Origin of the sequence: Pseudomonas sp. SO81, assembly GCF_030374125.1 — a bacterium.
Lineage (GTDB): Bacteria > Pseudomonadota > Gammaproteobacteria > Pseudomonadales > Pseudomonadaceae > Aquipseudomonas.
The window spans coordinates 902728-959567 of the sequence record NZ_CP126126.1 but is presented as its reverse complement, the minus strand read 5'-3'; the positions used below and the strand labels follow the sequence as shown (position 1 = coordinate 959567).

49 protein-coding genes and 5 tRNA genes (2 of these 54 only partly in view) are annotated in these 56840 nt (G+C 65.5%); 39 read left to right on the top strand and 15 right to left on the bottom strand.

Annotated elements, in window-relative coordinates:
* The 4 genes from livG to OH686_RS04515 form a co-directional block, all read right to left on the bottom strand.
* Positions 1-169 carry the start of a high-affinity branched-chain amino acid ABC transporter ATP-binding protein LivG gene (gene livG, locus OH686_RS04530; RefSeq protein ID WP_137972504.1) on the bottom strand. Its footprint begins 599 nt before the window's first position, so the window shows 169 of its 768 coding nt (coding positions 1-169); its start codon is at positions 167-169; its stop codon lies off the left edge, out of view.
* Positions 166-1422, bottom strand: coding sequence for a high-affinity branched-chain amino acid ABC transporter permease LivM (locus tag OH686_RS04525; RefSeq protein WP_289536428.1), 1257 nt, complete (start codon positions 1420-1422; stop codon positions 166-168). Before OH686_RS04525 ends, livG begins: the two co-directional genes overlap by 4 nt.
* Complete coding sequence (livH, locus tag OH686_RS04520) at positions 1422-2345, bottom strand: high-affinity branched-chain amino acid ABC transporter permease LivH (protein ID WP_289536426.1); 924 nt, start codon at positions 2343-2345, stop codon at positions 1422-1424. The genes OH686_RS04525 and livH overlap by 1 nt, the downstream gene beginning before the upstream one ends.
* 117 nt (positions 2346-2462) lie before the next feature.
* Entirely contained in the window at positions 2463-3584 is a 1122-nt protein-coding gene (locus OH686_RS04515) for a branched-chain amino acid ABC transporter substrate-binding protein (protein ID WP_289536424.1), read from the bottom strand.
* A 322-nt stretch (positions 3585-3906) separates the two neighbouring features.
* Between OH686_RS04515 and OH686_RS04510 the strand changes: the two genes are divergently transcribed.
* Complete coding sequence (locus tag OH686_RS04510) at positions 3907-4224, top strand: DUF2288 domain-containing protein (RefSeq protein WP_289536422.1); 318 nt, start codon at positions 3907-3909, stop codon at positions 4222-4224.
* A gap of 68 nt (positions 4225-4292) precedes the next feature.
* Positions 4293-4652: a DUF5064 family protein gene (locus OH686_RS04505; RefSeq protein WP_289536421.1), complete on the top strand. Its 360-nt coding sequence runs from the start codon at positions 4293-4295 to the stop codon at positions 4650-4652.
* A gap of 377 nt (positions 4653-5029) precedes the next feature.
* On the opposite strand, the gene OH686_RS04500 is transcribed toward OH686_RS04505, so the two are convergent.
* Together OH686_RS04500 and OH686_RS04495 are read right to left on the bottom strand one after the other, a co-directional pair.
* Positions 5030-5105, bottom strand: a tRNA-Asn gene (locus tag OH686_RS04500).
* A 67-nt stretch (positions 5106-5172) separates the two neighbouring features.
* A complete protein-coding gene (locus OH686_RS04495) occupies positions 5173-6369 on the bottom strand; it encodes an amino acid aminotransferase (protein ID WP_289536419.1) in 1197 nt (398 codons plus the stop codon).
* Between the two features lie 187 nt (positions 6370-6556).
* Here OH686_RS04495 and uvrB point away from each other — a divergent pair, with 187 nt between their 5' ends.
* On the top strand, positions 6557-8572 hold the full coding sequence (uvrB, locus tag OH686_RS04490) for an excinuclease ABC subunit UvrB (RefSeq protein WP_289536418.1): 2016 nt from the start codon (positions 6557-6559) through the stop codon (positions 8570-8572).
* 29 nt (positions 8573-8601) lie between these two features.
* Here the strand turns inward: uvrB and OH686_RS04485 are convergent, their stop codons facing one another.
* Genes OH686_RS04485 through OH686_RS04475 form a run of 3 tightly spaced genes read right to left on the bottom strand, consistent with a single transcriptional unit; the run spans position 8602 to position 12109 of the window.
* Entirely contained in the window at positions 8602-9495 is an 894-nt protein-coding gene (locus OH686_RS04485) for an EamA family transporter (RefSeq protein ID WP_289536416.1), read from the bottom strand.
* 24 nt (positions 9496-9519) lie between these two features.
* Complete coding sequence (locus OH686_RS04480) at positions 9520-11070, bottom strand: MDR family MFS transporter (protein WP_502942772.1); 1551 nt, start codon at positions 11068-11070, stop codon at positions 9520-9522.
* Positions 11060-12109, bottom strand: a complete 1050-nt coding sequence (locus tag OH686_RS04475) for an HlyD family secretion protein (protein ID WP_289536414.1) — start codon at positions 12107-12109, stop codon at positions 11060-11062. Before OH686_RS04475 ends, OH686_RS04480 begins: the two co-directional genes overlap by 11 nt.
* Positions 12110-12215: 106 nt before the next feature.
* Here OH686_RS04475 and OH686_RS04470 point away from each other — a divergent pair, with 106 nt between their 5' ends.
* The 10 genes from OH686_RS04470 (at position 12216) to OH686_RS04425 (ending at position 18095) form a co-directional block, all read left to right on the top strand.
* Positions 12216-13130, top strand: a complete 915-nt coding sequence (locus OH686_RS04470) for a LysR family transcriptional regulator (protein WP_192397112.1) — start codon at positions 12216-12218, stop codon at positions 13128-13130.
* Positions 13131-13158: 28 nt separating this feature from the next.
* Positions 13159-14643, top strand: a complete 1485-nt coding sequence (gltX, locus tag OH686_RS04465) for a glutamate--tRNA ligase (RefSeq protein WP_289536412.1) — start codon at positions 13159-13161, stop codon at positions 14641-14643.
* A 156-nt stretch (positions 14644-14799) separates the two neighbouring features.
* Positions 14800-14875 (top strand) — tRNA-Ala (locus OH686_RS04460).
* 46 nt (positions 14876-14921) lie between these two features.
* A tRNA-Glu gene (locus OH686_RS04455) sits at positions 14922-14997 on the top strand.
* Between the two features lie 43 nt (positions 14998-15040).
* Positions 15041-15116, top strand: a tRNA-Ala gene (locus OH686_RS04450).
* A gap of 49 nt (positions 15117-15165) precedes the next feature.
* A tRNA-Glu gene (locus tag OH686_RS04445) sits at positions 15166-15241 on the top strand.
* A 158-nt stretch (positions 15242-15399) separates the two neighbouring features.
* Positions 15400-15939 (top strand): TetR/AcrR family transcriptional regulator, encoded by a 540-nt coding sequence (locus OH686_RS04440; protein ID WP_289536410.1) that lies wholly within the window; start codon positions 15400-15402, stop codon positions 15937-15939.
* A 42-nt stretch (positions 15940-15981) separates the two neighbouring features.
* Positions 15982-16845, top strand: coding sequence for an alpha/beta fold hydrolase (locus tag OH686_RS04435; RefSeq protein ID WP_289536409.1), 864 nt, complete (start codon positions 15982-15984; stop codon positions 16843-16845).
* A gap of 153 nt (positions 16846-16998) precedes the next feature.
* On the top strand, positions 16999-17649 hold the full coding sequence (locus OH686_RS04430; RefSeq protein WP_137972519.1) for a bifunctional 4-hydroxy-2-oxoglutarate aldolase/2-dehydro-3-deoxy-phosphogluconate aldolase: 651 nt from the start codon (positions 16999-17001) through the stop codon (positions 17647-17649).
* Positions 17646-18095 carry an acyl-CoA thioesterase gene (locus OH686_RS04425; RefSeq protein ID WP_289536407.1) on the top strand — a complete coding sequence of 150 codons (450 nt, stop codon included), beginning with the start codon at positions 17646-17648 and terminating at the stop codon, positions 18093-18095. Before OH686_RS04430 ends, OH686_RS04425 begins: the two co-directional genes overlap by 4 nt.
* Here OH686_RS04425 and OH686_RS04420 read toward each other — a convergent pair.
* A complete protein-coding gene (locus OH686_RS04420; protein WP_289536405.1) occupies positions 18092-18487 on the bottom strand; it encodes a hypothetical protein in 396 nt (131 codons plus the stop codon). The genes OH686_RS04425 and OH686_RS04420 overlap by 4 nt on opposite strands.
* A gap of 93 nt (positions 18488-18580) precedes the next feature.
* On the opposite strand from OH686_RS04420, the gene OH686_RS04415 reads away from it, so the two are divergent.
* Positions 18581-19549 (top strand): tRNA dihydrouridine synthase, encoded by a 969-nt coding sequence (locus OH686_RS04415; protein WP_289536403.1) that lies wholly within the window; start codon positions 18581-18583, stop codon positions 19547-19549.
* Here the strand turns inward: OH686_RS04415 and OH686_RS04410 are convergent.
* On the bottom strand, positions 19546-20292 hold the full coding sequence (locus OH686_RS04410; protein WP_289536402.1) for an SDR family oxidoreductase: 747 nt from the start codon (positions 20290-20292) through the stop codon (positions 19546-19548). The genes OH686_RS04415 and OH686_RS04410 overlap by 4 nt on opposite strands.
* A gap of 111 nt (positions 20293-20403) precedes the next feature.
* On the opposite strand from OH686_RS04410, the gene OH686_RS04405 reads away from it, so the two are divergent.
* Positions 20404-20853: an Hsp20 family protein gene (locus OH686_RS04405; RefSeq protein ID WP_137972524.1), complete on the top strand. Its 450-nt coding sequence runs from the start codon at positions 20404-20406 to the stop codon at positions 20851-20853.
* A 49-nt stretch (positions 20854-20902) separates the two neighbouring features.
* On the opposite strand, the gene OH686_RS04400 is transcribed toward OH686_RS04405, so the two are convergent.
* Together OH686_RS04400 and OH686_RS04395 are read right to left on the bottom strand one after the other, a co-directional pair.
* Positions 20903-23821 (bottom strand): bifunctional diguanylate cyclase/phosphodiesterase, encoded by a 2919-nt coding sequence (locus OH686_RS04400; protein WP_289536401.1) that lies wholly within the window; start codon positions 23819-23821, stop codon positions 20903-20905.
* 115 nt (positions 23822-23936) lie between these two features.
* A complete protein-coding gene (locus tag OH686_RS04395; RefSeq protein ID WP_137972526.1) occupies positions 23937-24815 on the bottom strand; it encodes a LysR family transcriptional regulator in 879 nt (292 codons plus the stop codon).
* Positions 24816-24989: 174 nt separating this feature from the next.
* Here OH686_RS04395 and leuC point away from each other — a divergent pair, with 174 nt between their 5' ends.
* The 14 genes from leuC to OH686_RS04325 all read left to right on the top strand — a co-directional run bounded on the left by leuC (position 24990) and on the right by OH686_RS04325 (position 41342).
* Positions 24990-26417, top strand: coding sequence for a 3-isopropylmalate dehydratase large subunit (gene leuC / locus OH686_RS04390; RefSeq protein WP_289536400.1), 1428 nt, complete (start codon positions 24990-24992; stop codon positions 26415-26417).
* Positions 26418-26428: 11 nt separating this feature from the next.
* On the top strand, positions 26429-27076 hold the full coding sequence (gene leuD / locus OH686_RS04385; protein WP_289536398.1) for a 3-isopropylmalate dehydratase small subunit: 648 nt from the start codon (positions 26429-26431) through the stop codon (positions 27074-27076).
* Positions 27077-27089: 13 nt separating this feature from the next.
* The gene (leuB, locus tag OH686_RS04380; RefSeq protein WP_137972529.1) at positions 27090-28172 is read left to right on the top strand and encodes a 3-isopropylmalate dehydrogenase; all 1083 of its coding nucleotides are present in this window, start codon (positions 27090-27092) and stop codon (positions 28170-28172) included.
* Between the two features lie 56 nt (positions 28173-28228).
* Positions 28229-29341 (top strand): aspartate-semialdehyde dehydrogenase, encoded by a 1113-nt coding sequence (asd, locus tag OH686_RS04375; protein WP_137972530.1) that lies wholly within the window; start codon positions 28229-28231, stop codon positions 29339-29341.
* A gap of 119 nt (positions 29342-29460) precedes the next feature.
* Positions 29461-30465 (top strand): aspartate-semialdehyde dehydrogenase, encoded by a 1005-nt coding sequence (locus OH686_RS04370; protein ID WP_289536397.1) that lies wholly within the window; start codon positions 29461-29463, stop codon positions 30463-30465.
* Positions 30466-30618: 153 nt separating this feature from the next.
* A complete protein-coding gene (locus OH686_RS04365; RefSeq protein ID WP_289536396.1) occupies positions 30619-33477 on the top strand; it encodes a motility hub landmark protein FimV in 2859 nt (952 codons plus the stop codon).
* 3 nt (positions 33478-33480) lie between these two features.
* The gene (gene truA, locus OH686_RS04360) at positions 33481-34338 is read left to right on the top strand and encodes a tRNA pseudouridine(38-40) synthase TruA (protein WP_289536395.1); all 858 of its coding nucleotides are present in this window, start codon (positions 33481-33483) and stop codon (positions 34336-34338) included.
* Between the two features lie 56 nt (positions 34339-34394).
* Positions 34395-35015 (top strand): phosphoribosylanthranilate isomerase, encoded by a 621-nt coding sequence (locus tag OH686_RS04355; RefSeq protein WP_289536394.1) that lies wholly within the window; start codon positions 34395-34397, stop codon positions 35013-35015.
* A gap of 131 nt (positions 35016-35146) precedes the next feature.
* Entirely contained in the window at positions 35147-36022 is an 876-nt protein-coding gene (gene accD / locus OH686_RS04350) for an acetyl-CoA carboxylase, carboxyltransferase subunit beta (RefSeq protein WP_137972535.1), read from the top strand.
* Entirely contained in the window at positions 36019-37317 is a 1299-nt protein-coding gene (folC, locus tag OH686_RS04345; RefSeq protein WP_289536392.1) for a bifunctional tetrahydrofolate synthase/dihydrofolate synthase, read from the top strand. The genes accD and folC overlap by 4 nt, the downstream gene beginning before the upstream one ends.
* Positions 37301-37921 carry an SPOR domain-containing protein gene (locus OH686_RS04340; protein WP_289536390.1) on the top strand — a complete coding sequence of 207 codons (621 nt, stop codon included), beginning with the start codon at positions 37301-37303 and terminating at the stop codon, positions 37919-37921. The genes folC and OH686_RS04340 overlap by 17 nt, the downstream gene beginning before the upstream one ends.
* Positions 37922-38013: 92 nt before the next feature.
* Positions 38014-38568, top strand: coding sequence for a CvpA family protein (locus OH686_RS04335; RefSeq protein ID WP_137972538.1), 555 nt, complete (start codon positions 38014-38016; stop codon positions 38566-38568).
* Between the two features lie 42 nt (positions 38569-38610).
* Positions 38611-40116 (top strand): amidophosphoribosyltransferase, encoded by a 1506-nt coding sequence (gene purF / locus OH686_RS04330; RefSeq protein ID WP_137972539.1) that lies wholly within the window; start codon positions 38611-38613, stop codon positions 40114-40116.
* Positions 40117-40130: 14 nt separating this feature from the next.
* On the top strand, positions 40131-41342 hold the full coding sequence (locus OH686_RS04325) for an O-succinylhomoserine sulfhydrylase (RefSeq protein ID WP_289536388.1): 1212 nt from the start codon (positions 40131-40133) through the stop codon (positions 41340-41342).
* A 46-nt stretch (positions 41343-41388) separates the two neighbouring features.
* Here OH686_RS04325 and gspD read toward each other — a convergent pair whose 3' ends face one another.
* Both gspD and OH686_RS04315 read right to left on the bottom strand, forming a co-directional pair.
* Positions 41389-43350 (bottom strand): type II secretion system secretin GspD, encoded by a 1962-nt coding sequence (gene gspD, locus OH686_RS04320; RefSeq protein ID WP_289536387.1) that lies wholly within the window; start codon positions 43348-43350, stop codon positions 41389-41391.
* A gap of 5 nt (positions 43351-43355) precedes the next feature.
* Positions 43356-44000, bottom strand: coding sequence for a type II secretion system protein N (locus OH686_RS04315; RefSeq protein ID WP_289536386.1), 645 nt, complete (start codon positions 43998-44000; stop codon positions 43356-43358).
* 273 nt (positions 44001-44273) lie between these two features.
* Between OH686_RS04315 and OH686_RS04310 the strand changes: the two genes are divergently transcribed.
* From OH686_RS04310 to gspL, 10 genes are all read left to right on the top strand, one after another.
* Positions 44274-46907 (top strand): winged helix-turn-helix domain-containing protein, encoded by a 2634-nt coding sequence (locus OH686_RS04310; RefSeq protein WP_289536384.1) that lies wholly within the window; start codon positions 44274-44276, stop codon positions 46905-46907.
* 132 nt (positions 46908-47039) lie between these two features.
* Positions 47040-49781, top strand: a complete 2742-nt coding sequence (locus tag OH686_RS04305; RefSeq protein WP_289536383.1) for a peroxidase family protein — start codon at positions 47040-47042, stop codon at positions 49779-49781.
* 236 nt (positions 49782-50017) lie between these two features.
* Positions 50018-51529: a type II secretion system ATPase GspE gene (gene gspE / locus OH686_RS04300; protein WP_289536381.1), complete on the top strand. Its 1512-nt coding sequence runs from the start codon at positions 50018-50020 to the stop codon at positions 51527-51529.
* Positions 51530-51794: 265 nt separating this feature from the next.
* On the top strand, positions 51795-53012 hold the full coding sequence (gene xcpS / locus OH686_RS04295) for a GspF family T2SS innner membrane protein variant XcpS (RefSeq protein ID WP_289532699.1): 1218 nt from the start codon (positions 51795-51797) through the stop codon (positions 53010-53012).
* Between the two features lie 3 nt (positions 53013-53015).
* Complete coding sequence (gspG, locus tag OH686_RS04290; protein WP_289532697.1) at positions 53016-53441, top strand: type II secretion system major pseudopilin GspG; 426 nt, start codon at positions 53016-53018, stop codon at positions 53439-53441.
* 6 nt (positions 53442-53447) lie between these two features.
* Positions 53448-53984, top strand: coding sequence for a type II secretion system minor pseudopilin GspH (gene gspH, locus OH686_RS04285; protein ID WP_289536379.1), 537 nt, complete (start codon positions 53448-53450; stop codon positions 53982-53984).
* On the top strand, positions 53981-54370 hold the full coding sequence (gene gspI / locus OH686_RS04280) for a type II secretion system minor pseudopilin GspI (RefSeq protein ID WP_289536378.1): 390 nt from the start codon (positions 53981-53983) through the stop codon (positions 54368-54370). Before gspH ends, gspI begins: the two co-directional genes overlap by 4 nt.
* Positions 54367-55080 (top strand): type II secretion system minor pseudopilin GspJ, encoded by a 714-nt coding sequence (gspJ, locus tag OH686_RS04275; RefSeq protein WP_289536377.1) that lies wholly within the window; start codon positions 54367-54369, stop codon positions 55078-55080. The genes gspI and gspJ overlap by 4 nt, the downstream gene beginning before the upstream one ends.
* Complete coding sequence (gene gspK, locus OH686_RS04270; RefSeq protein WP_137972551.1) at positions 55077-56030, top strand: type II secretion system minor pseudopilin GspK; 954 nt, start codon at positions 55077-55079, stop codon at positions 56028-56030. Before gspJ ends, gspK begins: the two co-directional genes overlap by 4 nt.
* On the top strand, positions 56027-56840 hold the 5' portion of the coding sequence (gene gspL, locus OH686_RS04265) for a type II secretion system protein GspL (RefSeq protein WP_289536375.1). Its footprint extends 332 nt past the window's final position; the window shows 814 of its 1146 coding nt (coding positions 1-814); it begins with the start codon at positions 56027-56029; the stop codon falls past the right edge of the window. Before gspK ends, gspL begins: the two co-directional genes overlap by 4 nt.

Below are 56840 nucleotides of genomic sequence, written 5' to 3'. Positions count from 1 at the left end.
GCTGGTAGAAGCCGGTCAGGCAGTTGAACACGGTGGTCTTGCCGGCGCCGTTCGGGCCGATCATCGAGACCACCTGCTTGGGTTGCACGGTCAGGGCGACATTGTTGACGGCCAGCAGGCCGCCGAAGCGCATGGTCAGCCCGCTGACTTCAAGAATCGGGCGGCTCATGGTTTCAACTCCAGGTGCGGGCGTTGCATGGGCAGCAGGCCCTGCGGACGCCAGATCATCATCAGCACCATCAGGGCGCCGAAGAACAACATGCGGTACTCGCTGAACTCACGCATCAGCTCGGGCATGAGGATCATCACCACGGCGGCGAGGATGATGCCCAGCTGCGAGCCCATGCCACCCAGCACGACGATGGCGAGGATGATCGCCGACTCGATGAAGGTGAAGGACTCCGGCGTCACCAGGCCCTGGCGCGCGGCGAAGAAGCTGCCGGCGAAACCGGCGAAGCAGGCGCCGAGGGTGAAGGCGGAGAGCTTGATCACGGTGGGGTTCATGCCCAGCGCGCGGCAGGCGATCTCGTCTTCACGCAGCGCTTCCCAGGCGCGGCCGATCGGCATGCGCAGCAGGCGGTTGATCACGAACAGGGTCAGCAGGACCAGCAGCAGGGCGATCAGGTAGAGGAAGATCACCTTGTTGATCGAGTTGTAGGCAACGCCGAAGAACTCGTGGAAGGTCTGCATGCCCTCGGCCGCACGGCGCTCGAACGACAGGCCGAACAGGGTCGGTTTGTCGATGTTGCTGATGCCGTTGGGGCCGCCGGTGAGCTCGGTCATGTTGCGCAGCAGGATGCGGATGATCTCGCCAAAACCGAGGGTGACGATGGCCAGGTAGTCACCGCGCAGACGTAGCACCGGGAAGCCGAGGATGAAGCCGAAGAACGCCGCCATCAGGCCGGCGATCGGCAGGCAGATCCAGAAGCCCAGGCCATAGTAGTGCGACAGCAGCGCGTAGCTGTAGGCGCCCACGGCGTAGAAACCGACGTAACCCAGGTCCAGCAGGCCGGCTAGGCCGACCACGATGTTCAGGCCGAGGCCGAGCATCACGTAGATCAGGATCAGGGTGGCGATGTCGACGGCGCCGCGGCTGCCGAAGAACGGCCAGGCCAGGGCGACCACGACCAGGCCGAGGATGATCCAGCGCTGGGTGGAGGGCAGGGTGAGGAAGTTGCTGGCGCTGGCCGGCAGCTTCGGCACGCTGGGCGCGCTAGCCCAGGCGGCGGAGAGACGGTCGCGGAATAGCTGCCAGAAGAACATGAACACCGCCACGGCGGCAATGGTCCACAGCACGGCCGGGCTGGCGCCGTGCACTTCCAGCTTGATGCCGACGGTGGTCAGTTTCAGGCCGAGTACCGGGTAGGCCACTGCCAGCACCAGCAGGGCGCTGAAGAATGCGGTCTTGAGGTTCTTGGTCATCATACTTTCTCGACCTCCGGGCGGCCGAGGATACCGGTCGGGCGGAACAGCAGTACCAGCACCAGGAGGCTGAAGGCCACCACGTCCTTGTACTGGTCACCGAAGATGTCGGCGCCGAAGGCTTCGGCCACACCGAGCACCAGACCGCCGAGCATGGCACCCGGGATGCTGCCGATTCCACCGAGCACCGCGGCGGTGAACGCCTTGATGCCGGCGAGGAAGCCGATATGCGGATTGATCACCCCGTATTGCATGCCCAGCAGCACCGCGGCCACGGCGGCCAGGGTGGCGCCGATGACGAAGGTCAGGGCGATGATGTTGTTGGTGTTGATGCCCAACAGGTTGGCCATCTTGATGTCCTCGGCGCAGGCGCGGCATGCGCGGCCCAGGCGGGACTTGGAGATGAACATGGTCAGGCCGTACATCACCGCGATGGTGACGACGAAGATCAGCACCTGCATGTAGGAGATCACCACACCGTTCATGGTGCTCTCGCCGAACACCAAGTTACCGGGGATCAGGTTGGGGATGGCCTTGTCTTTCGAATCCTGCGCGAGCAGTACTTCGTTCTGCAGGAAGATCGACATGCCGATAGCGGAAATGAGCGGGATCAGGCGGTTGCTGCCACGCAGCGGTCGATAGGCGACCCGTTCGATGCTGTAACCGTAAGCACTGGCGACGATGATGCTGGCGGCGAAGGCGCCGATGATCAGCAGGGGGAGACTATCGAGACCCAGCATGGTCAGCCCGGCGATGACGATGAAGGCTACGTACGAGCCAATCATGTACACCTCGCCGTGGGCGAAGTTGATCATGCCGATGATGCCGTAGACCATGGTGTAGCCGATGGCGATCAGGGCGTAGGTGCTGCCAACGGTCAGACCGTTAACCAGCTGTTGCAGATAATGATAGAGCTCAGGCATTACCTAACTCCTCGGCGCGTTCCGTGAAGCGGCGCTTGTGACGCGACGGATGGCCGGAAAACTCAATAAAACAAAGCCCACTGCTTGCGCAGTGGGCTCTGGGTTCAGGCGGGAAGCTTACTTGGCTTCGGTTTTGGTACCGTCCTGGTGCCACTCGTAAACCACGAAGCTGAAGTCCTTCAGGTCACCCTTGTCGTCGAAGCCCAGGGTGCCGGTCGGGGTTTCGAAGGTGTTGGCGCGCAGTGCGGCGGCAACCTTGGCAGTGTCGTTTTCGCCGGCTTTCTTGATGCCTTCGGCGATGACCTGCACGGCGGCGTAGGCCGGGAACACGAACGGGCCGCTCGGATCCTGGTTCTTGGCCTTGAAGGCGTCGACCAGTACCTGGTTCTTCGGATCCTGGTCGAAGGACTTCGGCAGAGTGACCAGCAGGCCTTCGGAAGCCGGGCCGGCGATGGCGGAGATTTCTTTGTTACCCACGCCTTCCGGACCCATGAACTTGACCTTCAGGCCCTTCTCGGAAGCCTGACGCAGCAGCAGGCCCAGCTCCGGGTGGTAGCCGCCGTAGTAGACGAAGTCGACGTTGGCTTGCTTGAGCTTGGAGATCAGCGCGGAGAAGTCCTTGTCGCCGGCGTTGATGCCTTCGAACAGGGCAACCTTGGTGCCTTTGCCTTCCAGGGTCTGCTTGACCGCGGTGGCGATGCCTTCGCCGTACTGCTGCTTGTCGTGAACGACGGCAACGGCTTTCGGCTTGATGTGGTCGGCGATGAAGTTACCGGCGGTCGGACCTTGCAGGCTGTCCAGGCCGATGGTGCGGAATACCAGCTGGTAGCCGCGAGAGGTGATGTCCGGGCTGGTGGAGGCCGCGGTGATCATCAGGATGCCTTCGTCTTCGTAGATGTCGGACGCCGGCTGAGTGGAGCTAGAGCAGAGGTGGCCAACGACGTATTTTACTTCGTCGTTGACGATCTTGTTGGCTACGGCAACGGCTTGTTTCGGATCGCAGGCGTCGTCGTATTTCACGCCTTCGAGCATCGCGCCGTTCACCCCGCCGGCCTTGTTGATCTGCTCGATGGCCATCTCGGCACCGATGAATTGCATTTCGCCGTACTGGGCGACGGCACCGGTCACCGGACCGGCCAGAGCGATCTTGATGGTGTCAGCGGCCATCGAATAGCTGGCGGCGCCGGCCAGGGCCATAGCGGCGAACAGCTTGGTAACTTGCTTGGTAGCCTGTTTCATAGTGCTCCACTCTTATGTGTTTATCGTTTTTGTAATCCATGCGGCCAAAAGCTGCAGGACCGGTAAAAGTACCCGGTCACACCCCCCCGGCAACTGTACCGGCACAGTGTAGAACTCTGTTTTGCGGCTTGAAAAGCGCACATGTGGAGGTGTGAAGGGCGGTGTCGCTTGGTTGAAATAAACGTACAGAATAACGGCGCGTCTTTTGGTGACTGAAAGGTCCTTCTGCCAGTGTGAGCCGGGGTTCGGGCTTGCCTGGTGAGGGGCTGGCGCTATCATGGCGCCGCTTCCACAACCGTGTGCTTTCTACACAGGGCAAGTCATGACAGAACAAGCTAGCACCCTCTATGCCAAGCTGCTTGGCGAAACGGCCAAGATTTCCTGGCAGGAACTGCAACCCTTCTTTGCCCGTGGCCAGTTGCTGTGGGTGGATACCACCCTGAACCTGGTGGAAGTCGCGCAGGCCGTGGCCGACGACGACAGCGCCAAGGTCGCGGCCTGGCTGCAGGCGGGGCAGGTGGCCAAGGTCGCTGAGGCGCGCGCGCAGGATTACCTCGATCGCGATCCGGATCTGTGGGCCGTGGTAGTGTCACCTTGGGTACTGATTCAGGAGCGCGTGACTGGTGCATCGTTGCACTGATCTTGAGCCGTTGCGCTTCGCTAGGCTGGTCTAGAATCAAGTTTCCGACCAGCAAGGAGAGCCGACAAATGTTCGAGCCGGGGCACCTACATAGAGCCAGTCTGCCTGGCCAGACCGAATTTGCAGTGGACCTTTACTACGAAGTGCGTCGCGATCCCAAGGAGGGCCAGATGGTCCATTTCCGCATGGAAGGACAGATCGGCGGCAAGGCCTTCAAGGACGAGTTCGAGCTGCATCGCGATACCGCCTTCAACTTCGCCAGCGTCGCCACCCGGGTGGCGGCCAAGCACGGCCTGCCGACCAACCACTCGCTGATCATGCGTGGCCACGACGAGTTCGACCGGATGTTCGAGGACATCCGCGACAAGCTGGGTGCCAAGCCCGGCGAGGCGGTGAACTTCGATCACTTGGAGCGCGATGGTCTCTGACCGCATCGCCTTTGCTGAAAGAAGAAGCCCCGCCGATGCGGGGTTTCTTCTTTTTTATATGGAGCAACGGTTTCTGGTCAGGGCTCGGGAAATCCATCGAGTAACGAAAAAACCCCAGGCTTTGCGAGTGCTGCATTGTGGCCTGGGCTCGACGGAATCCCTGACAAGAATCAGGTAGGCAATAAAAAAGCCCCAGGTTTTCACCTGGGGCTTTTGAATTTGGCTCCGCGACCTGGATTCGACGGCGTCAGCCGAGCGCGCGCAAGCAGCGACCCGAAGGGTGAGGCCTCAGGCCGAATAACCGGGGACGCAGTCCCTGGTGAGAGTCCGGCAGGCAATAAAAAAAGCCCCGGGCTTTCACCTAGGGCTTTTGAATTTGGCTCCGCGACCTGGACTCGAACCAGGGACCCAATGATTAACAGTCATTTGCTCTACCGACTGAGCTATCGCGGAACAGCGGTGCGTATCCTACTGATTAAAAAGGGGAAGTCAACACCCGCAGGGCGACTTCCCGGTTTCATCAGAGTACCTGGACGATGGCCTTGGTGACGGCGTCCAGATTGCTGCGGTTCAGTGCGGCAACGCAGATGCGCCCGGTGCTGACGGCGTAGATGCCGAATTCGCTGCGCAGGCGCTCCACCTGTTCGGCGGTCAGGCCGGAGTAGGAGAACATGCCGCGCTGGCGGGCGACGAAGGCGAAGTCGCGCTTGGCGCCCTGCGCGGCCAGTTGCTCGACCATGGCCAGGCGCATGTCACGGATGCGCTGGCGCATCTCGCCCAGTTCCTGCTCCCACAGGGCGCGCAGCTCGGGGCTGTTGAGCACGCTGGCGACCACGGTGGCCCCGTGGGTCGGCGGGTTGGAGTAGTTGGTGCGGATCACGCGCTTGGCCTGCGACAGCACGCGGCCGGCTTCTTCCTTGCTGGCGGTGACGATGGACAGCGCACCGACGCGCTCGCCGTACAGCGAGAAGGACTTGGAGAAGGAGCTGGAGACGAAGAACAGCAGGCCGGACTCGGCGAACAGGCGCACGGCGAAGGCGTCCTGGTCGATGCCTTCGCCAAAGCCCTGGTAGGCGATGTCGAGGAAGGGCACGTGCTCACGTTCGCGCAGAACTTCTAGCACCGCTTTCCAGTCATCCAGAGAGAGGTCGACGCCAGTCGGGTTGTGGCAGCAGGCGTGCAGCACCACGACGGAGCGGGCCGGCAGGGCCTTGAGGTCTTCCAGCAGGCCGGCGCGGTTCACGCCGTTGGTGGCGGCGTCGTAGTAGCGATAGTTCTGCACCGGGAAACCGGCGGACTCGAACAGCGCTCGGTGGTTCTCCCAGCTCGGGTCGCTGATGGCGACCACGGCGTTCGGCAGCAGGCGCTTGAGGAAGTCGGCGCCGGTCTTCAGGGCGCCGGTACCGCCGACGGCCTGGGTGGTGACCACGCGGCCTTCGGCCAGCAGGGCGGAGTCTGCGCCGAACAGCAGTTTCTGTACGGCGCTGTCGTAGGCGGCGATGCCTTCGATCGGCAGGTAGCCGCGCGGTGCGTGGGCCTCGATGCGTGCCTTCTCGGCTTCGGCAACGGCGCGCAACAGCGGAATTCGGCCTTCCTCGTTGTAGTACACGCCTACACCCAGGTTGACCTTGGTGCTGCGGGTATCGGCATTGAAGGCTTCATTCAGGCCCAGGATCGGGTCGCGCGGCGCCATTTCGACGGCGGAGAACAGACTCATGATTGCGGCGGTCTCGGAGAGGAGAAGGTGGGAACCGGCAACGCCCTGCACGGAAACGGGCTAGGGGTTGCATGAACGGGCCGCTATTATAGCGGCCCAGGTTGTGCGCGGCGACAGCGCCAGCGCGCATTCACAAGCTATGACGCCCGCGGTCGCGCCGCGTCACAGTGGCATCGTGAGGTCGACCATGTCGGAGTTTCAGCTCGTCACCCGCTTCAAGCCCGCCGGCGACCAGCCGGAGGCCATCCGCCAGATGGTCGAGGGCCTGGAGGCCGGCCTGTCGCACCAGACCCTGCTGGGTGTTACCGGCTCGGGCAAGACCTTCAGCATCGCCAACGTGATTGCCAAGGTGCAGCGCCCGACCCTGGTGCTGGCGCCGAACAAGACTCTGGCCGCCCAGCTGTATGGCGAGTTCAAGAGTTTCTTCCCGAACAACTCGGTCGAGTACTTCGTTTCCTACTACGACTACTACCAGCCGGAGGCCTATGTGCCGGCCTCCGATACCTTTATCGAGAAGGATTCCTCGATCAACGACCACATCGAGCAGATGCGCCTGTCGGCGACCAAGGCGCTGATCGAGCGGCCGGATGCGATAGTCGTCGCCACCGTTTCCTCTATCTACGGCCTGGGCAGCCCGGAGGAGTACCTGAGGATGGTTCTCCACGTGGACCGTGGCGACAAGATGGATCAGCGCGCGCTGCTGCGCCGCCTGGCCGATCTGCAGTACACGCGCAACGACATGGACTTCGCCCGCGCCACCTTCCGCGTGCGCGGCGACGTGATCGACGTGTTCCCGGCCGAATCGGACCTTGAAGCGATCCGCGTCGAGTTGTTCGACGATGAGGTGGAGAGCCTGTCGGCCTTCGACCCGCTGACCGGCGAGGTGATCAAGAAGCTGCCGCGCTTCACCTTCTATCCCAAGAGCCACTACGTGACCCCGCGCGAGACCCTGCTCGGCGCGGTGGAGAACATCAAGGCCGAGCTGAAGGAGCGCCTGGACTACCTGCGTACCAACAACAAGCTGGTCGAGGCCCAGCGCCTGGAGCAGCGCACCCGCTTCGACCTGGAGATGATCCTCGAGCTGGGTTACTGCAACGGCATCGAGAACTACTCGCGCTACCTCTCCGGCCGCGCCCCGGGCGAGCCGCCACCTACCCTGTACGACTACCTGCCGCCGGAGTCGCTGCTGGTGATCGACGAGTCCCACGTCACCGTTCCGCAGATCGGCGCCATGTACAAGGGCGATCGTTCGCGCAAGGAAACCCTGGTGGAGTACGGCTTCCGCCTGCCGTCGGCGCTGGATAACCGGCCGATGCGCTTCGAGGAGTGGGAGGCGGCCAGCCCGCAGACCATCTTCGTCTCTGCCACGCCGGGCAACTACGAAGCCGAGCATGCCGGGCGGGTGATCGAGCAGGTGGTGCGGCCCACCGGCCTGGTCGACCCGGAAGTGGAAGTGCGCCCGGCGCGCACCCAGGTCGACGACCTGCTCTCGGAGATCCGCAAGCGCGTGGCCGTGGAGCAGCGCGTGCTGGTCACCACCCTGACCAAGCGCATGGCCGAGGACCTCACCGACTACCTGGCCGACCACGACGTCAAGGTGCGCTACCTGCACTCGGACATCGACACGGTGGAGCGGGTGGAGATCATCCGCGACCTGCGTACCGGCGCCTTCGATGTGCTGGTGGGCATCAACCTGTTGCGCGAGGGCCTGGACATGCCCGAGGTGTCGCTGGTGGCGATCCTCGATGCGGACAAGGAAGGCTTCCTGCGTAGCGAGCGTTCGCTGATCCAGACTATTGGCCGCGCCGCGCGCAACCTGCACGGCCGGGCGATTCTCTATGCCGACAACATGACCGGCTCGATGCAGCGGGCGATCGGCGAGACGGATCGGCGCCGCGAGAAGCAGCTGGCCTTCAACGCGGCCAACGGTATCGTGCCGAAAGGCGTGACCAAGGACATCAAGGACATTCTCGAAGGCGCCGTGGTGCCCGGCGCCCGCAGCAACAAGCGCAAGGCCGCGGCCAAGGCGGCGGAGGAGAGTGCCCGCTACGAGGCCGAGCTGCGCTCGCCGAGCGAGATCACCAAGCGCATCCGTCAGTTGGAAGAGAAGATGTACCAGTTGGCCCGCGACCTGGAGTTCGAGGCCGCCGCGCAGCTGCGCGACGAGATCCAGAAGCTGCGTGACCGACTGCTGCAGGTCTGATCGGGGGGCTGGGCCGCTTCCGTGCGGTCTCAGCGCCGGCCGAAGATGATCATCGATACGCCGACCAGCACCGCCGCGCAGGCCAGGCCGGCGGACAGGTCGAGGCGCTCGCCGAGGATCAGGTAGCCCAGCAGCAGGGCCACCACCGGATTGACGAAGGCGAAGGTCGACACCAGGCTCGGCTTCACCTCACGCAGCAGCCAGAAGTAGGCCGGGTAGACGCCCAGGCTCACCGGCAGCACCAGGTAGGCCAGCCACAGCCAACCTGAGCCGCTCAGCTGGCCCAGCTGCAGCACCTGCCAGTCGCCATGCCAGAGGCCGAAGCCGGCCAGCACCAGCGCGCCGACCAGCATCTGCAGGCCCAGACCGGTGGCGGGCGAGCGCAGCGGCGGGCGCTGGCGCAGCCACCAGGCGCCGACCGCCCAGAGCAGGGTGGCCAGCAGTACCAGGGCGCCGGAGAACCACTGCAGCAGGCCGGCGTCTTCGCCCAGGCCGCCGCCCATCAACAGCACGATGCCGCCACTGGCGATGGCCAGGCCGAGCAGCACCCACAGCGGCGGGCGTTCGTCGAGCAACCACTCCAGGGCCACGCTCCACAGCGGCAGGGTGGTGTAGAGCATGGCCAGCATGCCGGTGGGCAGGTGCTGGTTGGCGTAGATCAACGCGCCCTGGCCGACCGCGATCAGCAGCAGGCCGCCGATCAGCGCCGCGCCCCAGTCGCTGCGCTGTACTTTCAGCCCGCCTTGCAGCGCGACCCAGAGCAGCGCCAGCACGCCGGCCAGGCTGAAACGCAGGGTGCCGATGATGAAGGGCGGCAGTTCGCGCAGCAGGAAGTGGTTGGCCAGGTAGGTGGTGCCCCAGCCGATATAGATGATGAAGAAGGCGCCGACGAGCAGCAGCGAGCGATAACGTGAAGCGGACATGAATGGAACCTGCGGGTGGCGAACTCAGTGAGCTGCGCCACCGGTGGCGCCGGCGGGCAGGGCGCGGGTCAGCAACACGGCGAGCATGCTGATGGCCAGGGCCAGGCCGACGAAGTGGAAGGCGTCATTGTAGGCCATGATGGCGGCCTGCTGATGGGCGATCTCGCTGAGCTTGCCCAGGGCCGCCTGCGAGCTGCCGAGCTGCTCGGTGAGCAGGGCCAGGCGCTCGTCCACCTGCGGATTGCCTGGTACCAGAGCCTCGCGCAGGTAGTCGAAGTAGGTCTTGGCGCGGCTGTCGAGCAGGGTGGCGAGCAGGGCGATGCCGATGGCGCCGCCCAGGTTGCGCAGAATGTTGAACAGGCTGGAGGCCGAGCCGGCGTCCTGCGGCTGGATATAGACGGTGGCGATCAGCGAGATGGTGACCATGATCATCGGCTGGCCGAGGGCGCGCAGCAGCTGGATATGGTTGAACTGCTCGCCAGCGAAATCCGGGTTGAGCACCCCGGAGAAGAAGCTGGAGGCGCCGAACAGGGCGAAGCCCCCGGCGCACAGCCACTTCGGCGAGATCACCTTCATCAGTCGGGGCACCAGCGGAATGATGAACAGCTGTGGCAGGCCCATCCACATGATCACCTCGCCGATCTGCAGGGCGTTGTAGCCCTGGATCTGCGCCAGGTACAGCGGCAGCAGGTAGATCGAGCCGTACAGGCCCAGGCCCATGCCCAGGCTGGAGATGCTGGTGAGGCCGAAATTGCGTTCGCGCAGGATGCGCAGGTTGATCAGCGGGTTGTCCCGCGACAGCTGCAGGATCACGAACAGGATCAAGCTGACCACCGCCACACTGCCCAGGCCGACGATCAGCTGCGACTCCAGCCAGTCCTTGCGATGGCCTTCCTCTAGAAAAACCTGCAGGCAGCCCAGACCCAGGCCCAGGGTGACGATGCCGGCATAGTCGGTGCTCTTCAGCAGCTCCCAGTGCGGCGCCTTCTTCTCCAGGCCGTACATCAGGCCGGCAATCATCAGCAGGCCCGGCGGCACGTTGATATAGAAGATGTATTCCCAGCCCCAGTTTTCCGTCAGCCAGCCACCCAGGGTCGGGCCGATGGAGGGCGCGAAGGTGGCGGTGATGGCGAACAGCGCCATGCCCTTGGCCCGGTGGTGCTCGGGCAGCTTGATCAGGGTCATGGTGAAGGCCAGGGGGATCAGCGCGCCGCCGGTGAAGCCCTGCAGGGCGCGGAACACGATCATGCTCTCCAGGTTCCAGGCGAAGGAGCACAGCAGCGAGGAGGCGAGGAAGCCCAGCGACACCCACACTGCCAGGCGCCGCGCCGAGAGCAGCTGCACCAGCCAGGCGGTGAGCGGAATCATGACGATCTCGGCCACCAGGTAGGAGGTGGAGATCCACGAACCTTCCTCCAGGGTGGCCGACAGCGCGCCCTGGATGTCCTTCAGCGAGGAGTTGGTGATCTGGATATCCAGCACCGCCATGAACGCGCCGAGCATGGCGCTCATCACCGCGATCCAGTCGCGCCGGGTCGGTTCGCCGACCGGGCGCAGCAGCTCGTCAGCCGCCATGCTGGGTGTCGCTGGCGATGTCCACGTTCACTTCCACGGACATGCCCGGGCGGATCTTGCCCTGCAGTGGATTGTCCGCGGCGAAGGTCAGCTTGACCGGAATGCGCTGCACCACCTTGGTGAAGTTGCCGGTGGCGTTGTCCGGCGGCAGCAGGCTGAACTGCGCGCCGGAGGCGGCGAACAGGCTGTCGATGCGGCCTTCGATGGGCGTGTCGGGGTAGGCATCGAAGACCAGCTCGGCGCGCTGGCCGACCTGCATCCTGCCGATCTGGGTCTCCTTGAAGTTGGCCTGCACCCAGATGACGTCGCTCGGCACGATCGACAGCAGATAGGCGCCGGCCTGCACCACCTGGCCCTCGCGCGCGGAGCGCTGGCCGATGGTGCCGCTGATCGGTGCGTGGATCTCGGTGCGGGTCAGGTTCAGTTCGGCCTGGGCGATCTCGGCCTTGGCGTTGGCGATCTGCGCCTGCAGGCGTTTGATGTCGGCGTTCAGCGCGTCCACCTGCTGGCGCTGGGCGCTGAGGTCGGCCTCGGCCTTGGACAGCTGCGAGCGCGCCACGCGGCTGTCGGCGGAGAGGGTGGTGACCCGCTCTTCCGAGACATAGCCGGGCTTGCGCAGGGTCTGGGCGCGGGACAGGTCGATCTGGGTGCGGTTGAGGTTGGCCTCGCCGGCGGCGACATCGGCCTGGCTCGCGGCGATCAGGCTCGACTGCTGGGCCAGGCGGCTCTGCGCCTGGGTTAGTTCCGCCTCGCGGGTGGCCAACGCTGCGCGGGCGCGCTCCAGGGCCAGCTGAAAGTCGGCGCTTTCCAGGGTCAGCAGCAGTTGGCCTTTCTCCACGTGCTGGTTGTCGGCCACCAGCACCCGCTCGATGCGGGCACCCAGCTGGCTGGAGACGCGGGTGATCTCGCCCTGCACATAGGCATTGTCGGTGCTCTCGTGGAAGCGCCCGACCAGCAGCCAGTGGCCGAAGAGGGCCAGGGCGACGATGGCGAGCAGGGCGACGAAGACGGACAGGCGGCGTTGCAATTGGGCAGGCATGAGCAGGCTCGAACGGCTGGGCGTAAGTGTAAGCAAATCTAACAGTGTTGCCGCCAAGGCTGTAGCCGGTAGAATTCGCAAACTTTGTTGCTTTTGGGGAACAATCGTGGGGCTCGATGACGCCTTGATCTTCACCCGCGTGGTGGAATGCCACAGCTTCACCCAGGCCGCGCAGAACCTGGGCATGCAGAAATCCACGGTGAGCCGGCGCATCGCCCTGCTCGAGGAGCGCCTCGGCGTGCGCCTGCTCAACCGCACCACGCGCAAGTTGCGCCTCACCGAAGTGGGCCAGGCCTACTACGAGCGCTGCCGGCAGATCATGCTCGACTTCGCCGAGGCCGAGCAGGCCGTGATGCAGCTGCAGCAGGAGCCTTCCGGCCTGCTGCGAATCACTGCGCCCATCGAGTTCGGCCAGCTGTTCCTCGGCGGCGTGCTCGGACGCTTCATGCGCCAGTACCCGCAGATCAGTGCCGAGGTGGAGCTGACCTCGCGCGACGTCGATCCGCTGGAGGAGGGCGTCGACATCGCCATCCAGGTCGGTCAGCCGCGCGATTCCACGCTGATCGCGCGTAAGCTGCTGGAGAGCCCGCGGCGCCTGTGCGCCAGCCCCGAATACTTGGCCCAGCACGGTGCGCCGCGGAGCATCCACGAGCTGGCCGGGCACCGCGCCATCCTCCTGCCGCAGGATTCGCCGCGCTACTGGCCGCTGGTCGGCGAGCAGGTGCAGTGCCAGCGGGTGCTGTCGTGCAACAACATCACCCTGGCGCGCGAGGCGGCGCTGGCCGGCGCCGGCATCTCCGGGCTGCCGGTGATGATTTCCGAGGAGGCGTTGCGCAGCGGGCGCCTGGTGGAGCTGCTGCCCGATGCCCGGTTGCCGATTGGTGAGCTGTACGCGGTCTATCCGTCGCGGCGCTTCCAGGCGATGAAGGTCAAGACCTTCCTCGACTTCCTCATGGCCAGCCTGCCGCAGGCCGGCCTGCTGGAGCCGGTGGCGGCCGGCCTGCTAACATCGCGCCCCTGATCCATCTTCCCCGTTCCCGAGACTTGTCATGACCAAAGTCCGCACCCGCATTGCGCCGTCGCCCACCGGTGACCCGCACGTCGGCACTGCCTATATCGCCCTGTTCAACCTGTGTTTCGCCCGCCAGCATGGCGGCGAGTTCATTCTGCGTATCGAGGACACCGATCAGGTGCGCTCGACCCGCGAGTCCGAACAGCAGATCTTCGATGCCCTGCGCTGGCTGGGTATCGAATGGAACGAGGGCCCTGATGTCGGCGGCCCGCACGGCCCGTACCGGCAGAGCGAGCGCGGCCACATCTACAAGAAGTACTCGGATGAGCTGGTCAGCAAGGGCCACGCCTTCCCGTGCTTCTGCTCCGCCGAGCGCCTGGACCAGGTGCGTGCCGAGCAGATGGCGAAGAAGGAAACCCCGCGCTACGACGGCCACTGCATGCATCTCGCCCCGGCGGACGCGCAGCAGCGCATCGCCGCCGGTGAGTCCCACGTGGTGCGCATGAAGGTGCCGAGCGAGGGCGTCTGCGTGGTGCCGGACATGCTGCGCGGCGATGTGGAGATCCCCTGGGATCGCATGGACATGCAGGTGCTGATGAAGGCCGACGGCCTGCCCACCTACTTCCTGGCCAACGTGGTCGACGACCATCTGATGGAGATTACCCACGTCTTGCGCGGCGAGGAGTGGCTGCCGTCGGCGCCAAAGTTGATCAAGTTGTACGAGTACTTCGGCTGGGAACAGCCCAAGCTCTGCTATATGCCGCTGCTCAGAAATCCCGATAAGAGCAAGCTGTCCAAGCGCAAGAACCCCACCTGCATCACCTTCTACGAGCGCATGGGCTTCATGCCTGAGGCGCTGCTCAACTACCTGGGGCGCATGGGCTGGTCCATGCCGGACGAGCGCGAGAAGTTCTCGCTGGCCGAGATGATCGAGCACTTCGATCTGTCGCGTATTTCCCTCGGCGGGCCGATCTTCGATATCGAGAAGCTGTCCTGGCTCAATGGCCAGTGGCTACGCGAGCTGCCGGTTGAGCAGTTCGCCCAGCGCGTGCGGGACTGGGCCTTCAACTCCCAGTACCTGATGCAGATCGCCCCGCATGTGCAGCAGCGCGTCGAGACCTTCAGCGATATCGCGCCGCTCTCCAGCTTCTTCTTCAGCGGCGGCGTGCAGCTGGACCCTGCGCTGCTGGCGCACAAGAAGCTCAGCCCCGACCAGGTACGCCAGTCCCTGCAGCTGCTGCTGTGGGAGTTGGAGGCGTTGCGCCAGTGGGACAAGGAGAAAATCACCGCCTGCATCCAGTTCGTCTGCGAGGGCCTCGGCCTCAAGCTGCGCGACCTGATGCCGCTGATCTTCCCGGCCATCACCGGCAAGGCCAGCTCGGTCTCGGTGCTGGACGCCATGGAGATTCTTGGTGCCGACCTGTCGCGCTTCCGCCTGCGTCAGGCCATCGAGCTGCTCGGCGGCGTCAGCAATGGCGAGACCAAGGAGTGGAAGAAGCTGCTTGAAGGTTTCCGCGGCTGAGCGAAGGGGCTGCCGGTCATCGCCTCGAACGAGGAGGGTGGCTCGTCGGCTTCTCGGGTAAGTGATTGTTCTGCCTTCTGAATTTTTTCGGTTTCGACGAAAAAGTGTGTTGACAGGCAATGGCCTCGCCCCTAATATGCGCCCCGTCCAAGCGACGGGGCTATAGCTCAGCTGGGAGAGCGCTTGCATGGCATGCAAGAGGTCGACGGTTCGATCCCGTCTAGCTCCACCAAATTGCCACCGAACGAATTCCAGCCGTTCGAGTGAATGAAGGTTTCGTCCCCTTCGTCTAGTGGCCTAGGACACCGCCCTTTCACGGCGGTAACAGGGGTTCGAGTCCCCTAGGGGACGCCACTTTTTGCAGTGCTTGCACTGCACGTCGAGAGACGCAAAATCCGGGGCTATAGCTCAGCTGGGAGAGCGCTTGCATGGCATGCAAGAGGTCGACGGTTCGATCCCGTCTAGCTCCACCAAATCACTGACAGGGCCAGCCGAGTGCTGGCCTTGTTCTTCGAAGGTTCTGTCCCCTTCGTCTAGTGGCCTAGGACACCGCCCTTTCACGGCGGTAACAGGGGTTCGAGTCCCCTAGGGGACGCCACTTTCTTTCCGCGTTTTGCGGACTTCAAGGGTCATTCTTCGGAATGGCCCTTTTGTTTTTTCAGCCTCCTAGAAAGTCACCGACGAGCGGTCGCAATGCCTGCTTGCGGTTTCTTATTACATGCATAATATTAAATCCATAATCTTATGGAGGCTGCCATGAGCGACAAGAAGAGCAGAACCCGCGAGCGCATTCTCGATGCCGCTACCAGCGCGCTGATCGAGCGTGGCCCGATCGAGCCCAGTGTCGGCGAGGTGATGGGTGCCGCAGGACTGACGGTCGGTGGCTTCTACGCCCACTTCGAGAGCAAGGACGCGCTGATGCTGGAGGCCTTCACCCAGTTGCTGGCGCGTCGCCGGGAGCGGCTCAAGCAGCTCGACGACAGCCTCTCCGCCCAGGACCGCCGCGTACTGGCCGCGGCCTTCTATCTGTCGCGCAAGCACCGCGACGCCGAAGTCGATTCCTGCCCGCTGCCCAGCTCCCTCGGCGAGCTCAGCCGCCTGCCGGAGCCATTTCGCCGCGTGCTGGTCGAGCATACCAAGCTGATGGTCGCCGAGCTGGCCGGCAGTCCCGAGGACGCCGACAAGGCACTGGCCGACATGGCGCTGATGATCGGCGGCCTGGCGCTGGCTCGCGCCCTTGGCGATTGCGAGCTGTCCGACCGAGTTCTGCGCGCCGCCAAATCGGCGGTGATCTGAAAAACGTGCCCGCCTGCGGGCCTTTGTGTGAGGAGAAGCGAGATGAGCAGCATGAGCTGGATTCGTGGTTTCAACGCCACTGTTGGTCGCCTGGCCCCTGATCTGGTGGCCAGCAAGATGCATCGGGCCTTCCTCACGCCGCGCGATCTGCCGCCACGCGACTGGGAGCTGCCGCTGCTGGCCGATGCCGAGCGCATTACCCTGCGCTTCGGCCTGTCCGCCCTGCGCTGGGGGCGAGGTCCTGCGGTATTGCTGCTGCACGGCTGGGAAGGCCGGCCGACCCAGTTTGCCGAGCTGATCCGCGCGCTGGTGCGCGCCGGCTACGGCGTGGTGGCGCTGGATGGCCCGGCCCATGGCCATTCCCCGGGCCACGAGGCCAACGTGGTGCTGTTTGCCCGTGCGCTGCTGGAGGCCTCCAGCGAGCTGCCGCCACTGAAGGCGGTGATCGGTCATTCCCTGGGCGGTGCCGGCGCGCTGCTGGCGACCCAGCTGGGCCTGCGTACCGAGGCGCTGATAACCATCGCCGCGCCGGCGCGCATCCTCGGCGCGTTGCGCCGTTTCGCCCATTTCGTTGGCCTGCCCAAGCAGGCGCGGGCGCGTTTCGTACGCATGGTAGAGGAAAGCGCAGGGATGCCGGCAGCGCAGCTCGACGTGGCGCGCTATCGCCTGGATTTTCCCGGCCTGGTGGTGCATGCCAAGGACGATCCGATGGTGCCGTTCGCCGAGGCGGAGAACATTCATGCGGCCTGGGCGGAGAGTCGGCTGTTGGCCCTGGAGACGGGTGGCCATAGCAAGTCGCTGGCCGATCCTCAGCTGATCGAGGCGGTGCTGGAGCTGCTCGGCAACGCCGGCCTGAATGCCGCCGCCGAGCGCCGGGTATTCAGCGCAACGGCGCTGGCATCCTGAGCCGGCAAGGAACGCAAGCCGCTACCGGCCGCTCTAAAACGTTACACTCCCTCCCATGATCTCGGCGGACCGGAGTTGTGCTCCGGTCCGGCTCGGCGCCGTCACAGCAGCCTATGCCGATCGGTGTCGGAATCTGGATGAGGGGGAAATGACATGAGCCTGACAATGGAAGCGGTGCTGCAGCGGGCGCGCCCGGTGCTGCCGGTGCTGGTGATCGAGGAGTGCGAGCTGGCGGTGGACATGGCCCGTGCGCTGCACGCCGGCGGCGTCAGCGTGCTCGAGGTGACACTGCGCACGCCGCGCGCGCTGGATGCCCTGTCGGCGATCCGCAAGGAGCTGCCGGATCTGCTGGTGGGGGCCGGCACGGTGATCCATGCCGAGCAGTTCCAGGAGGCCCGCGATGCCGGCGCCCAGTTCACTGTCAGCCCTGGCTGCACCGAACGCCTGGCCGCCGCCGCGGAAGATTCCGGCCTGCCGTACCTGCCGGCGGTGATGACCCCCTCGGAAGTGCTGCTGGCCCTGGAGTACGGCTACCGCTCACTCAAGCTGTTCCCGGCCAACGGTAACACCAGCGTGAAGATGCTCAAGAGCTTCAAGGGGCCGTTCACCGGCATTCGCTTCTGCCCGACTGGCGGCATCACCGCCGACAACCTGCTGAGCTTCCTGCGTCTGCCCAACGTGGCCTGCGTCGGTGGCACCTGGATCGCCCCGGACAACCTGATCCGCGCCCGCGCCTGGGATCAGATCACCCAGCTGGCCAGCGAGGCCCGCGACCTGGCTGCCAGTCTGGAGGTCAAGTCGTGAGTTGGGATCTGCCGCAGCCGTTCGTGATCGATCTGCAAGTCACCGCCGAGGATATCGACGGCCTGGGCCACGCCAATAATGCCGTGTATGTCAGCTGGCTGGAGCGCTGCGCCTGGCGCCACTCGCAACACCTGGGCCTGGATCTGGCCGAGTATCGCCGCCTGGACCGGGCTATGGCCGTGCTGCGGCATGAGATCGACTATCTGGCCAGCGCCTACGAGGGCGAGGAGCTGCAGATGGCCACCTGGATCGTCGAGTCCGACCACAAGCTGAAGATGACCCGGCGCTTCCAGCTGTGGCGCCCGGCCGATGCCTGCAGCCTGCTGCGCGCGCAGACCACCTTTGTCTGCATCGAGCTGTCCAGCGGCAAGCCCAAGCGCATGCCGCCGGAGTTCGTCGAAGGCTACGGCCAGGCGCTGCTGGAGCCCTATCCGCTGCAGCTCTAGTTGAGCAAGGGGGCGAGGAAAACTTGCCCTGGCTCGACCATGATCGCAAATTGCCGGGTCTCGCCCGAACCGAGCAGCACCGATTGTTCAGAGTCAGGCCCGCGCCCGCCGCAGTAGCCTGCCGAGGAAATGGCCACTGCCACGCTGAGCTGGCCGCTGGGCAGATCCAGGCTGGTGCGCTCGCCCGGCCCGAGTTTCGCCACTACCTGCTGATTGACGTACAGCTCCACGTCGCAGGCGTTCGGCGCGTTGTTGTCGCGACTGAAGATCAGTCGCCCCGGGCCGCCGGGTGCGGGGTCCGGCGGCACGACCTGGACCCCGCGCGGCAGGGTTTCGGCGGCCTGGGCCAGGCCGCAGGCCAGACACAAGGCGATGAGCGAGCGCAGTAGCATGGTGGTTCTCCCTTTGGTCTGCTGCAGTGTGGACCATCTTGCGCCTTGCCAGCGCGGCCTTAAACTGTGCGCCCCGTTTTCCCGGACTAATCCATGCAAATCGCCCTGGCTCCCATGGAGGGGCTGGTCGACGAGATCCTGCGCGATGTGCTGACCCGAGTCGGCGGCATCGACTGGTGCGTCACCGAGTTCATTCGCGTCTGCGACCGCCTGCTGCCCGAGAGCGCCTACCGCAAACTGGCTCCCGAGCTGGCGGACGGGGCGCGCACCCGGGCCGGCACGCCGATGCGTGTGCAGCTGCTCGGCTCCGATCCGGCCTGCCTGGCGGACAATGCGGCCTTCGCCTGCAGCCTGGGCGCGCCGGTGATAGACCTCAACTTCGGCTGCCCGGCCAAGACGGTGAACAAGTCGCGCGGCGGCGCCGTGCTGCTCAAGGAGCCGGAACTGCTGCACGCCATCCTGCGCGAGGTGCGCCGCGCGGTGCCGGCGGAGATTCCGGTAACCGCCAAGATGCGCTTGGGCTTCGACAGCCCGGATGGCGCCTTGGATTGCGCGCGGGCGCTGGCCGAGGGCGGCGCTGCGCAGCTGGTGGTGCACGCGCGGACCAAGGTCGACGGCTACAAGCCGCCGGCCCACTGGGAGTGGGTGGCGCGGGTGCAGGACGTGGTCGACGTGCCGGTGTACGCCAATGGCGAGATCTGGGCAGTCGAGGACTGGCGGCGTTGCCGCGAGGTCAGCGGTGCCGAAGACATCATGCTCGGTCGTGGCCTGGTCTCGCGCCCCGACCTGGCCCGGCAGATCGCCGCCGCTCGCGCCGGCGCCGAAGTCGTGCCGATGAGCTGGGACGAGCTGCTGCCGCTGCTGCAGAACTTCTGGCTGCAGGCCCGGCGCAAGCTGGCGCCGCGCTATGCGCCGGGGCGCCTCAAGCAGTGGCTGGCAATGCTCACCCGCAGCTACCCGGAAGCGGTGGCGCTGTTCGCCGAGGTGCGCCGCGAGAACGACTGCGAGCGCATCGACCGCCTGCTTGGCGCGCCCGAGGCGAGGTTGGCAGAGACCGCCTAACGCCCGCCGCTGACGTCGATAAAGCTCCCGGTGCAGTAGGACGACTGCTCCGACGCCAGCCACAGAATCGCCTCCGCTACTTCCAGAGCCTCGCCGCCGCGCTGCAGCGGCACGCTGCCTTTCAATCGCTCGATACGCCCCGGCTCGCCACCGGAGGCGTGGATGTCGGTGGCGATCAGGCCCGGGCGCACGGCATTGACGCGAATGCCTTCGCCGGCCACCTCGCGGGCCAGGCCGATGGTCAGGCTGTCCACCGCACCTTTGGCCGCCGCGTAGTCGATGTATTCGTTGGGCGAGCCGAGGCGGGCGGCCATGGACGAGACGTTGACGATGGCGCCACCGTCGCCGCCATGCCGACTGGACATGCGTTTGATTGCCTCGCGGCAACACAGGAAGCTGCCGATCACGTTGGTGGCCAGCACCCGCTGCCAGCGCGCCACGTCCATCTGCTCCAGGCGCATCTGCGGCTCCAGTATGCCGGCGTTGTTGATCAGCGCATCCAGGCGCCCGTAATGCTGGTCCAGCTCGGCGAACAGGCGCAGCACGTCCGCCTCCTCGGCGATATCGGCCTGCACCGCATGCGCCACGCCGCCCCGGGCGGTGATCTCGCGGGCCAGCGCCGTGGCCTCGTCCGCCCGGCTGCGATAGTTGAGCAGCAGGTGGTAGCCGCGCTGCGCCGCCAGGCGTGCGGTGGCGGCGCCAATACCACGGCTGGCACCGCTGATCAGCATGACTTTGTGCATGACAAATTCTCCCCTTGAAATCGAAAACGGGGCTCCCATTTATGGCTTGCGGGATGCCGAAGTCGGGTCCTGCGATGAGACAACACTTGCTGATTATTCAGGAGACGCATCATGAGCAACGTACTTTCCCTGGCCCCTCTGTTCCGCCAGTCCATCGGTTTCGACCGTTTCAACGATCTGTTCGAGTCGGCGCTGCGCAGCAGCGAGAACGGCAGTTCCTACCCGCCCTACAACGTTGAGAAGCACGGCGACGATCAGTACCGCATCGTAGTCGCGGCCGCCGGCTTCCGTGAAGACGACCTCGAGCTGCAGGTCGAGCGCGGTGTGCTGACCGTCACCGGTGGCAAGCGTGAACGCGCCGCCGAAAGCGTCAGCTTCCTGCACCAGGGCATCGCCCAGCGCGGCTTCAAGCTGTCGTTCCGCCTGGCCGACCATATCGAGGTCAAAGCGGCGGGACTGGCCCACGGCCTGCTCAACATCGACCTGGTGCGCATCGTGCCGGAAGAGGCAAAGCCCAAGCGCATCCCCATCGGTGGCGAGCAGCCGGCGCTGGAAGGCTGATCGGTCGGTAGAGCAAAGAGAAGGGCACCTGCGGGTGCCCTTCTTCATTTCAATTCTCCGCGCGGCGGCTGGCTAGCAGCAGATCGTGGAACTCCAGCAGCGGCACCGGCTTGCTGAACAGGTAGCCCTGGTATTGGTGGCAGCCCTGCTGCAGGAGGAATTCCAGCTGCTCGGGTTGTTCCACGCCTTCGGCGATCACCGCCAGGTTGAGGCTGCGGGCCATGGCGACGATGGCGCGGATGATCTCGGCATCGTTGGGGTCGTGGGTGGCGTCGCGGACGAACGACTGGTCGATCTTCAGCACGTCCACCGGCAGGCGCTTGAGGTAGGTCAGCGAGCTGTAGCCGGTGCCGAAGTCGTCCATGGCGAAGCTGATGCCGATCTTCTTCAGGCGGTGCATCTTGGCAATGGTGTCGTCCAGGTTGTGGATGACGATGCCCTCGGTGATCTCCAGCTTGAGCATGCTGGCGGGCAGCTGGCTCTGTTCCAGGCAGCGCTCCACGCGCTCGACGAAATCGTTCTGGCGGAACTGCCGCGGGCTGATGTTGACGCACAGCTGGAAGGCTTCGCGGCGCACCAGGCCGTCGCGCATCAGACGCGCACCGGCGTGGCAGGCCTCGCTGAGCACCCAGGCGCCGGCTTCGAGGATCAGCCCGCTCTCTTCCAGTACCTGGATGAACTGCGCCGGCGACTGCGGGCCGAGGGTCGGGTGGCTCCAGCGCAGCAGGGCTTCGCTGCCGATCACGCTGCCGTCGCGGGCGTCCACCTGGGGTTGGAAGTACAGCTCGAACTCGCCGCGGGCCAGGGCCATGCGCAGGTCGCTTTCCAGGCGCAGGCGCTCGCTGGCGACGTCCTGCATGGCCTTGCGGAATAGCTGGATGGTGTTGCGGCCGGAGTCCTTGGCCCGGTACAGGGCGATATCGGCACGCTTGAGCAGGTCGGTGGGGTTGTCGCCGTGGTCCGGCACCAGGGCGATGCCGATGCTCGGCGTCACCTGCAGGCGATGGCCGTCCAGCAGCATCGGCTCGGCCAGCAGGCCGCGCAGCTTCTCTGCCACCTGACGGACCTGGCGGGTGACCTCGGAGCGGGCGCCTTCCAGGCCGGAGATCAGCACCACGAACTCGTCGCCGCCCAGGCGCGCCACCGTGTCCTCCAGGCGCACGCTGGCTTCCAGGCGCGCCGTGACCATCTTCAGCACGGCGTCGCCGACCGGATGGCCGAGCGAGTCGTTGATGTGCTTGAAGTGGTCCAGGTCGAGGAACAGCAGGGCGCCATGCAGATTGTGGCGCTTGAGCAGGGCGATCTGCTGGGTCAGGCGATCCATCAGCAGGGCGCGGTTGGGCAGGTTGGTCAGCGGGTCGTGGTAGGCCAGGTGCCGCACCTGGGCCTGGGCCTCTTTCAACTCGCTGATATCGCGGGCGTTGAGCAGCAGGCAGGGCGTGTTGTTCAGCTCGATCGGCTCCACCGAGACTTCTACCAGGCGAATGCTGCCGTCGCGGTGCTGGCCGTGCATCTCCAGATGGTAGGCGCGGCCTTCCTTGACGATGGTCTCGACCATGCGCGCACGCTCTTCCGGATAGGCCCAGACGTTCAGCTCCTTGGAGCTGCGACCGATGACTTCCTCCGGGCGGTAACCGGTGAGGCGGCAGAAGCCTTCGTTGACCTCGATATAGCGGCCGCTGTCGCGCTCGGTGATGGTGATGGCGTCGGGGCTGGAGTGGAACGCCTTGGCGAACTTCTCCTGGCTGGCCTTGAGCGCGGCCTCGGCGGCCTGGCGCTCGGTGATGTCGCGAAAAGTGGTGGTGATGCACAGCTGGCGGTCGACGCGGATAAAGCGGCTTGAGATCACGCAGGCCAGCTCGCGGCCTTCCTTGGTGCGGTAGCGCGCCTCCTCGTTGCTCAGGCCCTGGCTGCGGTTGAGCTTGGCGAACAGCTGGGCGCGCAGGCTCTCGTCGACCCAGAAGCCCAGCTCCGGTGCGCTGCGGCCAACGATCTCCTGCGGCTGCCAGCCGAAGGTCTGGCTGAAGCTGGGGTTGACCTCGATGAACACGCCGTCGCGGATGCGGGTGACGCAGATCGGGTCCGGGCTGGCCTGGAATAGGGTGACGAACTTTTCCTCGGACGCGGCCAGGCGCTGCTCGCGCTGCACCCGCTCGGTGATGTCCATGAGGATGCCGGCCATGCGCAGAGGGGCGCCCTGGCTGTCGCGGTAGAGTTTGGCGGTGCTCTCCAGGAAACGCATCTCGCCGCTTTCCAGACGGGTGCGATAGGTCACCTGGTATTCGCGCTGCACGCCGTCGACCGCGTCGCGGTAGGCCTTGCGCATGATCTTGCGGTCTTCCTCGGGTACATGCTGGAAGAAGCCGATGAATTCGCCGTGATAGGGCTCGGCGGGCAGGCCGTGCAGGCTGGCGGCGCGCTCGGAGCCGTAGAGCATGTCGCTGGGGATGTGCCAGTCCCAGGTACCCAGGTTGGCCGATTCCAGGGCCAGGGTCAGACGCTCCTGGCTGTCGCGCAGGGCCTGTTCCTGCTCCTGCTGTTCGGTGATCTCGCGGATCACGCCGAATACCCGCTTGCGCCCGTTGGCGTCCAGCTGCGGGCGGCCGCTGATTTCCAGCCAATGTAGGCTGCCGTCGGGCCAGCGGATGCGATGGCGCAGGGCATCCGGAATCGGTTTGCCGTCCAGGACCTGCTGGAACAGGCGCTGGACCTTGGCGCGGTCTTCCTCGGGGATCAGTTCGATGTAGTCGACCCGCTGCTCCAGCGGGTGCTTGGGGTCCAGGCCGAACAGGGCCTGGGCGCCGCGCGACCAGCTGACCTTGCCGCTCTCGATGTCCCAGTACCAGGCGCCCAGGTGCGCGCCGTTGAGCGCGGCGAGCAGGCGCGGGGCGTCCTGCCAGGTCTTCTCGAACTCGGCGGGATCCAGGGCTGGGATAAAGGGGAAGGGCGGCAGCTTCGGTTTGGACATCGCGTTTCTCGTCCGGCGCTCGACACGGCATGGCCGCCTGGTGGAAAGGGGCGTGCTAGAGGCATGCAAGCGTATTTCTTATCGTTATGTCGTCACGTTAGCCGCTGTTCCGGCCTCAAGGCAAGCGCCGTTGTTCGTCGAGCAGAACCATAAAGGCTTTGGCCGCGTTGGATAGGGTTCGTTCCTTGTGCAGGATGTAGCCGAGCCGGCGTTGCAGCTGGATGCCCGGCAGCGGCAGGCGCACCACCTGCTCGTCGAGCATGGTGCGCGGCAGCACGCTCCAGGCCAGGCCGATGGAGACCATCATCTTGATCGTCTCCAGGTAGTTGGTGCTCATGCCGATGTTGGGCGTCAGGCCCTGGGCGGCGAACAGGTTGTTGACGATATGGTGGGTGAAGGTATTGCCGCCGGGGAACACCGCCGGGTGCAGCGCCACGTCGGCCAGGGTCACCGCGCCGTTGCGCGCCAGCGGATGTTCGGGGGCGGCGACGAAATCCAGCGGGTCGTCCCATACCGGCACCGCGTGCACCGGCTCGCGGCTCTCCGGCGCCAGGGTGATCACCGCCAGTTCGGCGCGGCCGTGGAGAATCTCCTCGTAGGCCACTTCCGAGTCGAGGAACTGGATATCCAGCGCCACCTGGGGATAGCTGCGGGTGAAGGCGCGCAGCAGCGGCGGCAGGCGGTGCAGGCCGATATGGTGGCTGGTGGCCAGGGTCAGGCGACCGCTGACCTCGCCGTTGAGGTTGGTCAGTGCGCGGCGCGTGTCGTCCAGTACGCCGAGAATCTGGTAGGCGCGCGGCAGCAGGGCGCGGCCGGCCTCGGTCAGGTTCACCTCGCGGCCCAGGCGGTCGAACAGGCGTACATCGAGTTGCTGCTCCAGGCCGGCGATGCGCTTGCTCACCGCCGGTTGGGTCAGGTGCAGGCGCTCGGCGGCCTCGGAAAAACTGCCGGTTTCGGCAATGGCGATAAAGGCATTGAGGTTGGCCAGGTCCACGGTTGCTCCGGCGGCGAGGAATTTCGCCGGTTATAACCCATCGCATTCCGCTCAGGAATGATTCGAATAAAAAATATGAATTGGAGTTATTCGAGCCGAATCCCTAGGATCGCCACATCAGCAGAAGGGTTATAAGCCCTCGCACCGCACATGACCTGATCGAGGACATAGCAGATGGCCGGCAAGACGCTCTACGACAAGCTCTGGGATATGCACGAGGTAAAGCGCCGCGACGATGGTTCGTCGCTGATCTACATCGACCGCCACATCCTCCACGAAGTGACCTCGCCCCAGGCTTTCGAAGGCCTGCGCCTGGCCGGCCGTCAGCCGTGGCGCATCGACGCCAATATCGCCACCCCGGACCACAACGTGCCGACCACCAAGGCCGAGCGCCAGGGCGGTCTGGAGTCGATCGCCGACGAAGTGTCGCGCATCCAGGTACAAACGCTGGATGAGAACTGCGATGACTTCGGCATTCTCGAATTCAAGATGAACGACGTGCGCCAGGGCATCGTCCATGTGGTCGGCCCGGAGCAGGGCGCCACCCTGCCGGGCATGACCGTGGTCTGCGGCGACTCGCACACCTCTACCCACGGCGCCTTCGGGGCCCTGGCCCATGGCATCGGCACCTCCGAGGTCGAGCATGTGCTCGCCACCCAGTGCCTGGTGGCCAAGAAGATGAAGAACATGCAGGTGCGCGTCGAAGGCAAATTGCCGCTGGGCGTCACCGCCAAGGACATCGTCCTCGCCGTGATCGGCAAGATCGGCACCGCCGGCGGCAATGGCCATGCCCTGGAGTTCGCCGGCAGCGCCATCCGTGACCTGTCGCTGGAAGGCCGCATGACCATCTGCAACATGTCGATCGAGGCCGGTGCCCGCGTGGGCATGGTGGCGGTGGACGAGAAGACCATCGACTACGTGCGCAACCGTCCATTCGCGCCCAAGGGCAGCGACTGGGATGCCGCCGTGGCGCAGTGGCGCGATCTGGTGTCGGATGCCGACGCGCACTTCGACACCATCGTCGAGCTGCGTGCCGAGGACATCAAGCCGCAAGTCAGCTGGGGCACTTCGCCGGAGATGGTCCTGGCCGTCGACCAGAACGTGCCGGACCCGGCCGCCGAAGCCGACCCGGTCAAGCGCGACTCCATCGTCCGCGCCCTCAAGTACATGGGCCTGACCGCCAACCAGGCGATCACCGACATCCAGCTGGATCGCGTGTTCATCGGCTCCTGCACCAACTCGCGCATCGAAGACCTGCGCGCCGCCGCCGAAGTGGCCAAGGGCCGCAAGGTCGCCGCCACCGTCAAGCAGGCGCTGGTGGTGCCGGGCTCCGGCCTGGTCAAGGCGCAGGCCGAACAGGAAGGCCTGGACAAGATCTTTATCGAGGCCGGTTTCGAATGGCGTGAGCCGGGCTGCTCCATGTGCCTGGCAATGAACCCGGACAAGCTGGGCAACGGCGAGCATTGCGCATCGACCTCCAACCGCAACTTCGAAGGTCGCCAGGGCGCCGGTGGGCGTACCCACCTGGTCAGCCCGGCCATGGCCGCCGCCGCCGCGGTGACCGGTCGCTTTATCGATGTGCGCGAACTGATGCAGGCCTGAGGAGCTAGACGATGAAAGCCTTTACCCAACACACCGGCCTGGTCTGCCCGCTCGATCGCGCCAACGTCGACACCGATCAGATCATTCCCAAGCAGTTCCTCAAGTCGATCAAGCGCAGCGGCTTCGGCCCCAACCTGTTCGACGAGTGGCGCTACCTGGACGTGGGTCAGCCCAACCAGGACAACTCCAAGCGCCCGCTGAACCAGGACTTCGTCCTCAACTTCCCGCGCTACCAGGGCGCCAGCGTGCTGCTGGCCCGCGAGAACTTCGGCTGCGGCTCCTCCCGCGAGCACGCACCGTGGGCGCTGGAAGAGTACGGCTTCCGCACCATCATCGCACCGAGCTACGCCGACATCTTCTTCAACAACAGCTTCAAGAACGGCCTGCTGCCGATCATCCTCGCCGATGCCGAAGTCGACGAGCTGTTCCAGCAGGCCGAGGCCACCGAGGGCTACCAGCTGACCGTGGACCTGGCGGCGCAGACCGTGACCCGTCCGGACGGCAAGCAGTACTCCTTCGAGGTCGACGCCTTCCGCAAGCACTGCCTGCTCAACGGCCTGGACGACATCGGCCTGACTCTGCAGGACCAGGACGCGATCAAGGCCTTCGAAAGCAAACACCAGCAGAGCAGCCCCTGGCTGTTCGGCGCGATCAAGTGATTAAGGATTGAGCATGAGCAAGCAGATTCTGATTCTCCCCGGCGACGGCATCGGCCCGGAAATCATGGCCGAAGCGGTCAAGGTGCTGAACCTGGCCAACGACAAGTACAGCCTGGGCTTCGAGCTGAGCTTCGACGAGCTGGGCGGCGCTGCCGTGGACAAGTACGGCGTGCCGCTGGCCGACGAGACCCTGGATCGCGCCCGCGCGGCCGATGCCGTACTGCTCGGCGCCGTCGGCGGGCCGAAGTGGGACAAGATCGATCCGGCCATCCGCCCGGAGCGCGGCCTGCTGAAGATCCGTTCGCAGCTGGGTCTGTTCGGCAATCTGCGTCCGGCCATCCTCTACCCGCAACTGGCCGAGGCCTCCAGCCTCAAGCCGGAAGTGGTGTCGGGCCTGGACATCCTCATCGTTCGCGAGCTGACCGGCGGCATCTACTTCGGTCAGCCGCGCGAGAGCAAGGTGCTGGAAAACGGCGAGCGCATGGCCTACGACACCCTGCCGTACAGCGAGAGCGAGATCCGCCGCATCGCCCGCGTCGGCTTCGACATGGCCCGCGTGCGCGGCAAGAAGCTGTGCTCGGTGGACAAGGCCAACGTGCTGGCCTCCAGCCAGCTGTGGCGCGCCGTGGTCGAAGAAGTGGCCAAGGACTATCCGGATGTTGAGCTGAGCCACATGTACGTGGACAACGCCGCCATGCAGCTGGTCCGCGCGCCCAAGCAGTTCGACGTCATCGTCACCGACAACATGTTCGGCGACATCCTGTCGGATGAGGCTTCCATGCTCACCGGTTCCATCGGCATGCTGCCGTCCGCCTCGCTGGACGCCAACAACAAGGGCATGTACGAGCCATGCCATGGCTCGGCGCCGGACATCGCCGGCCAGGGCATCGCCAACCCGCTGGCGACCATCCTCTCGGTGTCGATGATGCTGCGTTACACCTTCAACCAGGCCGCTGCCGCCGACGCCATCGAGCTGGCGGTGAGCAAGGTGCTGGATCAGGGCCTGCGCACCGGCGACATCTGGTCCGAAGGCAAGACCCGCGTCGGTACCGCCGCCATGGGTGATGCAGTGGTCGAGGCCCTGCGCAGTCTGTAATCTTTCCAGCCCCACCGGCGCCTGCCGGCGGGCTGCTTATATAGGTGTGAGTCGTTATGAAACGTGTAGGTCTGATCGGTTGGCGCGGTATGGTCGGTTCCGTGCTCATGCAGCGCATGCTGGAAGAGCGTGACTTCGACCTGATCGAGCCGGTGTTCTTCACCACCTCCAATGTCGGCGGCCAAGGCCCGGCGATTGGCAAGGACGTCGCCCCGCTGAAGGATGCCTACAGCATCGACGAGCTGAAGAGCCTCGACGTGATCCTGACCTGCCAGGGCGGCGACTACACCAGCGAAGTCTTCCCCAAGCTGCGCGAAGCCGGCTGGAACGGCTACTGGATCGACGCGGCCTCCAGCCTGCGCATGGCCGACGACTCGGTGATCGTGCTGGACCCGGTCAACCGCAAGGTGATCGACCAGTCTCTGGACGCCGGCACCAAGAACTACATCGGCGGCAACTGCACCGTCAGCCTGATGCTGATGGCCCTGGGCGGCTTGTACGAGGCCGGTCTGGTCGAATGGATGAGTGCCATGACCTACCAGGCGGCCTCCGGCGCCGGCGCGCAGAACATGCGCGAGCTGATCAAGCAGATGGGCGCGATCAACGCCTCCGTGGCCGATGACCTGGCCGATCCAGCCAGCGCCATCCTCGACATCGACCGCAAGGTCGCCGAGGCCATGCGCGGCGAGTCCTTCCCGGTGGACAACTTCGGCGTGCCGCTGGCCGGCAGCCTGATCCCCTATATCGACAAGGAACTGCCCAACGGTCAGAGCCGCGAAGAGTGGAAGGGCCAGGCCGAGACCAACAAGATCCTCGGTCGGATCAAGAGCCCGATTCCGGTGGACGGCCTGTGCGTGCGCATCGGCGCCATGCGCTGCCACAGCCAGGCGCTGACCATCAAGCTGAACAAGGACGTGCCGATGGCCGACATCGAAGGCCTGATCAGCCAGCACAATCCCTGGGTCAAGCTGGTGCCGAACACCCGCGAGGCGAGCATTCGCGACCTCGGCCCGACCGCCGTGACCGGCACCCTGAGCGTACCGGTCGGTCGCCTGCGCAAGCTCAACATGGGTTCGCAGTACCTCGGTGCCTTCACCGTCGGCGATCAGCTGCTGTGGGGCGCGGCCGAGCCACTGCGCCGTATGCTGCGGATTCTGCTGGAGCGCTGATTCGTTAGTCAGTCAGCAAAAAAGGCCGGTGATTACCGGCCTTTTTTTGTTTCTGTGGTCAGCCTTTCGGGCGCAGCGTAGAGTGCCGCCCACTCGCTTCTCTGTATCAAGGTGTTCCGATGTCCAAGTCCCTCGCTATCGCCGTGATCGGCGCCACCAGCACCGTGGGTGAAACCCTGGTGCAGCTGCTGGAGGAGCGCGAGTTCCCGGTCGCCGGGCTGCACCTGCTGGCCGGAAACGATTCCGTCGGGCAGGCCATGGCCTTCCGCGGCAAGAACCTGCGGGTGCGCGAGGTGGCCGATTTCGATTTCGCCCAGGTGCAGCTGGCCTTCTTCGCGGCGGGCGAAGACATCAGCCGCCAGTATGGCGCCAAGGCACACGCCGCCGGCTGCTCGGTGATCGACCTGAGTGGCGGCCTGCCGCAGGCGCTGCCGGTGGTGTCGGAAGCCAATGCCGAGGCGTTGGCTGGCGCGAGCGCGCCCTATCTGCTGGCCAGCCCGGCGCCGGCCACCACCGCCCTGGCTGCCGTGCTGGCGCCGCTGCGTAGCCAACTCAGTCTGCGCAAGATCGTGGTGAGCGCGGTGTTGTCCGTTTCCACCATCGGCCGTTCCGGCGTCAGCGAACTGGCCCGGCAGACTACCGAGCTGCTCAACATGCGTCCGCTGGAACCGCAGGTGTTTGGTCGCCAGGTGGCGTTCAATGTGCTGGCGCAGGCTGGCGAAGTGGAAGAGGGCGGTCATGCGCGACTGGAGCGCAGAATGGCCGACGAGTTGAAGCAGGTGCTGGCGATCGACGGGCTGAAAGTGGCCGTTACCTGCTGCGTGGCGCCGGTGTTCTTCGGCGACAGCCTGGCCGTTTGCCTGGAAACCGCAGAGCCGGTGGACGTGGCCGCAGTCGCTGCGCTGCTGGAGCAGCAAGCCGGGATCGAGCTGGTGGAACAGGGCGATTATCCGACCGTGGTCGGCGATGCGGTGGGGCAGGACGAACTTTATGTAGGGCGCCTGCGCTCTGGTCTGGATGATCCAACTGAGCTTAATTTGTGGATTGCGTCAGATAATGTGCGAAAAGGCTCTGCGCTCAATGCTGTGCAAATTGGTGAGTTGTTGATAAAACACTATCTGTAAAAGATACTTAGCCCCAAATTTGAAGAATTATTCTAGCTTGGCAATACTGTTTTGGTAGTTCGCTGACGGGGAGCCGCTTTCGAGCGGGCGCAGGCAGCGCACTTCAAATCCTCTCGTGCATCGAGAAAAAAAGATAAAACAAGGGATTACGCTATGGTTCGGGTTCGCAAACTGGTGCTGGCAATTGCGGCTGCTTCCGCGCTGACCTCGGGTACGGCACATGCACTGGGACTGGGGGAAATCGACCTGCAGTCCTCGCTGAGCCAACCGCTGGTGGCGGAGATCGAGTTGCTCGAAGTGCGCGATCTGGCGCAGACCGAAGTAATCCCGACGCTCGCCTCGCCTGAAGAGTTCAACAAGGCGGGTGTTGATCGTCAGTACTTCCTGACCGATCTCAAGTTCACTCCGATCATCAAGCCCAACGGCAAGAGCGTGATTCGCATCACCTCGACCAAGCCGGTGCGCGAGCCCTACGTCAACTTCCTCGTCGAAGTGCTGTGGCCGAACGGCCGCCTGCTGCGCGAATACACCCTGCTGCTGGATCCGCCGATGTACTCGCCGAGTCCGGTAGTGACTGCCGCGCCGCGCCTGCCGGTAGCCGCCGCTCCGGCGCCGCGTCCGCAGACCGTTGCGCCGACCCCGCGCCCGGTCACTCCGTCTGCCAGTGCCCCGGCCCGTCCGGCTGCCCCGGTCGCCCCGGCGGCGAAGCCTGCAACTGCTCCGGCCACCGCCAAGATCGACGGCGACCAGTACAAGACCACCTCCAGCGATACCCTGTGGGAAATCGCCCAGCGCAGCCGCCAGGGCGGTTCCGTTCACCAGGCCATGCTGGCCATCCAGGATCTCAATCCGGGTGCCTTCGTCGACGGCAACATCAACCGCCTGAAGAGCGGTCAGGTGCTGCGTCTGCCGACTGACGCCCAGGTCAAGAGCCGCAGCCAGAGCGAGGCCATCGCCCAGGTCAGCGAGCAGAACACTGCCTGGCGCGAGGGCCGCAGCGTCGCCGCCAGCAGCTCCCGCCAGCTGGATGCCACCAAGCGCGACAGCGCCGGTGCCGCTCCGGCCAAGGCCGATGCCAAGGACAGCCTGAAACTGGTTGCCGCCGACAGTGGCAAGTCCACCGCCGGTAGCGACAAGGGCAAGGGCGACAGCAAGGCGCTCAACGATCAACTGGCCGTGACCAAGGAAAGCCTCGACTCCAGCCGCCGCGAGAGCGCGGAGCTGCAGAGCCGCATGGCCGATCTGCAGAGCCAGCTGGACAAGGCGCAGCGCCTGCTCGAACTGAAAGACAGCCAACTGGCCAAACTGCAGGCCGATCTGGCTCAGCAGAACAAGGCTGCAGCGACTCCGGCCCAGCCGGTCGCTCCGGCAGCTCCGGTCACTCCGGCGACCGCGGCCAAGCCTGCGGAGAAACCGCTAGAGAAGCCGGCTGCACCGACCGCCGAGACCAAGCCGGCGACCGTGCCTCCGGTCGAGAAGCCAGCCACTACCGACTTCAATTATGAGGAAGCCACCCCAAAGACCGAGCCGGCTAAGCCGGCGGTCCAGGCGCCTGCCACTCAGCCGGCCAAACCGGCTGTCGCTCCCAAGCCGGCTCAGCCGGCCAAGCCCGCCCAGGCCGTCAAGCCCGCCGCTCCGGTAGTCAAGGAGCCCGAGCCGCAAGGCGTGGTTGACCAGCTGCTGGCCAACCCGATGCTGCTCGGTGCCGTCGGCGGCGGTGCGCTGCTGGTGCTGCTGGTCGGTCTGATGGTGCTGTCGCGCCGCAATGCCATGAAGGAGGCCGAGCTGCAGAACAGCCTGGCCGCCGATGACGATAACGACGCCTTCGCCAATGACATGGATCTGCCGGACGACAGCTTCGCCGGCCTCGGTGACGCCTCCGGCGAGACCGTGGTGCGCGAGCAGGCCGAAGAGCGTGTGGCGCCGCAGACCGCCGACGCCCTGGGCGAAGCCGACATCTATATCGCCTACGGCAAGTTCACCCAGGCCGCCGAGCTGCTGCACAACGCGATCAACGACGAGCCGCACCGCAGCGATCTGCGCCTGAAGCTGATGGAAGTCTATGCCGAGCTGGGCGACCGCGATGGTTTCTCCCGCCAGGAGCAGGAGCTGCGCGAGATCGGCGGTTCTGCCGGTGCCGTCGATCAGCTGAAGGCCAAGTACCCGGCGATGGCCGTTGCCGCCTTTGCTGCCGGTGGTGCGGCTGCCGCGTCCGACGATCTGGATGCGTTCAGCCTGGACGACCTGACCCTGGACGAGCCGGTTGCTCAGCAGTCGGCCGCAGCCTCCGACCTGGACGACTCCTTCGACCTGAGCCTGGATGATCTGGACGTCAATCTCGACGCGCCGTCGGCACCTGCTGCTCCGGTCGCCGAGACCACTCTGGACGATCTGGACCTGGATTCCGGTCTGGACTTCGACACTCCGGCCGCACCGGCGAGCACCGCCAGTGCCGATATGGACTTCGATCTCGACCTGGGTGGCGAAAGCACCAGCGACAGCCTGTCCCTGGGGGACGATCTGGCCGATTTCAGCCTGGATCTGGAAGCCGACAGCAAGCCGAGCGCCACCGCTGCCGACGACGACTTCATGCTGAGCCTGGATGACGAGCCGATCACCTCCGGCGCCGCAGCCGGCGAAGTCGATCTGGACATGCCGGCCGATTTCGATCTTTCCCTCGCCGAAGAGGCTCCCAGCACTCCGGCCGACGACAGCTTCGCCGCCCAGCTGGATGAAGTCTCCGCCGAGCTGGATCAGCTGAGCAGCGGTCTGGCCGATGAGCTGCCCGCCGCTCTGCCGGAAGCTTCTTCTACTGCAGCAGGTCAGGACTTGGACGACGACTTCGACTTCCTCTCGGGTACCGATGAGACCGCCACCAAGCTCGATCTGGCGCGTGCCTACATCGACATGGGCGACAGTGAAGGTGCCCGCGACATCCTCGACGAAGTGATTGCCGAGGGTAGCGAAGGTCAGCAGCAGGAAGCTCGCGATCTGATCTCCAAACTGAGCTGATCCATGTTTGAAGCAACACCAACAGGGGCGGCCGAAATGGCCGCCCCTGGCGTTTCCAGAATCGCTCTTGGCGTGGAGTACAAGGGCACCCGTTACCGTGGCTGGCAGCGCCAGGACAGCGGTGTGCCCACGGTGCAGGAATCGCTGGAAAAGGCCCTGTCGCAGGTGGCCGCCGAGCCGATCGGCCTGATGTGCGCGGGACGCACCGATGCGGGTGTGCATGCCAGCGGGCAGGTGGTGCATTTCGACACCCGTGCCGAGCGCCCGCTCAAGGCCTGGGTGATGGGGGCCAACGCCAACCTGCCTGCGGACATCAGCGTGACCTGGGCCAAGGTCATGCCGGCGCATTTCCACTCCCGCTTCAAGGCCTGTGCCCGGCGCTACCGCTATGTGATCTACAACGACCACATACGGCCTGCGCACATGGCCGAGGAAGTCACCTGGAACTACCGTCCGCTGGACGTGGCGCGCATGCGCGAAGCGGCCCGCCATCTGGTCGGTACGCATGATTTCACCTCGTTCCGCGCGGTGCAGTGCCAGGCCAAGTCGCCGGTGAAGACGGTGCACCACCTCGAGGTGATCGAGCATGGTCGCTTCATCATCATCGATGTACGCGCCAACGCCTTTTTGCACCACATGGTGCGCAACTTCGCCGGGGTCTTGATGACCATCGGTGCGGGTGAGCGCGAGCCCTCCTGGGTGCTCGATGCGCTGGCCTCGCGTGATCGCCGCGCCGGTGGCGTGACGGCTCATCCCTATGGCCTCTATCTGGTGCAGGTGGAGTATCCCGAGGAGTTCGAGCTGCCGCAGCGCTACCTGGGGCCGCACTTCCTCTCCTCGTTGCCACAAAGCTTCGGCTGAAACTGCCTCGCAGCTTTGCTACCATCGATTTTTCTTTCTCAGAAGGTGCCGGCACGTTGACAGCCGTTCGCGTCAAAATCTGCGGAATCACCCGGGTCGAGGATGCGCTGGCCGCAGCCGCGGCCGGGGCTGATGCCATAGGCCTGGTGTTCTATGCCAAGAGCCCGCGCGCCGTCAGCATCGAGCAGGCGCGGGCGATCATCGCCGCACTGCCGCCATTTGTGACCACGGTCGGCCTGTTCGTCGATATCGAGTGCGATGAACTGCAGCGGATTCTCGCCAGCGTGCCGCTGGACCTGCTGCAGTTCCACGGCGACGAGTCCCCCGAGCAGTGCGAAAGCATCAATCGCCCCTACATCAAGGCGCTGCGGGTCAAGGCCGGCGACGATATCGCTGCCCAGGTGAATCGTTACCCAGGGGCCAAGGGCATTCTGCTGGATACCTACGTCGAGGGTGTGCCCGGCGGAACCGGCGAGGCTTTCGACTGGTCACTGGTGCCTGAGGGGTTGAGCAAGCCGGTGATTCTGGCTGGCGGCCTGCATGCGGATAACGTCGCAGCGGCGGTGGCCAGGGTGCGTCCCTATGCGGTGGATGTCAGCGGCGGGGTCGAGGCGAGCAAGGGCATCAAGGATGCGGAAAAGATCGCGGCTTTCATTCGCGCGGCGCGTGGCGGTTGATGTGACGGCGGGCAGGCGCCTGCCGTCCATAACCCATTGCGCCCTGGCCGGGGTGCGGCACCCGCCGCCTTCGGCCTGAATCAAAGTTTGCCTGGGTCGCCCAAGACCCCGAACAGCTACGGAGAGTAAGCATGAGCAACTGGTTGAGAGAAAAGCTGATCCCCTCGATCATGCGTTCCGAGGTCAAGAAGAGCTCGGTGCCCGAAGGGCTCTGGCACAAGTGCCCATCCTGCGATGCCGTGCTCTATCGCCCCGAACTGGAAAAGACCCTCGACGTCTGCCCCAAGTGCAACCACCACATGCGCATCGACGCGCGCGCGCGCCTGGATTTGTTCCTGGACGCCGAAGGGCGTGAGGAGCTGGGTGCCGAGCTTGAGCCGGTGGATCGCCTGAAATTCCGTGACAGCAAGAAGTACAAGGACCGCATCGCCAGCGCCCAGAAGGAGACCGGCGAGAAAGACGCGCTGGTTTCCATGAGCGGCAAACTGCAGGGTATGCCCGTGGTGGCCTGCGCCTTCGAGTTCAGCTTCATGGGCGGCTCCATGGGCGCCGTCGTCGGCGAGCGCTTCGTGCGTGCCGCCAACGCCGCGCTGGAGCAGCGCTGCCCGTTGGTGTGCTTCGCCGCGTCCGGTGGCGCGCGCATGCAGGAGGCGCTGATCTCCCTGATGCAGATGGCCAAGACCAGTGCGGTGCTGGCGCGCCTGCGCGAAGAGGGCATTCCCTTCATTTCCGTGCTGACCGACCCTGTCTACGGCGGCGTATCTGCCAGCCTGGCCATGCTCGGTGACGTGATCGTCGCCGAGCCGCGTGCGCTGATCGGCTTCGCCGGTCCGCGGGTGATCGAGCAGACCGTGCGCGAGAAGTTGCCGGAAGGCTTCCAGCGCAGCGAATTCCTACTCGAGCATGGCGCCATCGACATGATCATCCACCGCAACGATCTGCGTCCGCGCCTGGCCCGCCTGCTGGCGCAACTGCAGCATCTGCCGACTCCCGCGGCCACTGCATGAGCCGATCCCTCGCCGACTGGCTGAGCTATCTGGAGCAATTGCACCCCAGCGCCATCGACATGGGTCTGGAGCGCAGTCGTGAGGTGGCTCGCCGGCTCGGCCTGGGCAAGCCGGCGCCTCTGGTGATCACCGTCACGGGTACCAACGGCAAGGGTTCCACCTGCGCCTCTCTGGCCTCCCTGCTGCGTGAGCAGGGGCTCAAGGTCGGCGTCTACAGCTCGCCCCATCTGCTGCGCTACAACGAGCGGGTTCAGCTCGAGGGGCGTGATGCCGACGACGCCGAGCTGTGCGAAGCCTTCGCGGCGGTCGAAGCCGGGCGCGGCGAGATTTCCCTGACCTATTTCGAGATGGGCACCCTGGCGGCGTTCTGGCTGTTCGAGCGCGCAGCGCTGGACGCCGTGGTGCTGGAAGTCGGCCTCGGTGGCCGGCTAGATGCGGTCAACCTGGTCGACGCCGACCTGGCGTTGGTCACCAGCATCGGTCTGGACCATGCCGACTGGCTCGGTGATACCCGCGAGTCGGTGGCCTTCGAGAAGGCTGGCATCCTGCGCCAGGGCAAGCCGGCGTTCTGCGGCGACTTGGATCCGCCGTTGCCATTGCTGCAGCGCGTGGCCGAGCTGGATTGTCCGCTGTTCCTGCGCGGGCGCGACTACGACCTGGCGGTGAGCGAAGGCGCCTGGCACTGGCGCGGCCTGACCGCCGATGGCCGAGTGCTGGAGCTGCACGACCTGCCTCTGCTGGATCTGCCCATGGAAAACGCCGCCCTGGCTCTGCAGGCCTATGCGGTGCTGGGCATGGCCTGGCAGCCGGAAAGGCTGGCCGCTGCGCTGCAGCGTACGCGCGTGACCGGCCGCCTGGATGTGCGCCGCGTGAACTGGCAGGGCAGGGAGCTGACGCTGCTGCTGGACGTCGGTCATAACCCGCATGCCGCCGAATACCTGGCCACGCGCCTAACCGCGCGGCCCCTCAAAGGCCGGCGTCTCGCCGTGTTCGGTCTGCTCGCCGACAAGGATCTGGAGGGCGTGCTGGCGCCGTTGCAGCTCGAAGTGCAGGGCTGGGCGGTAGCGCCACTGGCTAGCCCGCGCAGTCGTCCGGCTGGTGAGCTGGAGGCGGCGTTGCTCAACTTGGGCGCGGATGTGCGTGCCTGCGCCAGCGTGGCTGAGGCATTGCTGGTACAGTGTGGCCAGGCGAGCGAGGACGACGAGATCCTCGTGTTCGGATCTTTCTATTGCGTGGCCGAAGCCCTGGAGTGGCTCGGCCAACAGGCGGAGGCAGGCAATGGCAGTGCTGGATAAGGGGCTCAAGCAGCGGATCGTCGGCGCACTGGTGCTGGTGGCGCTGGCGGTGATCTTCCTGCCGATGCTGTTTTCCCGTGAGGACGAGTTGCGCCAGGTGACGGTGGATGCGCCGGCGATGCCGGACAGGCCGAGCATGCCGGATGTCGCCCTGGAGCCGGTGGTTGTGCCCGAGCCGGTGGCCGAGGACGAAGTGCCGCCGGTGGAGCCGGTGCCGCAGACTTCCAGCGAGCCGATTGCCGCGCCGACCCAGCCCGTTGCCGAGCCGCAGGCGCAAGCCCAGGCCCAGGCCCAGCCGCCTGTTGAAACGCCCGCACCGACTCAGGCGGCAACGAAGCCGGCCAGTGGCCTGGATGCCAATAACCTGCCGGTCAGCTGGTCGGTGCAATTGGCCAGCCTGTCCAGCCGCGCGGGTGCCGAGAAGCTGCAGCAGACCCTGCGCAGCGGTGGCTACAACGCCTATATCCGCAGCTTCGACGGCATGAACCGGGTGTTCGTCGGTCCGGTCATCGAGCGCGCCGAGGCCGATCGCCTGCGCGATCTGCTCAATCGCCAGCAGAACCTCAAGGGTTTCGTGGTGCGCTTCCAGCCGGAAAACGGCTGATTTCCTCTATCAGAGCCATATAGCGGCCCCGGCTTACCCGGCCGGGCACGCTCTGCTAGAATTCGCCGCCTTTCCCGTCTGTAGGCAGAAACGTGGCATTCACTTGGGTCGATTGGGCGATCATCGCCGTCATCGCCATTTCCAGCTTGATCAGCCTGCGCCGCGGCTTCTTCAAGGAGGCCCTGTCGCTGCTGACCTGGATCATCGCCGGTGTGGTCGCCTGGATGTTCGGTGGCGCCCTGTCGCAGCACCTGACGGATTTCATCGAGACGCCGTCGATGCGCGTCATCGCGGCCTGCGCCATTCTGTTTATCGTGACCCTGCTGGTCGGGGCGCTGATCAATTTCCTTATCGGTGAGCTGATCCGGGTGACCGGCCTGTCAGGCACCGATCGTTTTCTCGGCATGGTCTTCGGCGCGGCGCGCGGGGCCTTGCTGGTGGTGGTACTGGTGGGCCTGGTCAGCCTGGCCCCGGTACAACAGGATGAATGGTGGCAGCAGTCGACCCTGATGCCGCATTTTCTGATGGTGGCGGATTGGTCGAAGAATCTGATTCTGAGTCTGACCAGCCAGTGGCTCGCCAGCGGCATCACGCAGACGCCCGAGCTTCCGTCCTACGAGGGTCTCTTGCAGCCTAAACTGCCGTAAGAGCCTGGAACTACCTGATTCACTACACAGAGGTTGCGTCACATGTGCGGCATCGTCGGTATCGTCGGTAAGTCCAACGTCAATCAGTCCCTGTACGACGCCCTTACCGTGCTCCAGCATCGCGGCCAGGACGCTGCCGGCATCGTCACCAGCCACGGCGGGCGTCTGTTCCTGCGCAAGGATAACGGCCTGGTGCGCGATGTCTTCCAGCAACGCCACATGCAGCGCCTGGTTGGCCACGTCGGCATCGGCCACGTGCGCTATCCCACCGCCGGCAGCTCCAGCTCTGCCGAGGCGCAGCCGTTCTACGTCAACTCGCCGTACGGCATCACCCTGGCGCACAACGGCAACCTGACCAACGTCGAGCAGCTGTCGCGCGAGATCTACGAGTCCGACCTGCGTCATGTGAACACCAACTCCGACTCGGAAGTGCTGCTCAACGTGTTTGCCCATGAACTGGCGGTGCGCGGCAAGCTGCAGCCCACCGAGGAAGACGTGTTCGCCGCCGTCGCCGGCGTGCATGCCCGTTGCCGCGGTGGCTACGCCGTGGTGGCGATGATCACCGGCTACGGCGTAGTCGGCTTCCGCGACCCCCATGCGATCCGCCCGATCGTCTTCGGCCAGCGCCACACCGACGAAGGCGTGGAGTACATGATCGCCTCCGAGAGCGTCGCCCTCGACGTGCTCGGTTTCAGCCTGATCCGCGACCTGGCCCCAGGCGAGGCGGTGTACATCACAGAAGACGGCAAGCTGCATACCCGCCAGTGCGCGTCGAACCCGCAGTACTCGCCGTGCATCTTCGAGCACGTCTACCTGGCCCGTCCGGATTCGCTGATGGATGGCGTGTCGGTGTACAAGGCGCGCCTGCGCATGGGCGAGAAGCTGGCCGAGAAGATCCAGCGCGAGCGTCCGGATCACGACATCGACGTGGTCATCCCGATCCCGGATACCAGCCGTACCTCTGCCCTGGAGCTGGCCAACCATCTGGGCGTGAAGTTCCGCGAGGGCTTCGTCAAGAACCGCTACATCGGCCGCACCTTCATCATGCCCGGCCAGGCCGCGCGCAAGAAATCCGTACGGCAGAAGCTCAACGCCATCGAGCTGGAATTCCGCGGCAAGAACGTGATGCTGGTGGACGACTCCATCGTGCGCGGCACCACCTGCAAGCAGATCATCCAGATGGCCCGCGAGGCCGGTGCCAAGAACGTCTACTTCTGCTCGGCGGCCCCGGCCGTGCGCTACCCGAACGTTTACGGCATCGATATGCCCAGCGCCCACGAGCTGATCGCCCATGGTCGCAGCACCGAGGAAGTGGCCGAGCTGATCGGCGCCGACTGGCTGGTGTACCAGGACCTGGACGACCTGAAAGAGGCGGTCGGTGGCGGCAAGATCAAGATCGAGCACTTCGATTGCGCGGTGTTCGATGGCCAGTACGTGACCGGCGACGTCAACGAGCACTATCTGAACAAGATCGAGCAGGCGCGTAACGATGCGGCCAAGGCCGGCAGCCCGTCTGTCAGCGCCATCATCGATCTGCACAACGACTGAGGCCGGGAGCAGCCATGAGCCAGGATTGGGAAGCGGGACGGCTGGACAGTGACCTCGAAGGCGTCGGCTTCGACACCCTGGCGGTGCGTGCCGGCCAGCACCGCACGCCGGAGGGCGAGCATGGCGAGGCCATGTTCCTCACCTCCAGCTACGTGTTCCGTAGCGCCGCCGACGCCGCCGCGCGTTTCGCCGGCGAGGTGCCGGGCAACGTCTACTCGCGTTATACCAACCCGACCGTGCGCGCCTTCGAGGAGCGCATCGCCGCCCTGGAGGGCGCCGAGCAGGCAGTCGCCACCGCCTCCGGCATGGCGGCGATCCTGGCCATCGTCATGAGCCAATGCGGCGCCGGCGACCACGTGCTGGTGTCGCGCAGCGTGTTCGGCTCGACCATCAGCCTGTTCGAGAAGTACCTGAAGCGCTTCGGCATCGAGGTGGACTACCCGTCGCTGGCCGATCTGGCGGCCTGGGAGGCGGGTTTCAAGCCCAACACCAAGCTGCTGTTCGTCGAGTCGCCGTCCAACCCGTTGGCCGAGCTGGTCGACATCGCCGCCCTGGCGGAGATCGCTCATGCCCGCAAGGCGCTGCTGGTGGTGGACAACTGCTTCTGCACCCCGGCCCTGCAGCAGCCGCTGAAGCTGGGCGCCGACATCATCATGCATTCGGCGACCAAGTACATCGACGGCCAGGGCCGTGGCCTGGGCGGCGTGGTCGCCGGGCGCAAGGCCGAAATGGAGGCGGTGGTGGGCTTCCTGCGCACGGCCGGGCCGACCCTCAGCCCGTTCAACGCCTGGATGTTCCTCAAGGGCCTGGAGACCCTGCGCGTGCGCATGCAGGCCCACAGCGCCAGCGCTCTGCAACTGGCCCAGTGGCTGGAGACCCAGCCGGGCATCGACAAGGTCTACTACTCCGGCCTGCCCAGCCACCCGCAGCACGAGCTGGCCAAACGGCAGCAGAGTGCCTTCGGTGCGGTGGTCAGCTTCGAGGTCGCGGGTGGCAAGGAGGCGGCCTGGCGTTTCATCGACGCGACCCGGGTGATCTCGATCACCACCAACCTGGGCGATACCAAGACCACCATCGCCCACCCGGCGACCACCTCCCACGGCCGCCTGTCGCCGCAGGAGCGGGCCAATGCCGGCATTCGCGACAACCTGATTCGCGTCGCCGTGGGCCTGGAAGACCTGGCCGACCTCAAGGCCGATCTGGCCCGCGGGCTCGCCGCCCTCTGAAACGAAAACGCCGCTCACTGAGCGGCGTTTTTCATTGCCTCGATCGTTACTCGTCTGTCTTGCGCAGGTCGATGGCGGCTGCGCCCGGTTTGTCGAACAGGCGCTCGGCATTGCCCGGCAGGGTGCTGTTGCCCTCTTCGTCGGTACCCAGCACACTGATATCGCTGTACTTCTTGCCGGACAGGGTGGCCATGCCGGCGCGGTCGCGGACCACGGTCGGGCGCAGGAACACCATCAGGTTGCGCTTGATATGGGTTTCCTTGGTGGAGCGGAACAGACGGCCGAGCAGCGGGATATCGCCCAGCAGCGGTACCTTGGAGTCGGTGCTGGTGACGTCGTCCTGGATCAGCCCGCCGAGCACGATCACCTGACCGTCGTCGGCGAGGATCACACTCTTGATCGAGCGCTTGTTGGTCACCAGGTCCACTGCCTGGGAGTTGACCCCGGTGCTGGGGGCGATGGAGGAGATTTCCTGCTCCACTTCCAGGCGTAGGGTGGCGCCGTCGTTGATGTGCGGGGTGACCTTGAGGGTCACGCCGATATCCTCGCGCTCGATGGTGGTGAAGGGGTTGCTCGAGCCGGCGGCATCGGTGGTGTAGGAACCGGTCTGGAAGGGCACGTTCTGGCCCACCAGGATCTCCGCCTGCTGGTTATCCAGGGTCAGCAGGCTGGGCGTGGACAGCAGGTTGCTCTTGCTGTTGGAGGAGAGGGCGGTGATCAACGCGCCGAAACTGTCGGTGCCGATGCCGATGATGGCGCCGTCCGGCAGGGTCAGGTTATCGGGAATCTCGTCTTCCTGGATGGCCCGTAGCACGGTGCCCACCGACAGGCCGGTGTTGCCGAAGTTGACCCCGCCCAGGCCGCCGGTACTGCCGCGGGCATCCACCGCCCACTGCACGCCGAGGGCGTCGCTGATATCGCCGGAGATCTCGACGATGGCCGCCTCGACCATCACCTGGGCACGCGGTACGTCGAGGTTGCGCACGATCTCTTCCAAGGTCGCCACGGTATCCGGCTCGGCCAGCAGGACCAGCGCGTTGAGGCTCTCGTCGGCGCGGATCAGGATGTTCTGCGGCTTGCTGGTGCCGCCCGCTTCGCCACCGCCCTCGGGGGCCTTGAGCCCTTCGGAGATGTCGCCGAGGGTCTCGGCCAGGCTCTTGGCATCGCTGTGGCGCAGGCGGATCACCCGGGCATTGGCCGAGCGGGTGCTGGGAATGTCCAGCGAGCGGGCCAGGTTGACCAGGCGCTGACGGGCGGCGGGCGGGCCGAGCAGGATCAGGCGGTTGGTGCGCGCGTCGGCGATCACCCGGGTGCCGGAGCCGTCCTTGCGTTCGTTGCGCATCACCGCGCTGTTCAGCGCCTCGGCGGCGTCCAGCACCCAGGCGTGCTGCAGGTTGATCACGTTGTAGTCGCCGCCACCCTGGGAATCGAGTTGGTCGATCAGCTCGCGGATGCGTTCGATGTTGGCCCGGCGGTCACTGATGATCAGCGCATTGGAGGCGGCCACGGCGGCTAGGTGGCCGTTCTGCGGTACCAGCGGGCGGATCAGCGGGATCAGTTCGTTGACCGAGGTGTGCTGCACCTGGATCAGCTCGGTCTGCACGTCGTCCGGTGCGGCGTGGCTGCTGTTGGCGGCGCTGCGCGCCTCGGTGACCGGCACGATGCGCGCCTGGTCGCCCTGGGCCAGCACGCTGAAGCCATGGGTGCTCATCACCGAGAGGAACAGCTGGTAGACCTCCTCCAGCCCCAGCGGGGTCTTGGAGATGACCGTGACCTGGCCCTTGACCCGTGGATCGACGACGAAGGTCTCGCCGGAGATTTCCGCCACCTGGTCGATGAAGTCGCGGATATCGGCGTCCTTCATGTTGATGGTCCAGGTCTCGGCGCCCTGAGTGGCCGCTGCCGGCTCGGCCGCGATGGCCTGCGGCAGTGGGGCGGCGAGGCAGCTCGCGGCAAACAGCAGGGCGAGGGGAAGGCGTTTCTGCGACAGGAATTTGGAGTCGGTCATGGGCTTTATTCGGCTTCCGGTGTTTCGGGCGCGGGCATGTCGCCGTCGCCTTCCATGCGTTGTTGAAGGTCCTGGATGCGCTGCTGCAAAGCCTGGACGTCCTCGTCCTGCAGCTGTTCCAGTTGCTCGGCGGTCGGTTCCTGCGGTGCGTAGGGATCGGCGGAGTAGGGCGTCAGCGTGGGCGAGCGCAGGGCCGGGAAGTGCAGGCTCTCCTCGCGGCCGCCACGGTCGAGCACGATATGGTCCTTGTGCACGGCCTGCAGGGTGGTGCTGGAGTTGATCTCCTGGCCGACGCCGATGCGCTTGGGCTTGTCGCCGGCCACCTGGATGATGGCCGTGGAGCGCCGGGCGTCCGGATTGACGAAGCTGGCCAGCAGGGCCATCTGCTGTTTGGTGGGTGGTGCATTCTGATCGCCGGCGGGCCGGGCCGGGGTGCCGAACAGGTTCTGCAGCTGTTGCAGGGACACCTGCTGCGGCTGCGCGGCCGTGGTGGCGGCCGGTGCGCTCGGCGCTTCGCTGCGCAGCAGGCGCAGGAGGTCGACGCTCTGCTTGGTCATGCTCAGGGTGGTCAGCAGCACCACGAGCAGGCAAAGGCCGGTCACACCATGGCGTTGCAGCCAGGCGGGAAGGCGGATGCTGGTAACGCTCAAAGCATGAATCCCCCGTTGTTCTTCTTATTCGTGCGGGCTCTGTTCGGCTCGCATCGGTTGGGCCCGTACTCTGCGGGAGCCGCCAACCATACCGCAAGTATCCTGTCCATGGCGCACCTGCTTGATCTATCTGCGTGCTCGCGCACTGTTGCCGCACGTCGAGTCGCGCCCAGAAGCGTGAAACGTTTCGAAACTTCCTGGAAACGAGCCGCTATCATCGGCCCCCACGTGCTTCCCGTTCAACAATAAAAATAAGCCTGACGGATCACTGCAATGGAAGATCGCAAACCGCCTACCCCGGTTCCCGCGGGGTTTGCCCGTGCTGAGCTGCTCGAGTTGCTCAATCACTGCGCGCAATTTCCCCTGACCGTGCTGCTGGCACCCGCCGGCTCCGGCAAGTCCACGCTGCTGGCCCACTGGCAGGCGGGCAGGCCCGGACGCAGCGTGGTGCACTATCCGCTGCAGGCGCGCGACAACGAACCGGTACGCTTCTTTCGCCACCTGGCCGAGGGCATCCGCGCCCAGGTCGAAGACTTCGACGTTTCGTGGTTCAACCCCTTCGCCGCCGAGATGTACCAGGCGCCCGACGTGGTCGGTGAGTACCTGGCCGATGCGCTCAATCGCATCGACGGCGATCTCTATATCGTCCTCGACGATTTCCAGTTCATCAGTCAGCCGACCATCCTCGAAGTGCTCTCGGCCATGCTCGAACGCCTGGCGGGCGGTACCCGGGTGGTGTTGTCCGGGCGCAACCATCCTGGCTTCTCCCTCAGCCGGCTGAAGCTGGAAAACAAACTGCTGTGCATCGACCAGCACGACATGCGCCTGTCGCCGCTGCAGATCCAGCAGCTCAACGCCCACCTCGGCGGGCCCGATCTCAGCCCGGCCTATGTCGACAGTCTGATGGCCATGACCGAGGGCTGGATGGCCGGGGTCAAGGTGGCGCTGCTGGCCTATGCGCGTTTCGGCACGGTGGCGTTGGAGCGTTTCAACGGCAGCCAGCCGGAAATAGTCGACTACTTCGGTCATGTGGTGCTCAAGCGCCTGTCCCCGCAGATGCATGATTTCCTGCTCAGCTGCGCGATCTTCGAGCGCTTTGACGGCGAGCTGTGCGACCAGGTGCTCGACCGCTCCGGCTCGGCCCTGCTGCTGGAAGACCTGGCCGCCCGCGAGCTGTTCCTGCTGCCGGTGGACCAGTCGCCCGGCCACTATCGTTACCACGCGCTGCTGCACGACTTCCTGGCCAAACGCCTGGCCATGCACCAGCCGCAGCAGGTGCCGGTGCTGCACCGCCGCGCCGCCCTGCATTTCCATGCTCGTGGCGATCTGGAGCAGACCCTGCAGCATGCCCAGCGCAGTGGTGACCAGGCGCTGTTCCACTGTCTGCTGGAGGAGGCGTGCGAGCAGTGGGTGCGCAGCGGGCATTTCGCCGAAGTGCTGAAATGGCTGGAGCCGCTGAGCGAGGCCGAGCTGTGCGAGCGCCCGCGTCTGCTGGTGCCGATGACCTATGCGCTGACCCTGTCGCGGCGCTTCCACCAGGCGCGCTACTGTGTCGACGAGCTGGCGCAACGCTGCGCCGATCGTCCCGGGCTGGAGGCGCCGACCCGCCAGCTGCTGGCGCTGAACCTGGAGTTGTTCCAGTACGACCTGGCGTTCGACCCCGGCGAGCGCTGGTCGGACCTGCTGGCCCCCGGCATCTCCTCGGACATCCGCGCCCTGGCCCTGACCATCCTGGCCTACCACCATCTGATGCACGGCCGTCTGGAGCAGTCGATCCAGCTGGCCCTGGAATCCAAGGCGCTGCTGGCACGCACCGGCCAGCTGTTCCTGGAGAGCTATGCCGACCTGATCATCGCCCTGTGCAACCGCAACGCCGGCCGCGCCACCAGCGCACGCAAGGACGTCTGCCAGGACTATCAGCGCACCGAACGTTCGTCGCCGGCCTGGCTCAACCGCGCCACCGCCATGGTGGTGGCGTTGTACGAGCAGAATCAGCTGGCCGCCGCCCAGCAGCTGTGCGAGGACCTGATGGCCATGGTCACCTCCTCCTCGGCCACCGAGACCATCGCCACCGTGCACATCACCCTGTCGCGCCTGCTCTACCGGCGTCAGTCCCAGGGTCGTGCCGGGCGTCTGCTGGAGCAGCTGTCGCGCATCCTGCAGCTGGGCAACTACGCACGCTTCGCCAGTCAGGTGGCCCAGGAGAGCATGCGCCAGGCCTATCTCGACGGACGCCCGGCGGCGCTGGACAGCCTGGCTCAGCGCCTGGGCATCGAGGAGCGCCTGGCGGCCGGTGAGTGGGAGAAGGTGCGGCCCTACGACGAATGCTGGGAGCGTTACGGCCTGGCCGCGGTGTACTGGCTGGTGATGCGCGGCGCCCAGCCCCGCGCCTGCCGCATCCTCAAGGTGCTGGCGCAGTCGCTGCAGCAGAGCGAGATGAAGGCGCGGGCGCTGGTGGTGGAGGCCAACCTGCTGGTGCAGAGCGCGCCGCAGCAGACGTCGGAGCAGCAGATCAAGGCGCTGCTGGAGCTGGTGGCGCACTTCGGCATCGTCAATATCAACCGTTCGGTGTTCGACGAGGCGCCCGGCTTCGCCGAGGCGGTGTTCGGCCTGCTGCGTTCGGGGCAGCTGCAGGTGCCGGAGGCCTACAGCGAGGCCTATGCCGAGTTCCTTCTGGCCGAGAGCCAGGCGCCCTCGGCGTCCTTGCCGGACCTGGTGAGCCTGCTCACCGACAAGGAGGCGGAGATCTTCGCCTGCCTGCTCAAGGGGCTGTCCAACACGGAAATCAGCGCCAGCACTGGCATCGCCCTGTCCACCACCAAGTGGCACCTGAAGAACATCTACTCGAAGCTCAATCTCTCCGGCCGCACCGAAGCCATTCTCAGCATGCAGCAACGCAACAGCTGACGAATGGTGCACCTATTGTGCTCTGCCCCTCCCCGGGGAGGGGGGAGGGGGGCGCATAAATCCCTAATCTCCCGCCAGCCGGAAAACCGGCATTCAACCGTATTAGTACAAGAAGAATCGGGAGATACCGCCATGTCTGTTTGGGTCACATGGCCGAGCTTGGTCAAGTTCGGCACTCTGGGCATCTACGCCGCCCTGATCTCACTCGCGCTGGAGCGCGACGTGCTGTTCAAGGAAAACCTTTTCGACGTCGACAACCTGCCTGCCGCCAACGCCAAGATCACCTGTGACGCGCGCAGCCAGGTGGCACGTACCGAGGACGGTACCTGTAACATCCTCGCCAACCCCGCCGAGGGTTCGGTCTATCGCCGCTTCGGCCGCAACGTAAACCCCGCCGTGACCCATGGCGAAACCGAATCCGACACCCTGCTCAGCCCCAACCCGCGGGAAGTGAGTAACGTGCTGATGGCCCGCGGCGAGTTCAAACCGGCGCCCAGCCTCAACTTCATCGCCGCCTCCTGGATCCAGTTCATGGTGCATGACTGGGTAGAGCACGGCCCCAACGCTGAAGCCAACCCGATCCAGGTCCCGCTGCCGGCCGGCGACGTCCTGGGCAGCGGCAACCTCTCCGTACGCCGCACCCAGCCCGATCCGACCCGTACCGCCGCCGAAGCCGGCAAGCCGGCCACCTACCGCAACCACAACACCCACTGGTGGGACGGTTCGCAGCTGTATGGCAGCGACAAGGCCACCAACGACAAGGTGCGTTCCTTCGTCGACGGTAAGCTGAAGATCAACCCGGACGGCACCCTGCCGACCGAGTTCATCAGCGGCAAGCCGATCACCGGTTTCAACGAGAACTGGTGGGTTGGCCTGAGCATGCTGCACCAGCTGTTCACCAAGGAGCACAACGCCATCGCGTCGATGCTTAAGCAGAAGTACCCGGACAAGAACGATCAGTGGCTGTATGACCATGCCCGCCTGGTCAACGCCGCGCTGATGGCCAAGATCCACACCGTGGAGTGGACCCCGGCGGTGATCGCCAACCCGGTCACCGAGCGTGCCATGTACGCCAACTGGTGGGGCCTGCTGGGCTCCGGCCCGAACCGCGACAAGTACCAGGCCGAAGCGCGCATGCTGCAGGAGGATCTGGCTGGCTCGAACTCCTTCGTCCTGCGCATCCTAGGTATCGACCCGACCAACGTCGGCAGCTCGACCATCTCTCATGCCCTGAGCGGCATCGTCGGCTCGACCAACCCGAACAACTACGGCGTGCCCTACACCCTGACCGAGGAGTTCGTCGCGGTATACCGCATGCACCCGCTGATGCGTGACAAGGTCGACGTCTATGACATCGGCTCCAACACCATCTCGCGCTCGGTGCAGCTGCAGAACACCCGTGACCGCGACGCCGAGAACCTGCTCAATGGCGAGCATCCGGATCGTCTGTGGTACTCCTTCGGTATCACCAATCCGGGTTCGCTGACCCTCAACAACTACCCGAACTTCCTGCGCAATCTGTCGATTCCGCTGGTCGGCAACATCGACCTGGCGACCATCGACGTACTGCGTGATCGCGAACGTGGCGTACCTCGCTACAACGAGTTCCGTCGCGAGATCGGCCTCAACCCGATCACCAAGTTCGAAGACCTGACCACCGACCCGGCCACCCTGGCCAACCTCAAGCGTGTGTACGGCAACGACATCGAGAAGATCGACACCCTGGTCGGCATGCTGGCCGAGACCGTGCGTCCGGACGGCTTCGCCTTCGGCGAGACGGCCTTCCAGATCTTCATCATGAATGCCTCGCGCCGCCTGATGACCGACCGCTTCTACACCAAGGACTACCGCCCGGAGATCTACACTGCGGAAGGCCTGGCCTGGGTCGAGAACACCACCATGGTCGATGTGATCAAGCGTCACAACCCGCAACTCGACAGCAGCCTGGTGGGCGTGCAGAACGCCTTCAAACCCTGGGGTCTGAACATCCCGGCCAATTACCAGACCTGGCCGGCCAAGGCCAAGCAGGACAACCTGTGGGTCAACGGTGCCATGCGCACCCAGTACGCCGAAGGTGAGCTACCGCCGCTGGAGGGCATCAATACCTCGGCCCTGCTGGCCAACACCCTGTGGAAGAAGGTGCGTGAAGAGGGCGACGTGGTGCCGGCCGATTACGAGAAGGGTATGCACCAGCGTGGCGTGATGGCCAAGGTCAAGTTCAACCCCGTGGCCGGCAATCCATACACCGGTCTGTTCCAGGGCGCGGATAACGGCCTGCTGCGCCTGTCGCTGGCTGCCGATCCGTCTGGTGGCAGTGTGCAACCGGGCATGGCCTGGAAGGCCTTCGTCGATGGCAAGCCTTCGCGCAACGTCTCGGCACTGGCCAGTTGGAGCGGCCAGGGGCAGAACTACAACTTCTTTGCCAATGAAATGTCGCAGATCGTCCTGCCGGAAGGCACCGACAACTTCGGTCTGCAGGTGCTGTTCGCCGCAGTGACGCTGAAACCGACCCAGCTGCGCGTGGACGACATGGCGGAAGTGACCCAGACCGGTCAGGCCGTCACCGCGGTCAAGGCGCCGACGCAGATCTACTTCGTGCCGAAGCCGGAACTGCGTAGCCTCTTCTCCACCGCGGCCCACGATTTCCGCAACGATCTGGTGACCCTGGCCGCCGGTACCAAGCTGTATGACGTGTACGCCACCTCGATGGAGATCAAGACCTCGATCATCCCGTCCACCAACCGCAGCTACGCCCAGCAGCGTCGCAACAGCGCGGTGAAGATCGGCGAGATGGAGCTGACCTCGCCGTTCATCGCCTCGTCCTTCGGCGACAACGGTGTGTTCTTCAAGCACCAGCGCAGCGAAGACAAGTAATACGCTCCTTGCAGTACCAGAACCCCGGCAAATGCCGGGGTTCTTTTTTGTCTGCCCGATGTATTCCGACCCACGGCCATAACAATTCGCCGCTAGCGTTGTCGCTGTTTGTACAAACCTGCGAAATCCGCACTGCAGTTTTGCTTGGAAATCCGTTAACTTGACGCCTCAGTCGTGCCGCATAACAACAAAAACAACAGCTAGATGGATCTTCTGTTTCAGGAACGGGCCCGCACATGTCCACCGATACCCACGCCGCACTAGCGGCCCCGGCAGGTCCTACCTTGCGCTCCCTGCCATTCGCCTTCGCCAAACGCCACGGCGTGCTGCTGCGCGAGCCCTTTGGCCAGGCGCAACTGCAGGTGCGTCGCGGCGCCAGCCTGGCGGCCGTGCAGGAGGCCCAGCGCTTCGCCGGTCGCGTACTGCCGCTGCACTGGCTGGAGCCGGAAGCCTTCGAGCAGGAGCTGACCCTGGCGTACCAGCGCGATTCCTCCGAGGTGCGGCAGATGGCCGAGGGCCTCGGCGCCGAACTCGACCTGGCCAGCCTGGCCGAACTCACTCCCGAATCCGGCGACCTGCTCGAGCAGGAAGACGATGCGCCGATCATTCGCCTGATCAATGCCATCCTCAGCGAGGCGATCAAGGCCGGCGCCTCCGACATCCATCTGGAAACTTTCGAGAAACGCCTGGTCGTGCGCTTTCGCGTCGACGGCATCCTGCGCGAAGTGATCGAGCCGCGCCGCGAACTGGCCGCGCTGCTGGTGTCGCGGGTCAAGGTCATGGCGCGCCTGGACATCGCCGAGAAGCGCGTGCCGCAGGACGGGCGCATCTCGCTCAAGGTCGGCGGCCGCGAGGTCGATATCCGCGTATCCACACTGCCCTCGGCCAACGGCGAACGGGTGGTGTTGCGTCTGCTGGATAAACAGGCCGGGCGCCTGTCGCTGCAGCACCTGGGCATGAGCGAGCGCGACCGCCGCCTGCTCGACGACAACCTGCGCAAGCCCCACGGCATCATCCTGGTCACCGGCCCCACCGGCTCGGGCAAGACCACCACCCTGTACGCCGGCCTGGTCACCTTGAACGACCGCTCGCGCAATATCCTCACGGTGGAAGACCCGATCGAGTATTACCTGGAAGGCATCGGCCAGACCCAGGTCAACCCGCGGGTGGACATGACCTTCGCCCGCGGCCTGCGCGCCATCCTGCGCCAGGACCCGGACGTGGTGATGGTCGGTGAGATCCGCGACCAGGAAACCGCCGACATCGCGGTGCAGGCCTCGCTGACCGGTCACCTGGTGCTGTCCACCCTGCACACCAACAGCGCCGTCGGCGCCGTCACCCGCCTGGTGGACATGGGCGTCGAGCCCTTCCTGCTGTCCTCCTCGTTGCTCGGCGTGCTGGCCCAGCGCCTGGTGCGCGTGCTCTGCGTGCACTGCCGCGAGGCGCGCCTGGCCGACGAGGCCGAATGCGGCCTGCTCGGCCTCGATCCGCACAGCCTGCCGCAGATCTACTACGCCAAGGGTTGCCCCGAGTGCCACCAGCAGGGCTACCGCGGCCGGACCGGCATCTACGAACTGGTGATCTTCGACGACAAGATGCGCACCCTGGTGCACAACGGCGTCGGTGAGCAGGAACTGTTGCGGCACGCCCGCAGCCTCGGCCCGAGCATCCGCGACGACGGTCGGCGCAAGGTGCTGGAAGGGGTGACCACCCTGGAAGAAGTACTGCGCGTGACTCGAGAAGATTAGGGTCTGCTGATGTTTTTTCACGGCCGCGACGGCGCCGTTTTTTGCGCGGAGCTAGGCGCGAGGAGAGAAGTTTGGTGATTCCAAATGAACGACGAGTAACGACGCGCCGCGCAAAAAACGGCCCGTCCTTGCGGGTTGCGCGCCAAAAGACGCCGTGCGGCGTTGCGGGACTTGGCAAGGGGGGCACCATTACCTGCGTCCCGCGCCTAGCCTGGCGTCTTTTGACGCTGCAACGCGGCTCGCGAAAAAACATCAGCAGACCCTAATGGCCGCCTTCGAATACGTCGCCCTCGACACCAAGGGCCGCCAGCAGAAAGGCGTACTGGAAGCCGACAGCGCGCGCCAGGTACGCCAGCTGCTGCGCGAGAAACAGCTGGCGCCGCTGCAGGTGGAGCCGGCGCACCGCAAGGAGCACAGCGAGACCTCGGGTGGCTTCAGCCTGCGCCGCGGCCTGTCGGCCCGCGACCTAGCCCTGGTCACCCGCCAGCTGGCGACCCTCATCGGCGCCGCGCTGCCGATCGAGGAAGCGCTGCGCGCCGCCGCGGCCCAGTCGCGCCAGCCACGCATCCAGTCGATGCTGATCGCCGTGCGCGCCAAGGTGCTTGAAGGCCACAGCCTGGCCAATGCCCTCGGTTCATTTCCCGCCGCCTTCCCCGAGCTGTACCGCGCCACCGTCTCGGCCGGCGAGCATGCCGGGCACCTGGCGCCGGTGCTGGAGCAGCTGGCCGACTACACCGAGCAACGCCAGCAGTCGCGGCAGAAGATCCAGATGGCGCTGCTCTACCCGGTGATCCTGATGCTGGCCTCGCTGGGTATCGTCGGCTTCCTGCTCGGCTACGTGGTGCCGGACGTGGTGCGGGTGTTCGTCGACTCCGGGCAGACCCTGCCGGCGCTGACCCGCGGCCTGATCCTGCTCAGCGAACTGGTCAAGGCCTGGGGCGCGCTGGTCATCGTGCTCGCGGTGCTCGGCGTGATCGCCTTCCGCCGTGCCCTGCGCAACGACGACCTGCGCCGGCGCTGGCATGCCTTCCTGCTGCGTCTGCCGCTGATCGGCGGACTGATCGCGGCTACCGAGACGGCACGCTTCGCCTCGACCCTGGCCATCCTGGTGCGCAGCGGCGTGCCGCTGGTGGAGGCCCTGGCCATCGGCGCCGAAGTGGTGAGCAACCGCATCATCCGCACCGACGTGGCCAACGCCACCCAGCGCGTGCGTGAAGGCGGCAGCCTGTCGCGGGCCCTGGAGGCCAGCCGGCAGTTCCCGCCGATGATGCTGCACATGATCGCCAGCGGCGAACGCTCGGGCGAGCTGGACCAGATGCTGGCGCGCACCGCGCGCAACCAGGAGAACGACCTGGCGGCCACCATCGGCCTGCTGGTGGGATTGTTCGAGCCGTTCATGCTGGTGTTTATGGGAGCGGTGGTGCTGGTGATCGTGCTGGCCATCCTCCTGCCGATTCTTTCTCTGAACCAACTGGTGGGTTGATTGATGAACAAGCAACAACGCGGTTTCACCCTGATCGAGATCATGGTGGTGGTGGTCATCCTCGGCATCCTCGCCGCCCTGGTGGTGCCGCAGGTGATGGGCCGTCCGGACCAGGCCAAGGTTACCGCGGCGCAGAACGACATCCGCGCCATCGGTGCGGCGCTGGACATGTACAAGCTGGACAACCAGAACTACCCGAGCACCCAGCAGGGCCTGGAAGCCCTGGTGAAAAAGCCCACCGGCAACCCACCGGCGAAGAACTGGAACACCGAGGGCTACCTGAAGCGGCTGCCGGTGGACCCGTGGGGCAACGCGTACCTGTACCTGTCGCCGGGCACCCGCAGCAGGATCGATCTGTACTCCCTCGGCGCCGATGGCCAGGAAGGCGGCGACGGCACCAATGCCGATATCGGTAACTGGGACCTCTGATTTCCGATGCGAGCTGCGCGGGGCTTCACGCTGATCGAGCTGCTGGTGGTGCTGGTGCTGCTCGGCGTGCTGACCAGCCTCGCCGTGATCGGCAGCGGATTGGCCAGCAGTCCCGCGCGCAAGCTCAACGACGAGGCCGAACGGCTCAACAGCCTATTGCGAGTGTTGCTCGACGAGGCGGTGCTGGACAACCGCGAGTATGGCGTGCGTTTCGAGACGCACAGCTACCAGGTGCTGCGCTACGAGCCGCTGAAGTCGCGCTGGGAACCGCTGGATAACAGGGTTCACGAGCTGCCGGAGTGGGTCCAGCTGAGTATCGAGGTGGAAGACCAGAATGTCGGCCTGCCGACGGCCAAGGGTGACAAGGACAAATCCGCACCCAAGCCGCCGCAGCTGCTGATCCTCTCCAGTGGCGAGCTGACGCCTTTCACCCTGCGCCTGGCCGGTGGTCGCGAACGCGGCGCACCGGTGCTGCTGCTGAGCAGCGACGGCTTCGCCGAGCCGGAGCTGAAGCCGGAAAATGCCAAGGGTCGCTCCGGATGAGGCGTGGCCGTGGCTTCACCCTGCTCGAGGTGCTGGTGGCCCTGGCGATCTTCGCCGTGGTCGCCGCCAGTGTGCTCAGCGCCAGCGCCCGCTCGCTGAAGACGGCTGCCCGGCTGGAGGACAAGACCTTCGCCACCTGGCTGGCGGACAACCGCCTGCAGGACATCCAGCTGGCGGACAGTCCTCCCGGCGAGGGGCGCGAGCAGGGCGAGGAGACCTACGCCGGGCGCCGCTGGATGTGGCAGAGCGAAGTGCAGGCCACCAGCGAGCCGGAGATGCTGCGCGTCACCGTGCGGGTGGCGCTGCGCCCCGAGCGCGGCCTGCGCGGCAAGATCGAGGACAACGCGCTGGTCACCCTCAGTGGCTTCGTCGGGGTCGAGCCATGAGGCAGCGCGGCTTCACCCTGCTGGAGGTGCTGATTGCCATCGCCATCTTCGCTCTGCTGGCCATGGCCACCTACCGCATGCTCGACAGCGTGATGCAGACCGATCGCGGCCAGCGCGAGCAGGAGCTGCGTCTGCGCGAGCTGACCAAGGCCATGGCCGCCTTCGAGCGCGATCTGCTGCAGGTGAATGCGCGCCCGGTGCGTGATCCGCTGGGCGATCCGCTGCCGTCCATGCGTGGCGACAGCGGGCGCGATACCCAGCTGGAGTTCACCCGCAGCGGCTGGCGCAACCCGCTCGGTCAGCCGCGTGCCACGTTGCAGCGGGTGCGCTGGCAGCTGGAAGGCGAGCGCTGGCAGCGCGCCTACTGGGCGGTGCTGGATCAGGCCCAGGACAGTCAGCCGCGGGTGCAGCAGGCACTGGATGGGGTCAAGCGCTTCGAGCTGCGCTTTCTCGACGAGGAGGGGCGCTGGCTGCAGAGCTGGCCGGCGGCCAACAGTCGCGCCGACGAGGCGCTGCGCCAGTTGCCCAAGGCCGTCGAGCTGACCATCGAGCACCGCTACTACGGTGAGCTGCGGCGTCTCTGGCGCATGCCGGAGATGCCGCCGCAGGAGCAGGTCACGCCGCCCAATGGCGAGGATGGGGAAGAGGACGGCGGCGAGCTGTTGCCGGAAGAGCCCAGCCCGGAGCTGCCTCAGGAGCCGCAAGGATGAGGCGCCAGCGCGGAGTCGCGCTGATCACCGTGCTGCTGGTGGTGGCGCTGGTGACCATCATTTGCGCCGCACTGCTGCTGCGCCAGCAGCTGGCGATCCGCAGCACCGGCAACCAGTTGCTGGTGCGCCAGGCGCAGTACTACGCCGAGGGCGGCGAGCTGCTGGCCAAGGCCATGCTGCGGCGCGATGTGAGCACCGACCAGGTGGATCACCTGGCCGAGCCCTGGGCCAATCCCAAGCTGAGTTTCCCGCTGGACGAAGGTGGCGAGCTGCGCCTGCGCATCGAGGACCTATCCGGGCGCTTCAACCTCAACAGCCTGGCCGCCGATGGCGAGGCCGGAAAGCAGGCACTGCTGCGGCTGCGGCGCCTGCTGCAGACATTGCAGCTGAGTCCGGCCTATGCCGATCGCCTGCTCGACTGGGTCGATGGCGATCAGGACCCCGGCGGCATGTCCGGCGCCGAGGACGATCAGTACCTGCTGCTCAAGCCGCCCTACCGGACCGGGGTAGGGCGCATCGCCGATATCTCCGAACTGCGCCTGCTGCTGGGCATGAGCGAGACCGACTATCGGCGTCTGGCGCCCTTCGTCAGTGCGCTGCCGAGAGACATCGGGCTGAATATCAATACCGCCAGTGCCCAGGTGCTGGCCTGCCTGGGTGACAACATCCCCGAGTCGGCGCTGAAGACCGTCATCGAGGGACGCGGGCGTACCGGTTACCGCGATACCGCTGCGTTCACCCAGCAGCTGACCGCCTATGCGGTGAGCCCTCAGGGGTTGCTGACCGGTAGCCAGTATTTTCGTGTCACCACCGAAGTGCTGCTGGGTGACCGGCGCCAGGTACTGGCCAGCTATCTGCAACGTGGTAATGATGGGCGCGTGCGTGTCATGGCGCGCGATCTGGGGCAGGAGGGCCTGGCGCCCATGCCCGTCGAGGAGTCCGAGGAATGAGTCTGCTCAGCGTTTTTCTTCCGCCACAGGCCTGTGCCGAAACGGCGGCCGATCTGCCGGTCTGGCGGGTCGATGGCGATATCTGCAGCCAACGCCCCTTCGCCGAAGCGCTGCCGCGTGAGGATCAGGCCTGGCGCCTGGTGCTGCCGGTGGAGGCGGTGACCGTCTGCGCCGTACAGCTGCCCACCACCAAGGCGCGCTGGTTGCAAAAGGCCTTGCCGTTCGCCGTGGAGGAGCTGCTGGCCGAAGACGTGGAGCAGTTCCACCTGAGCGTCGGCGGTCAGCTGGCCGACGGCCGTCATCGGGTCTATGCGGTGCGCCGTGCCTGGCTGTCCGGCTGGCTGGCGCTGTGTGGCGACAACCCGCCGCAGCGCATCGAGGTGGATGCCGATCTGCTGGTCGAGGAGGGCAGTCAGCTGCTGTGCCTGGGCGAGCGCTGGCTGCTCGGTGGCACCGGTGAGGCGCGCCTAGCCCTGCGCAGCGAGGATTGGCCGCAGCTGGCCGGCCTCTGCCCGTCGCCACGGGTTGCCTATGTGGCGAACGGCCAAGCGGCGCCCGCGGATGTCGATGAGGCTCACGAAGTGGCCCAGCTGTTGCCCTGGCTGGCCCAGCAGCGGGCGCAGTGCAATCTGGCGCAGGGGCCGTTTGCCCGGCGCGAGCCTTCCGGTCAGTGGCAGCGCTGGCGGCCCTTGGCTGCGCTGGTCGGCCTGTGTCTGCTGCTGCAATGGGGGTTCAATCTGGCGCAGGGCTGGTACCTGCAGCGCGAGGGCGAACGCTATGCCCAGGCCAGCCAGGAGTTGTATCGCGAGC

Bases quoted from the DNA above. Each gene is read 5' to 3' on its own strand.
- OH686_RS04525 (WP_289536428.1), bottom strand. From the start codon at position 1,422: ATGACCAAGAACCTCAAGACCGCATTCTTCAGCGCCCTGCTGGTGCTG.
- livH (WP_289536426.1), bottom strand. From the start codon at position 2,345: ATGCCTGAGCTCTATCATTATCTGCAACAGCTGGTTAACGGTCTGACC.
- OH686_RS04515 (WP_289536424.1), bottom strand. From the start codon at position 3,584: ATGAAACAGGCTACCAAGCAAGTTACCAAGCTGTTCGCCGCTATGGCC.
- OH686_RS04510 (WP_289536422.1), top strand. From the start codon at position 3,907: ATGACAGAACAAGCTAGCACCCTCTATGCCAAGCTGCTTGGCGAAACG.
- OH686_RS04505 (WP_289536421.1), top strand. From the start codon at position 4,293: ATGTTCGAGCCGGGGCACCTACATAGAGCCAGTCTGCCTGGCCAGACC.
- OH686_RS04495 (WP_289536419.1), bottom strand. From the start codon at position 6,369: ATGAGTCTGTTCTCCGCCGTCGAAATGGCGCCGCGCGACCCGATCCTG.
- uvrB (WP_289536418.1), top strand. From the start codon at position 6,557: ATGTCGGAGTTTCAGCTCGTCACCCGCTTCAAGCCCGCCGGCGACCAG.
- OH686_RS04485 (WP_289536416.1), bottom strand. From the start codon at position 9,495: ATGTCCGCTTCACGTTATCGCTCGCTGCTGCTCGTCGGCGCCTTCTTC.
- OH686_RS04480 (WP_502942772.1), bottom strand. From the start codon at position 11,070: ATGGCGGCTGACGAGCTGCTGCGCCCGGTCGGCGAACCGACCCGGCGC.
- OH686_RS04475 (WP_289536414.1), bottom strand. From the start codon at position 12,109: ATGCCTGCCCAATTGCAACGCCGCCTGTCCGTCTTCGTCGCCCTGCTC.
- gltX (WP_289536412.1), top strand. From the start codon at position 13,159: ATGACCAAAGTCCGCACCCGCATTGCGCCGTCGCCCACCGGTGACCCG.
- OH686_RS04440 (WP_289536410.1), top strand. From the start codon at position 15,400: ATGAGCGACAAGAAGAGCAGAACCCGCGAGCGCATTCTCGATGCCGCT.
- OH686_RS04435 (WP_289536409.1), top strand. From the start codon at position 15,982: ATGAGCAGCATGAGCTGGATTCGTGGTTTCAACGCCACTGTTGGTCGC.
- OH686_RS04430 (WP_137972519.1), top strand. From the start codon at position 16,999: ATGAGCCTGACAATGGAAGCGGTGCTGCAGCGGGCGCGCCCGGTGCTG.
- OH686_RS04420 (WP_289536405.1), bottom strand. From the start codon at position 18,487: ATGCTACTGCGCTCGCTCATCGCCTTGTGTCTGGCCTGCGGCCTGGCC.
- OH686_RS04415 (WP_289536403.1), top strand. From the start codon at position 18,581: ATGCAAATCGCCCTGGCTCCCATGGAGGGGCTGGTCGACGAGATCCTG.
- OH686_RS04410 (WP_289536402.1), bottom strand. From the start codon at position 20,292: ATGCACAAAGTCATGCTGATCAGCGGTGCCAGCCGTGGTATTGGCGCC.
- OH686_RS04405 (WP_137972524.1), top strand. From the start codon at position 20,404: ATGAGCAACGTACTTTCCCTGGCCCCTCTGTTCCGCCAGTCCATCGGT.
- OH686_RS04400 (WP_289536401.1), bottom strand. From the start codon at position 23,821: ATGTCCAAACCGAAGCTGCCGCCCTTCCCCTTTATCCCAGCCCTGGAT.
- leuC (WP_289536400.1), top strand. From the start codon at position 24,990: ATGGCCGGCAAGACGCTCTACGACAAGCTCTGGGATATGCACGAGGTA.
- leuD (WP_289536398.1), top strand. From the start codon at position 26,429: ATGAAAGCCTTTACCCAACACACCGGCCTGGTCTGCCCGCTCGATCGC.
- leuB (WP_137972529.1), top strand. From the start codon at position 27,090: ATGAGCAAGCAGATTCTGATTCTCCCCGGCGACGGCATCGGCCCGGAA.
- asd (WP_137972530.1), top strand. From the start codon at position 28,229: ATGAAACGTGTAGGTCTGATCGGTTGGCGCGGTATGGTCGGTTCCGTG.
- OH686_RS04370 (WP_289536397.1), top strand. From the start codon at position 29,461: ATGTCCAAGTCCCTCGCTATCGCCGTGATCGGCGCCACCAGCACCGTG.
- OH686_RS04365 (WP_289536396.1), top strand. From the start codon at position 30,619: ATGGTTCGGGTTCGCAAACTGGTGCTGGCAATTGCGGCTGCTTCCGCG.
- truA (WP_289536395.1), top strand. From the start codon at position 33,481: ATGTTTGAAGCAACACCAACAGGGGCGGCCGAAATGGCCGCCCCTGGC.
- accD (WP_137972535.1), top strand. From the start codon at position 35,147: ATGAGCAACTGGTTGAGAGAAAAGCTGATCCCCTCGATCATGCGTTCC.
- folC (WP_289536392.1), top strand. From the start codon at position 36,019: ATGAGCCGATCCCTCGCCGACTGGCTGAGCTATCTGGAGCAATTGCAC.
- OH686_RS04340 (WP_289536390.1), top strand. From the start codon at position 37,301: ATGGCAGTGCTGGATAAGGGGCTCAAGCAGCGGATCGTCGGCGCACTG.
- purF (WP_137972539.1), top strand. From the start codon at position 38,611: ATGTGCGGCATCGTCGGTATCGTCGGTAAGTCCAACGTCAATCAGTCC.
- OH686_RS04325 (WP_289536388.1), top strand. From the start codon at position 40,131: ATGAGCCAGGATTGGGAAGCGGGACGGCTGGACAGTGACCTCGAAGGC.
- gspD (WP_289536387.1), bottom strand. From the start codon at position 43,350: ATGACCGACTCCAAATTCCTGTCGCAGAAACGCCTTCCCCTCGCCCTG.
- OH686_RS04310 (WP_289536384.1), top strand. From the start codon at position 44,274: ATGGAAGATCGCAAACCGCCTACCCCGGTTCCCGCGGGGTTTGCCCGT.
- OH686_RS04305 (WP_289536383.1), top strand. From the start codon at position 47,040: ATGTCTGTTTGGGTCACATGGCCGAGCTTGGTCAAGTTCGGCACTCTG.
- gspE (WP_289536381.1), top strand. From the start codon at position 50,018: ATGTCCACCGATACCCACGCCGCACTAGCGGCCCCGGCAGGTCCTACC.
- xcpS (WP_289532699.1), top strand. From the start codon at position 51,795: ATGGCCGCCTTCGAATACGTCGCCCTCGACACCAAGGGCCGCCAGCAG.
- gspG (WP_289532697.1), top strand. From the start codon at position 53,016: ATGAACAAGCAACAACGCGGTTTCACCCTGATCGAGATCATGGTGGTG.
- gspH (WP_289536379.1), top strand. From the start codon at position 53,448: ATGCGAGCTGCGCGGGGCTTCACGCTGATCGAGCTGCTGGTGGTGCTG.
- gspI (WP_289536378.1), top strand. From the start codon at position 53,981: ATGAGGCGTGGCCGTGGCTTCACCCTGCTCGAGGTGCTGGTGGCCCTG.
- gspJ (WP_289536377.1), top strand. From the start codon at position 54,367: ATGAGGCAGCGCGGCTTCACCCTGCTGGAGGTGCTGATTGCCATCGCC.
- gspK (WP_137972551.1), top strand. From the start codon at position 55,077: ATGAGGCGCCAGCGCGGAGTCGCGCTGATCACCGTGCTGCTGGTGGTG.